The organism is Paenibacillus oryzisoli, assembly GCF_001653565.1.
Classification (GTDB): domain Bacteria; phylum Bacillota; class Bacilli; order Paenibacillales; family NBRC-103111; genus Paenibacillus_E; species Paenibacillus_E oryzisoli.
Genome location: NZ_LYPB01000059.1, coordinates 1 through 57,671 on the forward strand (window position 1 = coordinate 1; position 57,671 = coordinate 57,671).

Genomic DNA, 57,671 nt, shown 5'->3' on the forward strand with positions numbered 1-57,671 from the left:
CCAGAATGGAGGGTGTTCTTATCCAGTGGTGTTATTTATCCTGCCAACATTCCAATATTTGGCTAATCAACAGGCCTGTATGTTTTCCAGTTATTGCTGTGCGGCGCCTCATGCGCAGTTTGTTAATTAGTGGAGTTGGCAGCAACTGCAGCGCATACACGGTTGAGGTACATCAAAACACCACTTACCGGCTAGTTTGATTGAATAATAAGCAAGCTCTTCCATTTCTGATGGTTGAGACTTGCTTTTTCTTGTTCTTCCACATCAGATTACCAAAGGAAGTCATGGAAGCCCCCTAGGAAGATCAGCATATCTATGTTATTTTCTATACCAAACAGGGTAGAAGGGGAGCTTAACCCATGCTTAATCAGGAAATCGGACGATCTGTAGAGCAGGTAGAAAGTCAAATTGCTTCTGCGAAGCGAAGGGTAGAGACGAACTGGGAGCGCTATATGAACGCTCCATTTGACTTGGCTAGATATCATCTGGCGAGAGCGGATCAGCTGCTTGAAGAAGCGCGACAGTTAGTTGCTACTGATAAGGTGAGATGTCTAACTAAGGCAACGCTTGCATCTACGGAGGCATGGGAGGGGTACCTGTATTCTCTGCCCAGTCGAGTTGCGGAAGCGCGCGGAGTCTGGTATCGTCCCATTGAGAAAAGTCGTGATGAAGTGAGCCGTACATTGGATCGGGTACAAGCGGCTGGTTTCAATGAGTTGTATCTGGAGACGTGGCTATGGGGGTATACGATCTTCCCTAGTCATACGGCAATGCTACAAGGGATAGAGGCTCAGCATCCTGCTTTTCGTGGGTATGACCCATTGGAAGCGTTCGTTCAGGAAGGAGAGTCACGAGGAATTGCGGTTCATGCGTGGTTGGACGGATTTATGGTTGGTGTCGACCCGACGGGAGGGCCAGTTCTGCGGGCGTATCCAGAATGGTCTGCGCTGTCGCACAGACAAGCGCATTCGCAGAAGCCGTTACCCCAACAAGGGACAGGTTACTATTGGCTTGATCTGATCAATCCTTCTGTTCGTAAGTATTTTATGGACGTTGTCAAAGAGATTGTTTCTACATACACAGTTGCTGGTATTAATTTGGATTTTATGAGGTTCCCGCAGGCAGATGAGGACTGGCAGAATAATTATTGCTTCAGTTTGTATGCACGTGAGGCCTTTGAACGTGAACATGGATGGGATCCGCTGGAGATTTCTCATGAACAGGAGGATCTTTGGGCGACATGGGTGAGGTGGCTGGAGCGACAGGAGGATGATTTTGTTTCGTTGTTGTACAAGGAATTGAAGCGGATCAACCCGAATCTAGTTGTATCGGCTGCACTTGAACCTGGAGCGGAGTCTAATAAAATTGGTAGTTGGTCGCAGCACGTTGATATTGTAATCCCACAAGCTTATCATTCAACTGCCTTAGAGGTCCGCCCCTCTGTCCAATTGACTAAGGAAGAATTGATGCCTGGTAATCTTATTTACAGTGGCATTTACCCGATGTATGCGCAATTGGGCGCTCAGGAAACGATTGAACAGGTTCTTGCAGCCCAGGATATCGACATGGGTACGGTCCTATTTGCTTTCGGCCAAGCGACGGACGAAACGATTCGCGCGCTGCGACTCGGGCCGTGGCGAAACGCTGCGATTTCCACGGGATTGTTCCCGCTACGTGCGATCCAAGCGTTGTTGGATGCGGTCAAAGTAGATGTGGAACACATTTACCTTCCACGACTTGCAGTTCATAAGCACACTGCGATTGCCATTATGGATAAGGTGGATGCGTTTCTGGTTGTTTTACAAAATGATGGTGGATTTCAGATTTTGCATGAAGCGTTAGCGGAATTAAAGCAGTTGCTAGTCCAGCATCAAATGAATGAACGGATTTATCCTGCTGTCGTGGAACAATTGACGAACACACTACAAGAGGTAAAAGAACTTCTACATTACGCACAGAGGAAGCAAGTGAATTAATTTCCGAGTGGAGGTCTCTGGATGAATTTATTAATCGTCGAAGACGAAATCCGTCTCCGCAATGCGTTAGCGAATAACATTCCATGGGATAAGCATGGGATTGAAGTTGTGGGTCAAGCTGGCAATGGGGCGGAGGCTCTGCGAATGATTGACCGTAAAAAGCCAGACATTATTCTGCTGGATGTACAGATGCCGGAAATGGATGGATTAACGTTATCCAGGCATCTGCGTCAAGCGGATCCTTTGTTGAAAATTATCGTACTGAGCGGTCATGATGACTTTAGTTACGCACAAGAGGCACTGGGGCTTGGTATTATGAAGTATTTATTAAAACCAGCAGGCGATGAGGAAATACTGGGGACCGTGCTCGAAGCCGCAGAGAAACTGAGGAGTGAGCTGGAGCAGCGTCATAACGAAGATGAGTTGAAGATGAAGTGGCAGCTTCATCTTCCGCATTTGGTTAATGAATTTGTCCAAGGTTTGTTGAATGGGAAGTATGAAAACTGGGAGATTAGTCAGAAGTCGAAGGATTTGCACTTGGATCTGCATGAGGATGCTGCTTACGCCGTGACGATCGTGGATATGGACCCCATTTCAGAATCAGACAACCGATTTAGCCGGAAAGACATGTCCTTGCTCCAATTCTCGCTCAGTAGTATTGTGAAGGAAACGCTAGCGTCAATCCGATGTTTGGTTTCTACAACCTATACGGGTTGTACAGTCATCATCTTTCAAGTGAACCGGGAAGAAGAACCTCAATTAGCGCTGCAAAAAATAAATGCTTTGACGGAGAAACTGTTATTTACAGTGAAAAGCTGTCTCAAGCTTAGTGCTAGCGCGGGAATCAGTGGGATGACCGGCAGTTTAGCAGATATGAATAAACTCTATGTTCAAGCAGTACGTGCCCTACAAGATCGTATTGTTCTGGGTCATGATTTGGCGATCCCTTATCGGGCGGAGCAAGGGAGTGATTCGGAACTGACGTTTCAGCCGAACCATGAGAAAACACTTGAAATTGCCCTTGAAACAGGTGATGGGGATACGGCATTAGACATGTTAACTGCACTTTGGAACGGTGGCATGGCGAAAGCGGAAAGCGTAGATGAAATTCGTGAGCATATTCTGTATTTTACTTATTTATTCGTAGGTATGATTCAAAAGCAGGGCTGGCCCGTACGGGAAGTAGCTGGTGAGGATTATGTCTATTTCCATAACCATTCGGAGCTGGCTTCTAAGGAGCAGATCTTCTTCTGGCTGCAGCGGATGATTAAAGCTTATTTGGCCTATGCCGGTCAGAGGCGCAAATCGACCAGCCATGGCATGATCAAAACCATTCTCAGTCTCGTGGAAAACGAGATTGACCAGGAAATGACCCTGCATGCTGTTGCTGACAGAATGTATGTGAATTCCTCCTATTTAAGCCGACTATTTAAACAGGAAACGGGTAAAGCTTTCTCTACCTATGTGATGGAACGCAAAATGGAGCGGGCCAAAGCGATTTTACAAGAGGGCTCACGTGTATACGATGCCGCATCTGCGGTGGGGTACAGAGATGTTAGTTATTTTACAAGAGTATTCCGTAAATACTGGGGTGTCACGCCCGGGGAAATACGTAACTGATAGCCAGTTAAGCCGTTTGGCAGCCTTCTCGGATTTCTCGGGAAGGTTTTTTCTATTTCATTTTCATATTTCTATTCGAGAAGTTATGAAAGTACCAAAACAAGTAATATTCCTCTAATTCGCATTAAAACGGGGGATGATACACTAGGTTTAGAAAGTGACCACGAAGGAGGAGGCACCTTGAGCGATACGAATACGACGGAAGAAACGGCCCTAACTATCAGTAAAAATGTTAAAAAAAGATATATGCGTCAATTGGGGATCGATGTCAGGAAAGATTGGGATTTATATCTCGCGCTTCTGCCTGGCATCGCATTTCTCCTGCTATTCAAGTACACTCCGATGTACGGAATTATCATTGCCTTCAAGGATTTCAATATTTTTGACGGCATGGCAGCAAGTCCATGGGTTGGGATGAAACATTTCGATAAATTGATTTCGTCGGCAAGTTTTTTGCAGGTATTTCAGAACACATTACTTATTTCCCTTTACAAAATAGTGTTCCTCTTCCCCCTTCCGATCGTTATTGCGATTCTACTTAATGAATTGAAAAACATGGCCTTCAAACGAAGTATCCAAACCGTCGTCTACTTACCTCACTTCCTATCTTGGGTTATTGTCAGCGGATTATTCATCGATTTACTTTCCACGAACGGTGGTATCGTGAACAAAATGATCGTCGCCATGGGGGGAGAACCGATTCGATTTTTCTTAGACAGTCAGATTTTTCGTTCTGTGCTCATTGGGACGGCAGGCTGGAAAGAAACAGGTTGGAACACGATCATCTATCTCGCAGCCTTAGCTAGTATTGATCCCGGTTTATATGAAGCGGCTAAGATCGATGGCGCCAATAAATGGAAGCAAATTGTACATATCACATTGCCTGGTCTAATACCGATTATTCTGCTCATGTTCATACTTCGTCTGGGCTATGTGTTGGAGGCCGGAACGGAACAAATCCTCGTCATGTATAATCCGAGTGTTTACAATGTCGCAGATGTTATTGGAACCTACGTGTACCGCATTGGACTCGGCGAACAAGATTATAGCTTTTCAACAGCTGTCGGGGTATTCGAATCTGTTGTTGCGTTTATTTTGATTCTAACCGGTAACGGACTGGCTCGAAAGTTTTTTGGACGAGGTATCTGGTAAATGATGCATCCAGCGTAAGGAGGATCTGAGATGAATATGAAGAGCAGTTTACAACCTAGGCACAGCAGAAAGTCCTCAGCCATCCCGTTATCGCTTGGCGAGAAAGTGTTCACTGTGGCCAATCACGCCATCTTTATTCTATTGGGCTTATCGACCATTTTTCCGTTTGTTAACCTCATTGCCAAATCACTAAGTAGCGAGGCGGCTGTTGTAGCGGGGATGGTGAGTCTATATCCAATTGATTTCCAAATAGGGACCTATACGTATGTGGCAAGCAACGCCATGTTTCTAAGTGCCTTTACGATATCCGTTACCGTAACGATTGTTGGGTCGCTTATTTCGCTTTTCATGACGACACTTGCCGCATATCCACTCTCGAAACCAAGATTAAGGGGACGGAAGCTGTTCATCCTCATGTATTTATTTACGATGCTGTTCAGCGGTGGTCTAATTCCAACGTATCTGCTTATGCACAAGCTCCATCTCATTGATAAGCTGCCGGTTCTCTTCTTACCGTACATGATTAACGTCTACAATATGCTGATTGTCAAAAATTATTTCGAAAGCCTGCCTGACAGCCTGGAGGAATCGGCCAAAATGGACGGGGCTAGCAATATGCGAATATTTGCGCAAATTATTCTACCTCTTTCAATGCCTGTACTTGCGACGATTGCCTTATTTTATGCGGTGACCTTCTGGAACGATTATTTTACATCGCTTATCTATATTAACTCGGCTGATTTGAAGCCGTTGCAGCTGTACTTGAAGGAATTGTTCGTTTCTTCGACAGATACATTTATGCGGACGAATGTCGATGCTTCGTTGAACGTATCACCGCAGTCGATTCAGGCTGCTTCGATCATACTAGCTACGCTTCCAATCGTATGCGTATATCCTTTTCTACAGAAATATTTTGTTAAAGGTGTGTTGGTAGGTTCTGTAAAGGGATGATCTAACTTGTGAAAGGTGGTGGTGGACCAACGCTACAAGGGTTCCAAGATTGTTGGTATATGGCAGTATCCATTCTCAAAGGGAAAAATAGGGAGGTTCTTACATGGTGAAAAAAATGTTAGTTCTCATGTCCATAACAGCGGTGACAGCGGCGATTACAGCCTGTGGTGGAACCGGTTCAACGACAAGTAGTTCCACGACGCCGGCCGCATCAACGGCACCTGTTGTAACCGTCGATGCGAGTAAGCCAAAGCCGGAATTCAAAGCATTGCTGCAATATGCACGCTTTGATCCCAATACCGAAGTTGTCGCCAAGTTCCTGAATGAAAAAACGGGCTACAAGGTGACCTACGACATGCTGCCGGTTGAGAATCCGGATGACAAACTCAATTTGCTAATGGCGAACAAAGAGAAATATGCTTATATGCTGCTTAGTGGACCTCAATATTCGAAGTTAGCAGCTTCAGGTGCACTGGAGCCGATTGATGAGTTGGTCAACAAATATGGTACGAATATGAAAAATGTGATTTCCCAGACTTCTTGGAACGGGGCGAAGCTGAATGGTAAAATTTTCGGCATCCCGCAAACAGGATCAGGGACAATTGTAAATACACAGCTAATCGTTCGTCAGGATTGGATGGATGAGCTTGGCTTGAAAGCACCAACGACACGTGATGAATTGTATACGGTTCTAAAAACATTGAAAGAAAAGAAAAATGTCATCGGGATGTCTGGTGGGAAAAGCCCTCTGTTGCCTGAGGTACTTCCAACTTTCGGCATACCGATGGTTCAGGGAACAGCCACGACCGGGTGGCAGGATGTCAACGGTAAATTGGTGAATTCCGTTGAGAATCCGAATATGAAGAAATATTTGGAATTCATGAAGAAGCTATACACAGAGAAATTGATCGATCAGGAATGGTCGCTGAACCAAGCGAATAAAGTGATTGAGAATTTCACAAGCGGCAAAGCGGCAATCATTTCAAATGCATATTTTAACGCGCCGACGGTACAAAATGCCCTATTGAAAAACTCCCCTAATGCCAAGATCGGCAGTTTCCCTTACCTCAAAGGGGATGATGGCAAAGTCCAAGTCATGGGCAGCGCAGGGATCAGCTTCTATGTCGGTATACCGAAGTGGGCGGATAACAAAGAAGATATTATTAAATACTTGGATCTGAAGCTGGATAAAGATATATTCAAAGAAGCAGCGATTGGCAAAGAAGGCGTTCACTATAAGTTGGAAAACGGTAATTATTTCCCGATACTGCCAAAATTCAATGATGAATACAACAATGCTTCTACGTTCTTAACAGGTGTGGATGAGAAAAATTATCCAATCTATTGGCAAGCGCGCGTTCGTAAAGATCCAATCTTAACGGATTCCTTCAATAAGATTCAGGAAGCGGCCAAAGGCAACATTGTACTGGATCCACTTGCTTTTGCGCCACCGCTAGAAGCGATTGGGAAATACAATTTGAAATTGCAAAAGTTGATGGAAGATACGTATTTGAAATTCATTACGGGTGCAGAACCGCTCGAAAACTATGATAAGTTCTTAGCGCAATGGAAAGCAGATGGCGGGGAAGAAATGACCAAAGCGGCCAATGAATGGTATGCGGCGAACAAGAAATAGGTGAGAAATCCCCTGCGGTGATGCCGTGGGGGTTTTGATTCGAGATAAACACACCTGCCTGTCCAATTTGGACGGTCGAATAGTAGTTCAGAGGGAGTGGAGAATGAGATGAAGAAGATCGGATTTATCGACTATTTTCTAGATGAGTGGCACGCTGAGAAATATCCAGGCTGGATTGATAAGGCATCGAGTGGACGTATGCAAGTTACATATGCTTATGGGAAATCGAACCAGGATGGGAAGCTTAGTAATGCGGAATGGTGCCAGAAGAAAGGAATTCAGTTGCTGGATTCCATTGAGAAAGTTGTGGAGCATAGTGATTATTTGGTCGTTCTTTCACCGGATCACCCAGAGTATCATGAAGAGCTTGCACAGTTGGCGCTGCAGTCGGGCAAGCCAACGTATATTGATAAAACGTTTGCTCCAGATCGCGCATCTGCCTTACGGATGTTTGAACTCGCTGATAAGCACCGAACCCCCATGTTCTCAACCTCTGCTTTGCGGTTTGCAGCGGAGTATTCCGGTATCGAGAAGCAAGGGATCGAGTCTCTCATCAGCTTAGGGCCTGGGATGTTTACGAACTATGCTATTCATCAGGTGGAGCCAATCGTCTCCTTGATGGGGACGGATGTGAGACGTGTGATGTGGGTTGGCACAGACCACACGCCAGCGTTGCTAATTGGATACGGGGATGGCCGGCAAGCAGTGTTTCATCAATACGGCCCGGAGTGTCCATTTAGTATGGCGCTTTATTATGACGGAGGGCAGTCAAGATTTCTAAAGATTGAGTCGGACTTCTTTGGGGCGTTTATTGAAAATTTGGTTGGTTTTTTTGAGTCGGGCCAGCCGCCGGTTGCTCAAGAGGAAACGATGGCAATTGCTACGATTCTTGATTTGGGAGCGAGGGCAGCGAAGACCCCTTATCAGTGGCTGCAACTGAAATAATAAAAGATCCGGCTTCTTCTTTGGGAAGTGGCTGGATCTTTTTTTTGTTCAAACTAAATGCCCATTTTCCCTGCTATTTGGTCGTTTGGGCGATTTAAATGGGTTAACTCGGACTATTGGAAGATTGTTACTGCGGACGGTGAGAATAGTTGGGAATTTTCGGATTAATGGTGGGGGTGGGAGAGTAAGGTATGTGTGGGAGTGGCCATTAGAAAAGGAGATAGTCGGTTAATCCGACTATCTCCTCTGAAGCGACGGCTATGTGTGTGGAGAGAGGCTTAATTACTCAAGGTCTTCATCAAAATCGGTCAAGCTCCCTTCACTTTTGTCCTTATGGCTATTGAATACCTTAATCTTAATATCCGCCTGCTTGCCTCGATACGTGGCTGTGATCGTAGCAGATCCGGGCTTTACAGCTGTGATGATGCCGTCAGCTGTAATGGACGCCACTTTATCGTGGGAGGAGCTGTAAGTAACGCCTTGGTTGATGTAGCCAACGACACCATCGGAGTAAGTTGCTTTAAGCGGTGCTTGGTAGGTGTCACCTTTGACTAGACTGTGTTTGTTTTCGTCGAAGCTCAGACTTGTCACAATCACAACAGTGACTATGGACTTTGCGGTTCTGCCCTCGAACGTAGCCGTAATTTCCGTAGTACCTGCTTTCAAAGCAGTAACGCTACCATCTGCGGCAATCGTTGCTACCGATGGATTGCTGGAGTTGTAAGAAGCTCCAGCGACAACAACGCTCGTCTGATCCGAGTAAACAGCGGTCACAACGGAAGCATGCTTATCGCCTGCAACAAGACGATAAGCAGGAGCATCCAGTTCGATGCCTGTTAACGTTGGGGCTGTACGTGTGATGTTAATCGTTTTTTCATTTGTCTTGCGATCGTCTACATAGACGGAAACTTGCACGCTATTAACGCCAATTGCGAGCGGGACATGTCCAATAAAGTCTCCATTACTAGACACCTCAGCCGGTACACCATTTAGAAGTACACGTGCCGTCCCCGTTCCAATCACTTCCACTTCGCCTTTGATCGTTAGATTAGACAGTGCGGTGCTCGTGTTCGCATAATCCAAATATCCGCGTAACACAGCTGAACGAACGTTATCGCCAACCTTGAAAGTTCTTGCGACTAACTGTCTTCTTGTTCGTACGCCAGAAGCATCCAGTGCAGAGATCACGAAGCCGCCTTGTGGAATCACACTGTTATTTGGCGACATATTGGTCCAGTTCCAAGTAAGTGCCTGGGGTTGGTTAACGACTTTCGTGACTTTACCTGAACTGTCCACGACAGCTTCTACACCGAACGTGCTAGTGGCTGTTGTTAGGCCGAAGTCATCGGAATAGATGTTGAGATTATTCTCGTTCCGGCTCACATTGAAGAGATCCCCTTCGAGGAACGACTCAGGACTACCTGGTATACTGGAGCCGATTTGATAATCCTTGACGTATGCGACATCATGGAGTGATGCCTTTACCACAGACCAGTTGACTTGTGACAGATCGAAGAGCATGAGGCCGTTCGATTGCGACAAGCCTGCTTGGAACACCGAACGCTGTAGTGGAGGGTCTTGGATGTTCGCCAAAGCAATACTTGCGTACATCGGTACTTCGCCGTTAGTGACGATATTGCCCAAGGTAATATGATGTTCAATTTCCTTTTGTGTCGTTTGATACGTGCCAATCATGAGGAAATCGATGTTCCCTGCATAACCGGTCTGTGCATAAGAGTCCGTATAAAGGCTGTCATCCGGTAGTTGTAAACGGCTATCGTACTTGAAATTCGGGCTGCCCCAATGGACGCCGTTCAAGTAATAGGATTCAAACCAAGACCCCACATAAGCAGAGGAATAGACCTTATGACCTTTCAAAGCGGAGTAACGATCGGTTAGTACACGGACATCATCCGTGAACGTTTTGATCGTTTGTGAGCGGAACTCCCACCAATCATTGATGTGGGGACCCGCGATACGAACGTTGTTTACGTAGCTGAACACATCCGCAGGCCAATTCGTTAACTGCTTACCTCTTGTGGAAAGAAACGCTTCAAACTTCGCACGTGTCAGAGGGCTGAAGTCGGCCGTTTCGTTGTCATAGCGGGTACGATCCAGAACAACGCCGTCTACATCGTAGTTCTTGATGACTTCTTCCATATTCCTCAACTCAAAAGCTCTTACGTCATCATTGGCTGGGTTCACAAAAGCAACAAGGGACTTACCCGATGTATAATATTTGCTCTCACGCAGACGTAAAATTTGACCGTTATCCTCGGGACGATATACATGCTCTTCCCAATCTAGATGCTGGTTGAGCAGTCCGTACTCGTTGTGTGCAGGCGAGCCTTCAGCAAATACATTGAAGGCTGCGTGGATTTTAATACCAAGGGGATGCCCGTACTTGATAAACTCTTCCAACATATCCAGATTGGGATTGGCACCTGCACGCGTCGGTGCTGTCATCTGCGAGATATGCGGACGCCCAGTCAAATCATTCTTCTTATAGTTGGCGAAGCCTTCGACACCTTTGACATCAAGCGCAATAGCCGTCACGCCAGCATCTTTCGCTTTCGTCAGCATATCACGGATATTTTCAGGTGTTTGCAGTTTGAAAATATTGGTACCTTGATCGACCCAGAGGACGACCTCTTTGGGGGTGCTCGTTTGCATTTTATAAAACACAACAAGCGTTTTTCGATCATTCTCTACGCCATTCTTAGAAGCGACGACATCTAGGTAATTCACGCCTTCAGCAAGACCAATCTCACTCTGGAAATTGCCATTCGCTTGCAAGGCAACCGAAGTTTGATTAACGCGAATCGCATAGGTGACACCTGACTCCAAGTTTTCCAACTTGCCGGAAACCGTCGTTGTCGGAGTAGTTACCGTAAACCAATCGTCGTTGTCCAGTTGAAGTCGCGCTTGAGGCCCCTGACCCGTCATAAGTGCGGAGACAGGGACTACTTCACCATTTTTACGCAGCTTAATGAGGTCGCCGACCTTGAAATTTTTCGCTAAATACTGTTTAAAAGTTTTGTTCGCCCAGCTGTCATCATTCGCGATAAGAATGAAGCCGCCTTGCGGGATTGCCAAGGTTGTCGGTCCTGTCCAGACAGGCACACCGCCGTTAACGGATGGATTGACGACCCGTGTCACATGATTTGTCGCATCGACGACAACGCCGACGGAGGTGGTGCCAACGGTAACGGATGGTGCGAATTCCGTGGTGTATAGCGCAACATAATCGGTGATGCGACTCATATCCGTATCAAGGGCATTAATTTGCTTGCGCGGACCCTCAATATCGATGGTGATATCGACGGGAGCCGCTTCTACTTCAATGAAATCAGTGGGACTGGTTGCCGCAGATGCGGTGATGGACCAAGAAGAAGCGAGTAGTGTAATCAATAAAGTCATGATTAGCCATTTCGAATTTTTCAATTGGTTTCACATTCCTTCCCTAGAAACGGATTTCTTCACCTTTTTCGCTAGATTCATAGACACCGCAAAGTATTTTCATCATCTCAACCCCATCTTGTACGGGGGAAAGAGTCTCCTTCGTGCCTTGACACACTTCAATGAAGTAGTTGATCTCGTCTTGGAAGCCAGCGACAAAATCGAAGCTCAAATTATTAATTTGTGGCGTGAGGTTCAAGATCGTATCGTACTTCTCCGTAATGATGGAGAGCTCAGGCTCTAATTCTGCTCCGCCTTTTTCCCCGTAGAGCTTCACCGTTAATTCATCTTCCTTGGCATGCAGCGTAAAGCTAACGTCTACGAGAATCGAAGCGCCGTTCTCAAATCGAATCAAGGCATTGGCCAAATCCTCGACGGTATTGTGCGTAGGGTCGTAATCGGCAGCTTTGTAAAAAGCCAAGTTCTTCACATTGGCGCGATTACCTAACTTTTTGTAGGTATTACCAGAAATCGACTTAACTTTAGGTCGTCCCATCAAGTACCAGCAAAGATCAATCACGTGTACGCCTACATCGATTAGAGGGCCGCCCCCTGAACGATCCACATCGGAGAACCAGCCGCCAGGGTTGCCCAAACGACGAATACAAGATGCTTTCGCGTAGTAAATATCGCCGAGCTCATTGTTATCGAGGAATGATTTGATGATGCGGGTATTCGAGGCATAACGGCGAACGAAACCGACTTGCAGCGTTTTGCCAGTACGACGAACGGCATCCTCGACTTCTAACGCCTCTTTCACCGATGTACATAGTGGCTTTTCGGTGAGTACGTTTTTACCAGCCTCCAAGGCAGCGATGGAGATTTGGGCATGACTGTTATTCCATGTACAAATGCTTATCGCATCTACTGCCTCATTCGCTAGCAAATCCTCATAGCTCGTATAGATATGTTGGATGCCGTATTTTTCAGCTTTGGCTTTCGCGCGTTCTTCGTTCAAGTCACAGATGGCATAGAGTTCAGCATCCGGATTCGTATGATACGATTTCAAATGCATTTCGGATATGGAACCTGCGCCTACGACACCAATACGTATTTTACTCATGTACATGCACCTCTTCTTTCACCTATTAAACGGGACGAATTGCAGGCCAAGCCAGCTCGATACCGTAACTCTCAAGCATATTCTGGAAAATGAGCAGTTCAGAAGCCTCATTGCGCACTTCGCGTGGCGGTATGCCACGGTCAATGCAGTGGCTTGCGAGGAACCCAGCTGCTTCGCCAATGTTCCATTCGACGGGATGCAGACGGTAACATCCATTGGTGATGTGGGTGACACCTAGGTTTTTGCAAGCTGGCAGCAAATTGTTCATGCGGATCGGGATTAAGCTGCCTAGTGGAATCTGGAATGGCAGTGAAGAGATATCTATATAATGACGATTGCCTGTACTCGGATGGAGATCTATGCGATAACAGCCAATGCCAACGGAATCATGGAACTGTTCCGCTTTCCCGTCGGGACGACAAGCTGTGCTTACATGTTGTTCCAGGACGGTGAACTCGGCCTTGATCCTTCGTGACTCGCGTATGTAGGGATACATGGCTAGCCCATCGTCTGTACCTACAATGTCTGCGCGCAGGCGAAGACCAGGGTAACCTTGCCCGCCATCTGGCCTAGGCGCTTCCGTCTGCAGCCAATATAGCAGCGATAAGCTGAGCTGTTTCGCATCCCATAAATGTTGCTCTCTTTCCTCGGCGCTGACGTCAATCACGGAGCCTAGCCAATAGTCGTTCTGCGGCCAATTGACCAATGTAATGTCGCTTGGATAAAAGCCTTTCTCGAAGTTACGACTATCGATAATGCGTCGATAGAAGAATAGGGAGTACTTGTCCGTGCCTTCAAATAGTTCATAGGAGACTTGTTCGAGCGTACTCGGACGAACACCGGACCAGCTGAGCAGCTTATCTGGCCAGAACTCCGCTTTGTACGCCTTCCAGAAGTCATAACGTTCGGGGCGCGCAATCGTGTGATCTTCCCCTTCGATGTAGTCCATGGCGAAGCACTGCGTGAATCCCTGCATGTCTTGCGGTAGTGCATCGCCCTCTACGGCATTCGGTTCGCCAGTCTGACTCTTGGACTCCGCTCCTGTCACATATTCCGCACCCGCAAGTGGCAGCACATCGCCACATTCGGTAGCGTCAAGGAAATAAGCGCCATACAGCGTAACGCTTTCGCTGCTCGTCAAGTTGCGAACTGTGACGGAACGAACATCATCGCCGTCCACATCTGTGGATTCTATGCGATGACGAGTTAGAATCTGCAGCCGCCCGCTGTTAACATAAGGAGCCAGCATATCGTGCAGGACAGCTAACGCTGCCCGCGGCTCATGGCATAATCGTGATACGCCGCCATTACCAGGATTAAGCAGCGTTCGAGAACGCGCGTCTGCGGTAAGGGGGAGGAGACGGCGATAATAGTCACGTACGCCATCTCGGAACTGTCGATAACTGCGGGTACACCCAAATTGTTCGATCCAGGGGTGTTCATCCGGGGGGACGGCTTGGCTCGTTAATTGGCCGCCAATCCAGTCGGTTTCCTCGGTCATGATTACTTTTTTGCCGGATTTGGCAGCGGCTAGGGCAGCTGCGTAGCCGCCGGTTCCACCGCCGATCACGACGATATCAGCCTGGTAAGTGTGTGTATGAGGATTGCTTGTCGTGTTCACCAACGATGATTGTCCCTCCTTTAACCAATTCACCTGCACGCATTTACAGGTTATCCCTATTGTATTACAGCAGACCGAGAGCCACAGCGGAGGACCATGACTTCTTTTGGTACTTTAATAACCCATTCACCGAGAAAAAAAAGGGATTATACAAGCGAGGGCGAAGAATGATTACCTAACGGGTTAACAGTGTGTGGATGCGAAATCATAATTAGGGGAGAGATAATCATGAATAATCAACAGCAATCAAGTGACGTTCTAAGATTGGATGAGAATATGAGGATTCCACAACCGGGTGATAGTGGATTGGAATGGTACTCGCCGCTTGCGGAACCTTTCTATATAGCAGGTTTTGGTTGGCTTACGGAGAAACAGCAATATCGTCGCCTGCCAGCAAATCCTGCTTGGGTACTGCCCGAAGCGGTGGATCACTTAGCAAATTGTACAGCTGGTGGACAAATTCGGTTTACGACTAATGCAAGCTCACTTTCTATTAAAGTGAAGCTGTCCGGCGCTGCAAATATGTATCATATGCCAGCAACAGGTCAATGCGGATTCGATTGTTACATCGGAGAGCCAGGTGAACAGTTCTATTGCAGTACAACGCGGTACGATGCGAAACAAACCGAATATGAGAGCGTTATGTTTACTGATTTGGAGCGAGCGTATAGAAGCATCACTCTGAATTTTCCATTGTACCAAGGTGTTCAGGAAGTGTGGATTGGCTTGGATCCATCGGCTCAAATTGCACCGCCCCCAGCTTATGATAACAGCGAAAAGATTATCTTCTACGGGACTTCCATCACGCAGGGAGGTTGCGCTACCCGTCCCGGTATGGCTTATCCCAATATCTTATCCAGACGAGTAAATAGGGAATTTCTGAATCTAGGATTCTCAGGAAATGGCAAAGGAGAGCCCGAGCTTGCGCACATTATAGCAGAAATACCGGATCCAGCTTGTCTCGTCTTAGATTATGAAGCGAACTGTGTATCCACGGAGAGTTTGCAAACCACGTTGCCCGAATTCATTCGTATTTATCGAAATAAGCACCCGTATACGCCGATTCTTGTAATTTCTTGTATTACTTATGCAAAGGAAAGGTATAACGAGGCGTTGAGGTTGGAAAAAGAAGAGCGTAAAGGCGTCCAGCTCCGCACGGTCGAGCTCTTAAGAGAAAATGGGGATGCCAACATTTATTTTTACGATGGTTCAACGTTACTAGGCGAACAAGCGCATGAATCCACTGTCGATGGTGTGCATCCGACTGATCTAGGATTTCTGCTCATGGCCGACGGAATCACGCCTGTTCTCCAAGAAATACTCGAATGATGAGACGAATGAGGGCAGCAATTCTAATCATGCTCACTTGTTGTTCAACTGCTGGCTGCGGTGTTTCGAATTTGACTCTGAAGGAAGAGAATAAGGTAAGTACAGCAAGTGAACCTGTAATTCGAATCGTAGCGAACAGCCTAGGTATGAATTTCCCGGAGGGGATGGATGAGAATCATAATCCATATCTCAGTTATATCGAGAAGAACATTGGTGTTCAGGTTAATGTTACGCTCCCTCCGCTCAATGGGTATGATGAAAAGCTCAATGTCATTATGGCGTCTGGCGAGCCTCCGGATTTGCTGAATACAAGTGATCCATCGTGGTTTATCCATTTCGTAAATCAGAAGGCGCTGACGCCTTTGAATGATTATATGGATAAGTACGGGACAAATCTTAGAGCCAAAATTCCCAAGGAAGCATGGGATAATGTCACCGTGGATGGCAAGATCTATGCGATCCCGAGTCTGAACGAGGTGAAAGGAACCGAAATTATTTATGCCAGGAAGGATTGGCTGGATAAGCTAGGCATGCAGCCGCCTAAGACAATTGAGGAGTATACGGCAGTTATGAAGGCTTTTGCTGAGAGAGATCCAGATGGAAATGGGAAAAGGGATACCTATGGCTTATCGATTTTGGAGCGGCTGCGCAGAACTTCGCCATTTCTAGGCGCATTTGGTGTGCAAATGAAAGCTTGGTATGAACGAGACGGTAAATTGGTCTACTCGGGGATCCTTCCAGAAATGAAAGAGGCGCTTCTGTATTTGCGAGGCTTGTATGACGCTGATATTCTAGACCCCGAATTCCCTTTGAATAAAATTGATGTACTAGGAGAAAAAATTGTAAGCGGACGAGTAGGATTATTCTCAGCAGCTTGGTCGGACACGCGCTCACATATTGCCGCAAATCGCAAAGCTGATCCCAAAGCGGAGTGGATTCCGCTGGATTTCCCAACTGGCCCGAATGGGAAACATGGTGTGTACAGTACCACTAACGTCCGATCCTACAACGTGATTCCGAACAAGAGCGACAAGGCGGCAGCAGTCGTTAAGTTCTTGGATTTCGTTGCAGGTCCAGGACAAACCAGCTTAAAGCTAGGCTTTGAGAACGAAATTTGGACAAGGGTCAATGGGAAATTGTCCATACGATTTGATGAGCATACGAAGCATGGCTATCGTGGGATCTACGGTGCGTTAGCGGATGTAGCGGATCCAATTGTCACACGAGATCGGTTGGAAGCCCTTGGTTCACAATTCCGGCTATATGATAACATCCAACGGATCGAACAGAATTTGATGGTTGACCGATTCAACGGGCCTCCAACGCCAGCAATGGGGAAGCATCAAGTGAAGCTTTCTAAGCTGCAAGAGGATACCTTTACGCGAATTATTGCAGGCTTAAGCCCAATAGAGGAGTTCGACGCTTTTGTGAAAAAGTGGAAGGAAGCCGGCGGTGATGAAATTACTGGGGAAGTGAATGAATGGTGGCGAGAAACCAACCCATGATCAAAGAGTTCTTATCCCGAATTCGTAAATTACTAACCAGTTATATTCAAGTTCGGTTGACCTGGTATTTTCTCCTCATTTTGCTCCCATTAGCGGGATTTAGCCTATTTGCTATAGCCAAATCGCAGGTGATTCTGGAAGTGCAGACGGGGGAAAGGACACAGGGAGCCCTGCATACCATGACGGATTATCTCGATCTCACTTTGCAAAATATTGAGCAGTTATCCTCATTGATTGCTTTCGATACGAATGTGAACACTACGCTGCAGTCTGTTGGTCAAGAGCCGGAAAAGCAGTCGTTCGTTCACTTTGCCCAAGTGATGGATCAGATAACTAGCATGACGACTGTTAATCTCATTGTCGATCAAATCACGATTATTCATATGCCTTCACGCACAGTTATTTCGACCAAATTCGGTGGAGGCAAGCTGCCAGCGGGTGCGGAGAACCAAGAATGGTACCAGCATTTGATGGAAGCGAACGGGGGAACGATTTTTTTTACACCGCAGGTAGGTGAATCCTACTTCGATGCGGACAGTGTGCATCTGATTCGGACGATGGATCCCTATAACCGCACGCTGATGAATCCGAATTTGCTTATTTTATCTGTGAAAAAGAGTGCTCTTATCGAGCTTGCGAAACCTCTGCTGCCTTCCAAGAATGCGAATATTTATCTCTTCGACAATGACGGAAGATCGATCACTGGCACAGGTGGAAGTGTGAATAACCAAGTTTGGGAGAAGGGGGACAAAGTCAGGACGATTCGCAAATCAACTCAAACAGGGACAGAAATGGTTACGATCAGTGTGAAATCGAAGCTATCTGGATGGTCGCTGATGATGGAGCAGCCCCTATGGGAAATTCGGAGTCATACCGACTCGTTGAAGATTTTCTCTTATAGCATCTTAGTTGTCAGTTTAGTCTTGGCGATTTGGACATCTTGGATTATTTATCGTGGTATCTCCGCACCGCTGCGCAAATTAGCTTATGGGATGAAGCAGCTCCGCACAGGGAATTTCACCATCCAACTCGAGGATACTCGTGTAGATGAATTAGGTTATGTGATTGAATCGTTTAACCGGATGGCGGAAAATCAGAAAACACTGATTCGAGATCACTATGAGAAGCAGCTTTTATTGTCCAAAATGGAACTGAAATTTTTGCAATCCCAAATTAATCCGCATTTTCTCTACAATACTTTGGATTCCATATATTGGACGGCCAAAAACTATGAAGCAGATGAAATTAGTGAGATGGTGTTGAATCTATCAAAATTTTTTCGTTTAAGCTTGAATAAAGGGAATGAGACCTTTACTGTTAAAGAAACGATTGAACATTTGAAGTATTATATTAAAGTACAGCAACTGCGATTCCTAGATCATTTCACGGTGCGCTTCGATATTGCGGAGGAAAGTGCGCATTATCATGTGCTGAAGCTCCTCCTTCAACCATTGGTTGAGAATGCTGTGCTACATGGCTTAGAGAAACAGAGCAGCGGCGGGGAACTTGCCATTTCTTCCTATGTCGATGGTGGCTATCTCGTCTTGGAAGTACGCGATAATGGCGTTGGTGTTAGTAATGATCGGCTAGATTATATCTGCGGTAAGTTAGAAGAAGCAGCTAGGCAAGCGGTTGAAGGTATTTCTACCGATATCAAAAAGGAAAAGGACCTGTTCGGGTTGCGAAATGTTGTTGCACGAATGAAGTTATATTATGGAAATGAGTCACAATTTCAATTTGAGAGTGGTCATCACATGGGAACGCGGATTACGCTTCGTCTCCCACTGGACATGTGTGAATCACCCATAGAGGAGCAGGCAGGGTAGCGCTCACTGAGATCATACAGCATGATAAATATACGAAAAAGAAGATGATGTGATGGGAACGGCATGGAGCTTGAGACGGAAAGCTTGGCTGCATAAGCATTTCTCCGGCAAAGTGATGGATTATCAACAGATTATTGGTTTATATATACCGATCCTTATCGATCAGGCATTCCTTGTTGGGCTTAATTTGGTGAATATTGCCATGATTAGTTCATCAGGCGTTGCTGCCGTTAGTGCAGTAAGTATGATTGATTCGCTGCAAATATTTCTGATCAGCGTATTCGTAGCCGTTTCAACAGGTGGAACGGTGGTCGTCGCTCAGTATAAAGGAAGCGGAAACGAAGGCATGGTAGCCAAAGCCGCAGCCAGTTCCATTTCTCTAGTGTCAGCATTCGCGCTCGGCATTAGCTTGTTAATGATTGTTTTTCATACACCCGTGTTAACGCTGCTATTCGGAACTGCATCTCCGGAGGTTTTCGCTTATGCCAAGACCTATCTGATTGGGAGCAGTGCATCTTATGTGGGAATCGCAATTGTGGAGGCTGTTTGCGGTACATTGCGAGGGATCGGGAAGTCCAAGACATCCTTGAAACTCTCGTTAATTATGAATCTATCGTATGTCTTATTGAACGTAATATGTATCCATTTCTTACAGATGGGTGTAGATGGATTGATTATCGCCGTGAATGTGTCCAGATTTCTAGCGGCATTCGTAGCTGTGCTGTATGTGGTGAAATTAGATACGAATTTTCAAATGCGATTATACGACTTACTTCATGCTAATATCGCAATGATGAAGAAAATTTTGTTTATCGGGCTTCCATTTGCAGCGGAGCAAATGTTCTTTAATGGGGGTAAAATCGTAACGCAAGTATTTATCGTTAGTCTAGGGACGCATGCTATGGCGACGAATGCAATCGGCGGTACGATTGCAGGGGTGTTACAGATTCCGGCTGCCGCGCTGTCTCTAACTACGGTAACTGTGATTGGACAATGTATGGGTGCGCAAAATGTGAAAGACGCACGCAAGTTTGCCAAATCGTTCCTTTGGCTTGCGTCGTTTACGCTACTCTTGACGGCACTGATTCTCCTTCCGTTGTTTAAACCGTTGATTAGTTTATTTCACCCGCCAGATGATATCATTCGGGAACTTTTTATCATCGTGTTGATTAATGCAATTGCACAGGTTCCACTCTGGCCAATCAGCTTTCTCTTGCCAGCCGCGCTTCGCGCTGCGGGAGATTCCAAATTCACATCGGTTACCTCCATGTTGTCTATGTGGTTATTCCGGGTCGTTCTAGGCTATGTGCTTGGCATCCTGTTTCACATGGGCATTATCGGTGTATGGTTAGCGATGAATATTGAATGGGGAGTTCGTGGCCTAATATTCCTTTGGCGTTTCAAGGGGGATCGATGGTATCGCCATCGATTGATTGAGCCGGCGACGGAGTTAAAGTAATGAAAACAAGAAGACATGCAGACAAGAAGACACCTTCCTTGCGATGGTGTTTTTTCTTGTATTCGCAGCCATACTTTCAAATAAATGTAAAATATACAGTTAATATTGCTGAATTTACTACATTTTAGTGAATAGATGGAAAAAGTACAGGTAAATTAAGCTTAATTAATAGTTTGGACGATTTTAGCAGAAATTAACTGTAGGAAATCCATCTACTGCTCTCAAAACGTGAGAATCGACAACAATAACAACATAAAATCCAGTTATTTGGTTTGTGGAGTTGGAGAAAGGTATGTTAGTAGCAGAAGGGGTAGGGTAGGGGAGGAGAAGAGAAGAGAAGAGTAGAAGTAGGAGTAGGAGTAGGAGCTGTCTGTAAGACGATAATTTTAACTTATAGTCAGTCCGCAAGCAGTTTTGCAATTAAAACTGAAGCTAGTGAAGTATAAATTAGAGTATGCCATTTGTGAAATTGGTGTAAATCTCACATGAAAACAACTAAAAACAGGGTGTCCTGATGTAGATTTCTCTACTCCAGGACACCCTATCCCTTTAAGGCACTAAAGTTCCCATGTCATGTTCAATTGTCGAAAAAGCACTAATTTTGCATGTTAGTTCTCTTGACAATGGCGTCTAAACGACACCTTGTGCGATCATCGCGTCGGCAACTTTGGTAAATCCTGCAATATTTGCACCGACAACGAGGTTGCCAGGGTGTCCATATTCCTCAGCTGCTTGTACGGCGCTTCTGTAAATGTTTTTCATAATCGCGTGCAGCTTATCATCTACCTCGTGGAACGACCAAGAGTATCTCATGCTGTTTTGAGACATTTCAAGCGCCGATACAGCAACGCCGCCTGCATTCGCTGCTTTGGCTGGCCCAAACAAAACGCCCGCCTGTAGGAAGACATCAATCGCATCCAAGGTGGATGGCATGTTCGCGCCTTCGCCTATGGCTTTCACCCCATTGCTGACAAGCAGTCTTGCTGATTCTTCGTCGATTTCGTTCTGTGTCGCACTCGGAAGCGCGATATCACATGGAATGGACCAGATACCATTACAGCCTGCATGGTAAGTTGCATGTGGGTGTTCCTTCACATACTCACTGATTCTCGTACGCTCAACCTCTTTCAAGCGACGAACGGTTTCGAGACAGATGCCATTGGGATCATGGATATAACCATTGGAGTCGCTGCAAGCAACAACTTTAGCTCCCAATTGAACGGCTTTTTCGATGGAATAGATAGCCACGTTACCAGATCCAGAAACAACGACTGTGCTTCCATCGAAGCTAAGACCTTTGGAGTTCAGCATTTCATTTACAAAGTAAACACAGCCGTATCCAGTAGCCTCTGTGCGACCTAAGCTGCCGCCGTAGATAATACCTTTACCCGTGAGCACACCAGACTCGTAAGCGCCGCTTATGCGCTTGTATTGACCGAACATATAACCAATCTCGCGTGCACCTACACCAATGTCCCCAGCTGGCACGTCTGTATCGGGTCCAATATATTTATAAAGCTCAGTCATGAAGCTTTGTGTGAAACGCATAATTTCATTGTCGGATTTGCCTTTAGGGTCGAAATCGGATCCACCTTTACCGCCGCCGATCGACTGACCGGTAAGGGAGTTCTTAAGTGTTTGTTCGAAACCTAGAAATTTGATAATACTAGCATTAACAGAAGGGTGAAAACGCAAACCGCCCTTGTAAGGACCGATTGCGCCGTTAAATTGTACGCGGAAACCACGGTTCACTTGCGTAACCCCTTGGTCATTAACCCATGGTACGCGGAAAGTAATTAAACGCTCTGGCTCTACAAGGCGCTCTAGAATGCCGTGTTTCATGTACTTCGGCTGTTTAGCCAGGACTGGAATTAAGGATTCGATAATTTCTTTAACAGCTTGATGGAACTCGGTCTCATTCGGATTACGTTTGACTACAGTTTCGTATACGCCATGGGCATATTCTCTTGCAACTACATCATTTTCCACTTGAACTAACACGCTGTCATCCACCTTCACAATTCAAATATGATAAAAAGTTTAATAGTATAGTTTTACCTTATTCGAGCCAATTGGGCAATCAAAATTTACATGTCATGTAAGCTTACGAATTGGTGTTACGAAAGTGATCATTAGACTAAATTTACAAGTTGTAGTATACTTTGCAAATTGTGAATTAGAATTTTCGCACAATGTATCAGGATACGTTTTATTATGGAAAAGAAAAGGAATTGCCTATATGGATAATCGAACACCGCGCATTGATCCTCGAATTCTTCGAACACGTCAATTGCTGAAAGACGCTTTTATCGAATTGCTTCAGGAAATGGATATCGAGAAAATATCAGTCAATCGCATAGCAGAGCGCGCGACCATTAACCGAGTTACATTCTATCTCCATTATCGCGATATTCCCGATATGCTCGAGAAGATGGCAGATGAAATGATTGAAGACATCAATCGCATTTTGACTCATGCGCAGGACGTTCAGATTTCCAAGGAAGAAGATTGGCCGATGTTAGTGAATTTACTGGAACACTTTGCCGAACATGCGAAGTTTTATAAAGTCGTACTTGCCTCAAGACGGACTCCGATTTTTACAGAGCGCATGTTAAGGCTCCTGACGGAATTGGTTACCTCACGAATCGAGAAGATGGGGGATGAGTCTGTATTAGCTACAGCAGGTATTCAAAAAGATATTGCCATATGGTACGGTTCTTCCGCATTAATCGGCACCATTGTTGCTTGGCTTCGTCAAGATATGCCCTATACGCCGGTCTATCTAGCTAAGCAGTTTATTATGATGCGTACACTTACATAGAAGAGATAGAAATTGAAAAGAGTTTAGGTGAGAGGGAGCTTGGCCATTCCAGGGCAAGCAAAGGGTAATCCTCAGGCCATCGCAGGGCAACCCCAGGCCCCATTCCAATACCTCATTCCTATGCCCAATACCTCCAGTGCATCCATTGCACGCTACCCAGACACGAGATACCCATTTAACTGGAAAATATGATGTTATTATCTCAGTTTAGGGACATTATTTCAGATTAACTGGAAAATATGATGTTAATTTGATGTGTTTTTCCTGAATTAGCGAATTGCGATGAAATTTAGATGGACATTGTACAGCTATTGTTGGAAATCGTAAGAAATTCCTGATTTTAACTGTATATTATCCAGTTATTTGAAATTTCAACGCCTCAAAACAGACGGCACAACAGAGCTGTCGTTGAAACGAAGCGCCACACAAGGTTAGTTCCCCTTGCGCGGCGCTTTTTCGCGTCCACACACCTCGCCTGTTAACCCAACGAAAACATGTATATTGAGCAAGCGGCCTCTGATCGATATGCTTGGGACATTCAACGAAGAGGGAGTGTAGAGATAATGATACTAGAACAATGGATAGGAGAGGCCTGGGAACATGGTGTCCGCAAAGTAAAGAACACAAGCCTGCGAGTAGGTGCAGCATTTCCTCACGGATCGAACGAAGGACAATTTCAATTAACCTCGCCGCATTACTGGACAGCAGGTTTCTGGCCTGGGATCTTATGGCTCATATATCAAGATCGCCAAGATGAACAATTACGCCAATTAGCAGAGAACTGCGAAGTGCAAATGGATGCTGTCATCGAGGCTTACGAGCCTCTTGATCATGATATGGGCTTCATGTGGACGCTAACCTCGATCGCGAATTGGCATCTCACCGGCAATGAGCAGTCCAAACGCCGCGCTTTGAAGATTGCCAGCCATTTGGCGGGGCGATTCAATATGAAGGGAAACTTCATCCGCGCATGGAACAGCCCGGAGCGCGTAGGATGGGCAATCATCGATTGCATGATGAATTTGCCGCTGCTCTACTGGGCGTCGCAACAAACGAACGACCCGCGCTTTAAGCATGTTGCAGAGGCGCATGCGGGAATGGCTGCGAAACAATTCATTCGTGCGGATGGCTCCGCCTATCATATTGTCTGCTTCGACCCTGAGACAGGCGAACGCACCGGCGCTCTTGGCGGTCAAGGCTATGCGGAAGAGTCCGCATGGGCACGGGGCTCGGCTTGGTCGATCTACGGCTCGGTGCTTAGCTACCAACATACCGGCCGTGCCGACCTGCTGGCAGCAGCGGAGCATGCAGCCGCATTCTTCCTCTCACACTTACCGGAGGATAAGGTGCCGTACTGGGACTTCCGCCTGCCTACCTTCGAGGGGGCATCGCGGGATACGAGCGCCGCAGCGATAGCGGCAAGCGGACTACTCGACTTAGCCAAGGTATGCGAAGGCGATCGGGCACTCTTTTATAAGGAAGGGGCGTGTGCGATCTTGCAATCTCTATCACTTCATTATGTTGCGGACCATGCCGAAGAAGCGATTCTACGCTCAGGTACGGGGAACGTGCCGATGAATCAGAATATCAATAAGCCGCTCATTTACGGCGATTACTACTACATGGAAGCATTGGCGAAGCTGCAGGATTATCCATCTTTCTGGGAAATAGGCGCTGCTAAAGCGCATGTATATCGCTAAAAAAAGTGTATATCGGATAGCGAATCCCTATGACATCTCCCTGTTAACTAATCAAAATCATGTATATTGTATGGATCACGGATTAGCGGGTACGATGAATTCAAATTACAGAGCAAGGAAGTGACACCGATGAGTCAGACACTCCCTCCTTCAACACCAGCGATGGTTAATCAGAAGGCGAGTACAGCCAGAACCAAAAGCAATTGGTTAGTAAGGAAGTATGGCAAACGCGTATTAAAACAGAACATACCGTTGTACATCATGTTTGTGCCTATCATCCTTTTCTTCTTCATATTTAAATATTACCCGATGACGGGGCTCGTCATTGCTTTTAAGAAGTATAGCTTCATTAAGGGGATTTGGGGCAGCCCTTGGGCAGGCATGGACAACTTTAAAATGATCTTTCAGACGAAACAAATCTTCAGTATCGTGTGGAACACATTAAAACTGAGTGGGTTAAGCATCATTATAGGATTCCCGGTTCCGATCATATTAGCTTTGTTGCTAAATGAGGTAAGGAAGATGCAATTCAAACGTTTGGTTCAAACGTTAGTTTATCTGCCGCATTTTCTCAACTGGGTCATTGTGGGGGGCATTGTCGTTACGGTCTTTTCACAAAGTACAGGTACGCTTAATCATGTGATCGAAAAGCTTTTTGGAGAATCGTATCCCTTCTTATATAAAGAGTTTTCTTGGATAGCCATTTATCTGGGCTCAGGCGTTTGGAAGGAAGCGGGTTGGAACGCGATTATCTATCTCGCAGCACTAACGGCCATTGACCAAAGCTTATATGAAGCATCAAGTATAGATGGTGCTAATAAATGGCAGCAAACGATACGTATTACCTTGCCGGCGATTCTGCCAACCATCATTATTATGCTCATCTTGAAGATCGGACATTTGATGGAATTAGGCTTCGATCAAGTATTCGTACTACAGAATAATGCCACATTGGAAATTTCAGAGGTCATCAGTACATTCATGTACAAAATCGGAATTCAACAAGCGAATTTCAGCCTGGCGACAGCAATGGGATTGTTTGAATCCTTGGTTGGTTTAATCTTGGTGCTTGCAGCTAATCGCATTGCGCGCAGCTTCGGCCAAGGCTTATGGTAGGCAATCAGATAACGATGTGACAAACGATTAGAAGGAGAAGCTTATGAAGCATACAAGAGGAGAGAAGATATTTTACGCCCTCAACTATACATTTTTACTACTTATTGGTCTCAGTTGTTTGTTGCCAATTGTTCATATTCTAGCGTTGTCATTGAGTGATAAGCATGCATTGATGTCGGGGACGGTAAGCTTCTGGCCCGTTAACTTAAGCTTAGACGGCTATAGTGCACTATTCAAGGAAAGTCCAATTCTCAAGGATTTTAAGAATAGTGTGGTTATCACTGTGATTGGGACATTCCTGAATATTGTGTTCACTATCCTAGCTGCTTACCCCTTGTCTAAGCGTTATTTTATCGGACGCAAATTTTATTCATTCGCTATTATTTTCACGATGATCTTCTCGGCTGGTCTTATTCCCACGTATTTATTAGTGCAGAAATTAGGGCTCATCAATAGTTATGGAGCGCTATGGCTGCCTGGTCTGATTACGGTGTGGAACCTCTTAGTATTGAGGAGTTTTTTCGAAGGATTACCAGAAGAGTTGGAGGAAGCTTCGCGTATTGATGGTTGCTCCGAATGGCGATTGATCTTTCAGATCGTGTTGCCATTGTCATTGCCAGTCTTAGCTGCGTTAACGTTATTCTATGGAGTAGGTCACTGGAATGCTTTCATGAATGTTCTCATTTATATCAATGACTCCAACAAGCTGAATTTAGCGGTACTCGTGCAACAAATGATTCAGAATCAAAGTTTGATGCAGGAGCTGACGAATACACAGCCCGAACTAGCAGCAGCGATTACACCGGAAGGCGTTAAATCGGCAGGGGTTATTGTTATGACATTACCGATGTTGATCGTTTATCCATTCTTACAACGGTTTTTCGTCAAGGGTGTCATGGTCGGTGCAGTGAAAGGGTAATGGCTGGGAATTCCTTGAAAGGGGTGATGTGCAGCACTAAACATGGTAGTCTTAGTTTTACAAGTAGATGAGATTATTGGGGTTATCTTAACAATGAACGTACATTACATGAGGGGTGACTTATTCATATGAAGAAAATCAGCAAATTAAAAGCAACATCTATTTCCTTAGCCTTAGTACTCTCAAGCACGACGCTACTTGCAGCTTGTGCATCGGACAAAAAGTCAGATACGGCAACGACGACACCAAGCGCGGCAAGCACAACAGAGGCAAGTGCGAAACCAGCGGGTCCTAAGCCGAAAATTACAGTTTCCATTTATGATCGTAATAATGTGCCTGAGGGTGAAGGTACCATTACGAATAACCGTTGGACGAAGTGGATTAACGAGAACGCACCTGTGCAAGTTGAGTTTATCCCTGTTCCACGTACGAACTCTTCAGAGAAGTGGAACGTTCTGTTCGCTTCGGGGCAAGCCCCTGACTTAGTTATGGAATTTTCGAATCCTTATATGAAGGATTTGGCGGCCAAAGGGCAAGTTATCCCGCTCGATGACGCTATTGCGAAATATTCCACGAACTACAAGAAGATGATTGCTGGCAATGAGTCCTTACAGAAATTAACGAGATTTAATGGAAAAACGTACTTTATGGGTCGTACTTTGCCATTTACAGCTAACCATTATGTGATGATTCGCCAGGATTGGCTGGATAAATTGAAGCTTCCAATGCCGAAAACAACCGAGGAATATCTCCAAGTTGCCAAAGCATTCACTGAGCAAGATCCTGATGGTAATGGCAAAAAAGATACACTAGGTTCAACTTTCTATGATGTGGATGCTTTCTTCCAATTATATCAAGCAAGTGACGAGACATTGCCGATGATCACATCCTATCATCTGATCAATGATCAATATGTCCGGACATGGGATCGTCCAAAAGCAGATTTAGCATTTAGAAAGAGTATGTATGATGCTGGGGTTGTAGATAAAGATACGTTTACAGATAAAAATGGTGCGAAAGCGCAACAGGATTGGGTAAACGGTAAACTTGGTATTTATGGTTCTGATGTGTTAGAAGGAAGTAAAGGATTCGATGTCTACACGGCGCTGATCAAAAATAATCCAGATGCCAAAGTGTCGATTATTCCGCTTCCGAAGTCTGAATTCGGGCAATTCTCGCCTGCCGGTGCTGTGCCTATGCAATTTACGTCTGCCATTAATGCTACAGCCAAGAACGTAGAAGCTGTTGTGAAATACGTCGATTGGCTGATGCAGCCTGAAGTTCAGCAGACGTTGATGTACGGTATGGAAGGCGTTCACTATAAGATGGTAGATGGTTGTCCGAAACCGATCGATTCTGAGAAAAACAAGAAAGAATTAAATTGGAATGGCGATTTCCAAATGATGTCTCAAACGGGCACAATGGGCAAATGTGTAGAGTATACGAATACATTGGATCCTTCCAAGCCGGTGGATAAAGCGTATATTGATTTAGTGAAGCAAGGTAGAGCGGCTTACATTACAGCGGATCGTCCTACAACTTCCGAAGTCGTGCTTCCAGTAACATTGACGGAAGATCTGACAGTCATCAAGAACACGTTGAAGAATACGTTAACAAATATTTATACCAAAGCTGTTGTTGGTGGAACAGGTTATACGGTTGATCAAGCGATGAAAGATGCGCAAGATGCTTGGGATAAAGGCGGCGGTAAGAAAGTCGATGACTTCTTAACTAAAGCTTATGCGGATAACAAAAAAGACGTTATTTACACAAAAGATTACTATAAATTGTTGACGAAATAATGACCTCACTTCGCTAGTCCATCATGTGCTTCCTTCCTGCTGCAAGTTAGTTCGGAAAGGAAGCACATTTTGTTTATCATATGACTAGGTACTTGCAAGAAAAGGCTGAAGTAAAGCCGCCAAATCATTCGACTCAGAGGGGGTTAATTATGTTAATGGGGAAATTCCGTTTTATGAAAGCGCTTATATTAGTGGTGGCTATGCTTGTCAATGTATGGGCACTGCCCATTCAACCTGCTTATGCGGCAGATGAGTATGACACGTTACGGGCGAAAGTGTATGATCTTACAACTGGAGGATCTACTTACGATCCAGCAGACCCCGACATTAGCGGTAAGATTACTAACATTACTACGCTTGCGCAGACAAATTGGGATACGATGAATAAGACTGCAGGGAGAACCTATCTATGGAGTGATATGGCAACAACAACGGAATCGGAGCATGTTTCCGGGAGCTACCAACGTCTGGAAGCCATGACGCTAGCTTATGTGACAAGAGGTTCAACGCTTCAAAATAATGCAGCATTATTGGCGGATATTATTAGTGCCATGGATTGGATGTATACGAACAGGTATAACACAAGCGTCGTGTATAGAGGTTATGACAATTGGTTTGACTGGCAAATTTCTTCACCACTCAGCATTAATAACATAACAACTTGGATTTATTCCAGTTTAACCGCAACGCAGATTGCGAATTGGCACGCTGTCATCGACTATCAAGCGCTTACATGGGGAGTTGGTCTGACTGGAGCTAACCGCGTATGGGCTTGCAACATTAAGATTACGAGCGGGATTATTGTCAAGAACAGTGCCAAAATCATCTTAGGCAGGGACCAGCTAAGTTCGGTATTTGATTATGTGACTTCCGGCGAGGGCATGTATAGCGATGGTTCGTTTCTGCAACATACCGCACTCATCCCGTATAACGGGGGTTATGGCATAAGCTTAATGGATAACTTGACCAAGGTCATGTATGTCGTAGCTGGTTCTACCTGGGATATCACAGATCCAGATGTAGATAACATCTATCAGTGGGTTTACAATGCCTTTGAACCCCTATTTTATAATACGTCGATGCTTGATATGGTCAGAGGAAGAAACATTGCACGATTAGCCAGTGATGATAATGGATTAACCTCAATGGGTGCGCTTGGAGCTTCTGTAGTAAGGATGGCATTGTCAGCACCATCTTCTGATGATCGGGCAGCCTATAAATCGATGATTAAGAAATGGATGACAGACGCTACGTCTCCTACCAAGTACGCTGATTTGGTCATGATCAGCTCAATTGTGCAAACGAAACAAATTATGAGTGATCCGTCTGTTTCCACAAGAGATGCGCTAATCATGAACAAACAATACCCCAACATGGCTAGAGCTGTTCACCATAGACCGGGATTTGCTTTTGGCATCTCTATGTCTTCCAATAAAATCGGAAATTTTGAAATTGTTAATAATGAGAATTTAAAAGGCTGGCATACCGGAGATGGAATGACCTATCTCTATAACTCCGATTTGACGCAATACAAGGATTCTTATTGGCCAACTGTAAACAGCTATCGCTTGCCTGGCACGACAGTCAATCAGAACACAACAGCAACAGCGAATGCCAAGAATCCGAATAGTTGGGTCGGAGGCACAGAAATATCGGGACAATATGGGATTACAGGTATGCAGTACACAGCGAATAGTGCAACGCTGACAGCAAAGAAATCATGGTTCATGTTTGATGATGAGATTGTGAGTCTAGGAGCTGGCATCACCTCCACAGACAATAAGGTAGCTGAAACGATTGTTGAAAACCGGAAGCTGAACAGCTCCGCTACCAATGCGCTAACTGTAAATGGCGCCGCAAAGTCAACTGCGTTAGGTTGGAGTGAGACGATGACCGGAGTCACAAAGGTTCACTTGGCTGGAAATGTGGCTGGTTCCGATATCGGTTACTACTTCCCTACAGCAACGACATTAAAGGGATTACGCGAGGCGAGAACAGCCCAATGGTCGAGCATTAACCAATACTCAACAGGTCCAGAATACTTTACGAACTATACACGCAATTACATGAATATGTGGTTCGATCACGGGACGAATCCGACAAATGCCGGGTACGCATATGTGCTATTGCCAGGAATGTCTAGTAGCCAGTTGGATGCGTATGCAGCTAACCCGGACATTACCGTAGTTGAGAATTCAACCGCTGCACAGGCCGTGCAAGAAAATGCGCTTGGCATACTGGGGATTAACTTCTGGAATGATGCTGCCAAAACGGTGAGTGGTGTCACCAGCAACAAAAAGGCGTCCGTCATGGTCCGCACAACCGAGAACGGAACGGAAGTTTCCGTATCTGACCCTACTTTGGCCAACACCGGGACGATCCAACTTACGCTGACACAACCACTGGGGCCAGTGGCTTATAAGGATTCTCGGATCACAACCAGTACAAGTGGCGGTACGACTACCCTCACTGTCAATGTGAGCGGTGCTGGCGGCAAGAGTATTAAGGCGTTTTTTGCAACACCTTCCGCAGGGCTGGTTACTGGCTACACGGTAAATGAAGATTTTAACAGTATGACGGTTGGTATGCTGACTGGTCAAAATGGCTGGATCTTCAATAATGCAGGGGCTGTGGAGAATACCGTTGTTGTACAGAAAGAGAATAGCGTGAGCGGGGACAAATCGCTGAAAGTAAAGACTGCCTCAACAAGCGGAAGTGCCGAGGCGTATCGTTTGTTTAACGCACCTCAAAGCGGCTATATCACAGCGGAAGCTACCGTGACAGCCGATGATAGCAACTGGAAAAACGCTCTAATCATTTCGGACAGTAGCTTGACTGCTAGTAACGTAGCTGCTCAACTGGTGATGCAAAGCGGAAAAATCTGGGGCTATAACGGCAGTACCAAAACGGATGTATTAACAGGAATCACGAGCGGTCAGCCGTATCGCCTGAAGGTTGTAATCAATGCTTCGACGAAAAAATACGACGTCTACGTCAACGATGCGCTGCTTGCTTCGGGTTGGAATTATCGCTTCTCAGGCGTAACCACGCTCGATAAGTTCTCTACCTCCATTGCTGGCAATGCCAGCTCCATGAAAGTGGATGATGTGAAAGTTGCGTATAAGCCGCTAACGTTAACTAGCTTGATCAATGAGAACTTTAACGGCCTGGCGCTTGGCAATCTGAATGGTCAAGGAAGCTGGGTGTTTGATAACGGCGGCATTACAGGAAACACGGGAGTTGTGCAGACGGTAAGCGGATCTAACAAAGCCGTCAAACTGACCACAACATCCACCAGCGGTAAAGCTGAGGCCTATCAGGCGTTCACAGTGCCAGCCAATAGCACGGTTATCGCAGAAGCGACTGTCACTGCCGATGACAACAACTGGAAAAATGCCTTAGTCATTGCGGACAGCAGTCTCACTTCGAATAACAGCGCTGTTCATCTCATCATGCAGAACGGCAGAATCTGGGGCTACAATGGAGGCACACAAACGAACGTACTGACTTCGATCGAGAACGGCGTGCCGTACCGTTTGAAAGTAATTATTAACACATCAACGAAAAAGTTCGATGTCTACGTAAATGGCGAACTGCAAGGCTCGCAGTGGAACTATCGTTACAGCGGATTGACCAAGATTGATAGACTGGGCACAGCGATCGGCGGAAATGCTAGTTCGATGAGCGTAGATGATGTCTTCGTAAGCTATAACCCTTAAGATTTTCGAGTAGATTAACTTAACTTCCAGTCCAGTCATATGCTCCGTTTCATTCGTTTGGTTGTGTGTCTAATCCATTCATTGAAGAGGAGCTCTCTTTTGCCTGAAACCATTTGCAATATGGAAGGGGTTATTTATATTTATGCGTAAAAGTCTACTATTCACAACACTTATCCTTGTGTTATCACTGCTAATCAATGTACTGGCACTACCAATTCAACCTGCCTATGCGGCAGATGAGTATGACACGTTGCGTGCGAAAATGTACGATTTTACAACGGGAGGATCGACTTACAATACAAGTGACTCGGACATTAGCGTCAAGATCACTAATATTACGTCACTAGCTCAGTCAAACTGGGATTCGATGAATACGAGTGCAGGAAGAACCTACCTGTGGAGTGATTTGGCAACGACAACGGAATCAGAGCACGTTTCCCAAAGCTATCAACGGTTAGAAGCGATGACACTGGCTTATGTAACGAGAGGATCATCGCTGAAAGATAACGCTACGTTGCGTGCGGATATTATCAGCGCCATGGATTGGATGTATACCAACAGATATAATACCAGCATTCCTAAAAGAGGGTACGACAATTGGTTTGACTGGCAGGTTACTTCACCGCTAGTTATCAATAATATCACGACTTGGTTATATGATAGTTTAACTCCTACGCAAATTAGTAATTGGCATGCCGTCATCGACTATCAAGCGCTTGTTTGGGGGGCCGGCTTAACTGGAGCTAATCGCGTGTGGGCTTGCTACATTAAAATTCAAAGCGGGATTATCGTCAAGAACAGCGCTAAGATTATGGAAGGCAGAGACCAGCTTAGCTCGGTATTTGATTATGTGACTTCCGGAGAAGGCGTGTATAGCGAGGGCTCTTTCATTCAGCATACCGCACTCATTCCCTACAATGGGGGATATGGCACAGCTTTGCTCGATAATTTGACGAAATTGATGTATGTCGTAGCAGGGTCCACTTGGGATATCGTAGATCCGGATGTGAATAACATTTATCAGTGGATTTATACGGCTTTTGAACCGCTCTATTACAATAACTCCATGTTTGATAGTGTCAGAGGAAGAGGTATTGCTGGGTTTAGAGACGATGATAAGGGGTTAACTTCTATAAAAGCGATTGGGCCAGCCGTGGTTCGGATGGCACTGTCCGCGCCAAATGTCAGTGATCGGGCAGCTTATAAATCGATGATCAAAAAATGGCTGCTGGAAGCCACTTCGCCTACGAAGTATGCGGATTTGGTTATGATGAGCGATATCGTGCAAGCGAAACTCATTGAGGGTGATTCATCCATTACCCCAAGAGCACCGCTGATTATGAACAAACAATACCCGAATATGGCTAGAGCTGTGCATCATAGACCTGGATTTGCCTTTGGTATCAGCATGTCATCCAATCGCATTGGGAATTATGAACAGATCAACAATGTCAATTTGAGGGGTTGGCATACGGGAGACGGGATGACCTATCTCTATAATTCGGACTTGAAACAATATAAAGATTCCTTCTGGCCTACCGTCAATAGTTATCGCATGCCAGGCACGACCGTTAATCAGAATACGACGGCTGCTGCCAATGTCAAAAATCCCAATAGTTGGGTTGGAGGCACAGAGGTCGCAGGTTTGTACGGAGCTACGGGCATGCAGTACACGGCCAATGGCTACAATCTCACAGCTAAGAAATCCTGGTTTATGTTTGATGATGAGATCGTAAATTTAGGTTCCGGCATTACATCAACGGACAACAAAGTTGTCGAAACCATTGTCGATAACCGCAAGCTGAACAGCAGCGGCAACAATGCGCTTACGGTCAACGGGTCTGCTAAATCGACAGCACTCGGATGGAGCGAGACGATGACAGGCGTAAATCGCATTCATTTGACTGGGAATGTGTCCGATTCGGATGTTGGTTACTACTTCCCTACGCCAACAACACTTAAGGGTTTGCGTGAAGCGCGTACGGACCAATGGTCAAGTATTAATCAATACAATCTTGGTACTGATTACACAACGAATTTGACACGCAACTATATGAATCTATGGTTCGATCATGGTACGAATCCGAGCAATGGCGGGTATGCTTATGTGCTGCTGCCGAACAAATCCAGTGGAGAAGTGGATACGTATGCCTCTAATCCGGATATCACGATCGTTGAGAATTCAGGGGATGCACAGGCTGTAAAGGAAAATGCACTGGGCATACTTGGGATTAACTTCTGGAATGATGCGTCCAAAACGGTGAGCGGTGTCACCAGTAACAAAAAGGCGTCCGTCATGGTCCGCACAACCGAGAATGGCACAGAAGTTTCGGTATCCGACCCAACGCTGTCCAATACAGGTACGATCCAACTTACGCTGACACAACCACTGGGGCCAGTGGCTTATAAGGATTCTCGGATCACGACCAGCACGAGCGGCAGTACGACCACCCTCACCGTTAATGTAAACGGTGCCGGGGGCAAAAGCATCAAGGCGTATTTCGCAACGCCTACTGGCGTCCCGATTACCGGCTATACGGTAAACGAAGATTTTAACGACATGCTGGCAGGTACGTTGACCGGGCAAAACGGTTGGATTTTTAATAACGCAGGCGTTGCTGCTAATACCGTTGTTGTACAGCCAACCAACGCGAGTAACACGGAGAAATCACTGAAAGTAACGACAGGCTCAACAAGCGGAAGTGCTGAGGCGTATCGCTTGTTCAATGCCCCTCAAGGAGGCTACATCACAGCGGAAGCGACCGTAACGGCGGATGATGCGAATTGGAAAAATGCGCTCATCATCGCGGATAACAACTTAGCGACCAATAACAATGCAGCTCAGCTCGTTATGCAAGCCGGGAAGATCTGGGGTTATAACGGCGGGGTCAAAACCGATGTGTTAACGGGGATCGTGTATGGCCAGCCGTACCGCTTGAAGGTCGTAATCAATGCGTCAACGAGAAAGTACGACGTTTACGTCAACGATGCGCTCCTCGCCTCGGGCTGGGATTATCGATTCTCGGGCGTGACCGTGCTCAATAAGTTCTCTACTTCCATTGCTGGCAATGCCAGCTCGATGAGTGTGGACGATGTGAAAGTTGGGTATAAACCACTTGCTTTAACTAGTGTACTTGAAGAGAATTTTAACGGCATGACGCTCGGCAATCTGAATGGGCAAGGCGGTTGGGGGTTCGACAATGGGGGCGTTTCGGGAAATACGGGAGTGGTGCAAGCGGTAAGCGGATTGAACAAAGCAGTTAAACTGACAACAACATCTTCTTCAGGCAAAGCAGAGGCCTATCAGGGGTTTAGCGCACCAGCTAACAGCACGGTCATCGCTGAAGCGACTGTAACTGCCGATGACGACAATTGGAAGAATGCCTTAATTGTCGCGGACAGCAGTCTTACTTCGAACAGCTCTGCTGCACATCTCATCATGCAATCTGGAAGAATATGGGGATACAACGGAGGTACGCAAACGAATGTGCTGACTTCAATCGAGAACGGTGAACCTTACCAACTCAAAGTGATCATCAACACTGCGACTAAAAAGTTCGATGTCTATGTGAACGGCGTACTGCGAGGGTCACAGTGGGACTATCGGTACTCCGGGTTGACCAAGGTCGACAAATTAAGCTCATCGATTGGGGGCAACGCCAGCTCCATGAGTATCGATGATGTCAAGGTCAGTTATAATCCATAGTCAATACCAAAGAAACCTGAGATTCATCATCTCAGGTTTCTTTGTGTATATGCTCCTAAGGTGCTGGAGTTCCGGTGTACAAGGGAGGATTATTTAAAAGGGCTTCTTTCAGGCGGCATGTTAATCCTGCAAAGAAATGTAGATTGATCGGTCCTTGCAAAATCGGTATGTTAAACCTGTTAGCTATGAAGTATAGGAGGATTAGTATGCCTGCAACAATCGAGACCTACACGGTACCGTCCATTTACTCAGAATCAACGTATTACGCGGTAAAGGCTGATCAGAAGGATATACCGGTGATCGCCTTTCTGACGGATCGTGATTATGATTATGCTCATTTCTCTTTTACTGGTTCAACGAGCATAACGATCACGGCAAGAGAGCCGATTGATACCTATGCAATAAGTCCGTTAGCATTTGAGATTCCAGCGCAAATAGAGGGGAATAAGCTTACCTTTAACTTGAATGAGTCCCGTTATCTCATTATTAAAATCAACAAGTTGAAGGAACTTGTCCTCATCGCAGATCCACTTGAAGTGAGCGCTCCTTCTGCATCTGGCCACGGTATTTATCATGTTGTTAATACGTATAGGGCTGATCCTACGGGCATAACAATGGCAACTTCAGGGATTCAAGAGGCAATTAATGACGCGAACGCAGCTGGCGGTGGGGTTGTTTATGTTCCCGAAGGTGTCTACCTGATCGGCAATCTAATACTGAAAAGTAACGTTACGCTATATCTGCAAGGTGGAGCCGTACTTCGGGCCACTAATCATAAAGAGGATTACACGGTCGATTTTCATAAAGATAGTTTAGATCTGGACGGAACTTGGCTCATCCAAACAGCACCAAAATCAACCAACATTACTATCACAGGACGTGGGACGATTGATGGCAATGGCTCCTGGTTGAGAGCCAATCAAAGCTTTGTTAGCAATTTAATTGTACCTATACTAACTTCCAACTTCACGATTGATGGCATTATTGGTCGAGATGCGGGATTATGGGCGCTCATACCCACACGTGCTAATCACGTGAGGATTACGAACTACAAGGGATTCCAATCATTGGTTGATTATGAGGATGACGCGATAGATATCGTTGAGTCACAGAATGTGCTAGTTTCACATACAATTGCCATTTCGGAAGATGACCCGTTCTCCACCAAGACTTGGAATGAAGCAACTGATATCGCACGAAATTGGCCGGGCTCGCCGCAACTGCTTGCAGATGTGACTTTCGATGATGTGATTGCATGGACCTGCTGTGCGGCTTTTAAGGTAGGTATGGGGGTAGAGCAAACGCAGCGGAATGTTAGTTTTAAGAATAGTTACGTCTATCAAGCCAGCCGAGCTATCGCAATTCACCATCGTTTTGGGAAAGCCCCAGCGGAGGCAATTATCTTTGAGAACATTGATATTGAGCAAGTTATCCATGATAGAAATGGACCCTTTTGGCTGCATCTAGAAATCGAAGAGAGTGGAAGAGGGATTGGTCCTGTAAACGAAGTGCTCTTGAAAAATATTAACGTGCGTGATCAAGGCCGACTCCCCTCGATGCTGCGTGGAACTCATCCTTTCCTGATTGAAGGGGTTACCTTTGAACAGATTTATATGATGGGCAATACGAAGCCGGCAGCAACTTTGGAAGAGATGAATATAAGGAATACTGAACTATATGTGTTGAATGAAATCAAGTAAGGAAATCGAGAGGTGATCTAATTGCGTGTACTGTTAATTGACTTGCCCTATAACGGACAAATAGAGAGAAATCAATTGCAAAAACCTTGGGAACAGACAACGGGGTGGCCGTGCAGTTGGGTGACCTTCAGTGAGGCTTTAAAACCACCCTTTGTTATCGTGTATCGATGCAAATTCACACTAAATGAAGCACTTCGCCTCAAGGTGCACGTTTCTGGAGACGAAAGGTACGAGCTCTATCTAGACCATAGAAGGATTGGCCGAGGCAGCGAACGTGGAGATCGCAACAATTGGTTTTATGAGACGTACGAACTCGAGCTAGCTGCAGGAGAGCATCAATGGATTGCACGCTGTTGGGCGATCGGCGACCATAAGCCGTGGGCACAGATTAGCGTACAGCCAGGCTTTTTGCTAAGCCCGGATGACGAATCACTTGCACCGCTGATGGGAACGGGCGTTGCTCAGTGGGAAGCGAAACCGATGCTGGGTTATCGTTTTCTTCCACTGCCCCCTACCATCGGGACTGGTGCCAAGCTGGACATCGATGGCGCTTCCTTCGATTGGGATGCTTTGCTTGGGGGAGGTGACGGTTGGCTTGCGGTACAACCTCTGGCAAATGTTTACCATACCAGGGATAATTATCATTTCTCGTCCGTACAGCGACTTATGCGTCCGGCCACATTGCCAGCGATGCAAGAGGCTAGCATAACGACGATGGGGGTGCGTTTTGTTGAGCAAGCTGGCATCCAGGAATCAAACGGATATCCGATCGTCGCGAGTTTTGATTTAATAGAGGAGCACGAGCGTTGGAGTGCTTTGCTTACGGGGCAACCATGTCACATTCCAGCGAATACCAGAAGACGAGTCATTATCGATCTAGGGGATTACTATTGTTTCTATCCGGAGCTCATCGTTTCGGGAGGAAAAGGTTCTATCATTCGGCTCCATTGGGAGGAGTCTTTCTATGATGAAGCGGATGGCGGACGTAAGACGAACCGTAACGAGATTGCAGGGAAATGGTTTAGGGGGTATGGCGATACATTTCGTCCGGATGGCGGGCAGGAGCGAAGTTTCGATACGTTGTGGTGGCATGCGGGAAGATACGGAGAGTTAATTGTGGAAACAGGGAGTGAGGCGTTAGATTTATTGGCGCTTAAGCTGTTTGAGACGAGATATCCCTTGGAAATGGAAGGTTCTATTCAGTGTAATGATGAACGTGTAAATCAAGTCGTTCAGGCATCATTCCGAACTTTACAAATGTGTGCACACGAGACCTACATGGATTGCCCTTACTGGGAGCAGCTCATGTATGTGGGGGACACGCGCATTCAGTCTCTTGTTACATATGTGAGCACACTCGATGCTCGTTTACCACGAAAAGCGCTGGACATGTTCCGGGTTTCCCGCAACAACCATTTGGGACTTGTAAACTGCGCTTACCCGGACCAAAGCGGTAAACATATTGCTTCTTTCTCCTTGTGGTGGGTAGCGATGGTCTATGATTATGCCTTGTGGAGAGGGGACCGGGAATGGATTCGTTTCATGATGAGCGGCGTGCGGGATGAGTTGGATCGGCTATTGTACAATCGTTCACCGCAGGAGGCAGTTAAGCTGCCTGTATCTTGGAACTTCATGGATTGGCAGACTGCACCTTCGGATGCGTGGAGCTCAGGTACTCCGCCGCATGGAGCAGATCGGTTGAATGCAGCCTACAACATACTGATCATTCATACATTAGAGATTGTCGCCAAGCTGGAAGCTTATTTAGGTGAGACAGAATTGGAATCACGCGCAAGACGGTTGGCCAGCGAACTGAGCCAAGTAACCCAGAAGCTGTTCTGGAATGAGGAGAGAGGGCTGTTTGCAGATGATACAGACCATCGGTATTATTCAGAGCATGCACAGGTGCTTTCCTTATTATGCGAGTCGATTTCACCGGAACGAAACCGTCGCCTCCTATCAGAAATACGGAAGACGGCAACGGACTTGATGCGAACGAGCGTGTATTTCGATCATTACACGTTCGATGTTTTTGCATCTGGCGGTCGGATTGAAGAGATAGTAGACAGACTCCAACCTTGGTTTGGCATGGAAGAGACGGGTCTAAAGACAACGCCAGAAATTTTCTTGGATTCGACGCGTTCGGACTGCCATGCATGGGGGGCCCATCCAGTCTACCATCTCTATACCAGCTTGCTTGGCATTCGACCGGCATCGATGGGATTTACTTCGGTCACGATTCGTCCGCAGCTTGGACCTCTAACGAGTCTGCATGGAAAGCTTCCGCATCCCAATGGCTTCATTGAAGTGAACGTCGAGTCTCGGGGGAGCCAGTGGCATGTCGAAGTTGCATTACCGGTTGGTTTGCCAGGTACTTTGGTTTGGGGGAATATAAGCTACCCTTTAAATGAGGGGCATAATGAATATAAACTCCCTATGCTTACGCGGGAGCTCCCTAAGTCGCAATAATCCCCTTAAAAGGATGCTTATCAGCCTAATGTTAACTCCACGAAAGGTTGTATATTGCTCCTTCTTCGCATCGCGGATAGAATGGTAACATAGATACCCTTTATGTTGAAGGAGAGAGCCCACCTTGAGAAGAAATTGGTTCCGTCGCTTGCTACTTTCCTATGTACCCGTACTAATTCTTATTGTTTGTTTATTCGTATTTATCGGGGTCGTTCAGCTCAATGATTTGTCCCGCAAGGAAGCATTGAAATCGAGCGGCGTATACGTGCAAAATATACAGAATAGTATCGACATGTCATTAAACTCCATTGAATTGATGATGTTGGAAACGATAACGCGCAACACGAACATGACGACTTTCGCTGGAATGCAAAGCGATACGAACTTTTTCATCGAGCTATCCCGTTTGCTCCAGAGCCTAACATCGACCAATCCATGGATTGATTCTGTCTATTTGTACAGGGCAGGGGATGCAACGGTTATTAGTGATAAAACAAAGCTGAATGCCGACCAATTTGGAGATAAGCCGTTCATTGAAAGTCATATAAATAATCCAGAACTGGATAACTGGAGTCTGCCTCGTCCCTATCGAATGCTTAAGGATGGGAATGTAGAAGGAACGGTCATTTCCCTGTCCAGAAGTATTCCCCTGCAAAGTAAAGGGATCGCTATCATGGTTGTTAATGTGAAAATTAATTCGATCCAAGAGTTTCTAAGTAAGTATGGTATATCGGAAGTGAATCAAATTGCGCTTAGAGATAGTCAGGGGCAATTGATTTTTGAGCAAAAAGGCAAGAATCCAAAGGTTGATGATATTACGATCATATCCAACTATACAGGCTGGACGTATTCGAGTTCGCTTAAGAAGGAAGAGCTAGGTAATATTTTTAACTATATGAAGAGTGGTTGGTTTATTGTTGGATTCTTAGGACTGTTGCTAGCGATAGGCTGGATTGTCTATATTACCCGTAAGAACTACAAACCTATCGAAACGATTATGTCACGCATTGAGAAATATAATCAGGTTCACAGAGAGCATCCGATTCAAGGCCCGACCGTCGATGAGCTTAGTTATATTGACTACACATTAAGCAGTATTATTGAGGTCAGTCAGGAGTATCAGAATCAGAGTCTCGTTAATCAGAAGTATCGACGAATCCAGTTATTCCAAGAAATTATTGACGGGAGCCGCCAGTTAGTTCAGGAGGATTGGCATAACGAGATGTTGGATCTTGGCATGAAGCAATTAGGAAGTGCTGCCGTCAGCATTGTCGAGATTGACAAATATACCGAGTTCATTAGTGGGCATTCCCGTGAGGATCAGGGACTTTTTAAATATATTTTGAAAAAAGTAGTGGAAGAATCGGCAGAAGCCAGCGGTCTGCGCATTTGGCAGGAATGGGTCACGAATCATCGCTTGTGCATTATTTTCCTTGAGGAGCAGCAAGAGATGCCACTGGAGAAGATGATGTTGACGCTGACAGAGCAAGTCCGTCAATGGATGCAGAACAATTTGAAACTGACCGTGACATTCGGTCTGGGCTGTACGGTACACGAAGTTCAAGCGATACACCGCTCCTATGAGTCTGCGGCAAGAGCACTGGACTATAAGTCAGCGCTTGGCAGCAATCGGGTGATTGGTCATTGGGAAATCGAACTATTGTCTCACGATGATCTATACGTTTACCTGCAGTATGTAAGGACGATTGCTCAAGCATTCCGTGTTGGTAATGATGGATGGCAGGAGCAGTTGAAGCTGTTATTCGAGGGTTTACGCCGTCTATTGCTGCCGAAAGAGGAGATTAGCGGCATTCTCAGCTATATGAATTATTATTTCTATCGGGAAATGATGGAGCTGCCTCCCGAATATCAAGAACTGTGGAATCGGGAATTTCGTACACCATGGGATGAGAATATGGAGACCCTTGAGACGCTGGATGAGCTTGAAACCTTTTATTTGAAAACCATTTCGTCGTGTGCACAGCAAATGGAAGAAATACGTGTCAGTAAGGGCAATCACGGTGTGGTACAAAAGGTAAAAGAGTATATAGAAGCCAATTTCAGTGATCCGGATTTATCTCTATCGAGCCTGAGCGAACAATTCAATATGAATTCGTCCAGTTTAAGTACGATTTTTAAAGAGGATTTTGGAGAGAAGTTCGTCGTCTATCTGTGCCAAATTCGGATGGAGCATGCCAAGGAATTACTGAGAACCACGCCGCTGCCGATACAAGAAATTTCGGAACGAGTAGGGTATTTGCATCAGATGTCTTTCATCCGTGCTTTCAAGAAAATGATTGGCACAACGCCAGGGGATTATCGGAAGGTTCACCAATAGAACCGGCTTGCATGTTAATTGGGCAAAGAATTGTAGATTGCTGAGAACCTCCAAAGTAGGTAAAGTGAGTGCAAATTCACCTACAACTACTTTCGGAGGTTTTTATGTCAAATATATGGCAACAATTACTTCATCCGCCAAATGAGTACCGGACGATTCCCTTTTGGTCATGGAACGATACATTAGAGATTGCTGAGTTAGAACGGCAAATTGAAGAGATGCATAGAGCGGGAATTGGCGGTTTTTTCATGCACGCAAGAGGTGGGCTTCAAACCCCTTACATGGGTGAAGAGTGGATGGATGCAATTCGTGCCTGTCTTGTAAAAGGCAAAGAATTAGGCATGTCGCCATGGCTTTACGATGAAAATGGATGGCCGAGCGGCTTCGCAGATGGCCAAGTGCCTGCCAAAGGTGTGGCATTTCAGCAAAAGAAGCTGGTGTATGAGCAGGCACCTTTTCAGAGTCCAGCCGAGCATACCATTGCGTACTACGAGCAGACGGAGAATGGGTATAAGCTGCTAGGACAGGCTGATCAAGCTCAAGCCCAGCTCCGAATCTACTATGAGGTCAATCCCTTCTATATAGATGCGCTAAGCATGAAGGCGGTTCAGGCGTTTATTGAGTCTACCTATGAAGTCTATTGGGAACATTTTGGAGAAGAGTTCGGTGATGTAATCAAGGGATTTTTTACCGATGAGCCACAATTTGCTCGTGGTCAATTACCGTGGTCCTTTGATTTAGAAGCAGCCTTTCAATCTGCGAACGGGTATGAGCTGAAGGAAGTATTACCTGCCTTATTCCTGCAAGTAGATGGCTCTGCGAAAGCTAGATACGATTACTGGGCATGTGTAACGTCAATGTTCACGAAGGCGTATGCGAAGCAAATCGGAGACTGGTGCCATAATAAAGGATGGTCCTTTACGGGACATGTGGTTGATGAACAAGCGCTGATGATTCAGGTAACCTCCACGGGGGATCCCATGGCGTTCTATGAACATTTGCATATGCCAGGGTGTGACTGGCTCGGTCGTTTCATTGGAGATGAGCCGATTGTCCCGAAGCAGGTCGGATCTGTTGCACATCAACTTGGGAAAAAGCAAACGATTACCGAAAGCTTTGGCTGTTCCGGTTGGGATATTAGTTTCGCGGATCTAAAGCGAATCGGTGAATGGCAGTTCGTCCATGGCATCACGATGATAAGCCAGCATTTGCAAAGCTATAGTCTGAAGGGGCTGCGTAAGCGGGATTATCCGCCATCCCTGTTCGTGCAACAGCCATGGTGGGAGCACTATAAGGACTTCAATGATTATTTCGCCAGATTGTCGATGCTGCTGTCAGAGGGGACAAGACAAGTTCAAGTGCTGCTCCTTCATCCGATTCGCAGTGCGTGGACCTTGCAGCGTGGGGAGGACCGCTCTGACATTCAGCAGTTTCACGCGGCGTTCGCTCAACTGTCCAGATGGATGTGCCAAGCCTTTATTGAGCATGATTATGGCAGTGAAAGCATCATGGCGGGGCATGGCGATGTGAAAGATGGCCAGTTCATCATCGGAGAGGCAGCCTATCGCGTGGTGGTTCTGCCACCAAGTGTGGCGATTAGTCGGACAACCCTCGCGTTGTTGAAACAATTCGTTGAGCAAGGTGGCGAGTTAATTGCCTGCGCACCTTACCCACAGTTAGTTGATGGCGTGCCTGACAGTGAACTTGGGGAGTTGCTCCTGCAAGCCAACAAACCGGAGTGGTCATCCGCTGCCATTGTGCAGGCTATTTCGAAGATCAGTGCACCTTCAATTCGGATGACCGACGAGCGCGGAGCCAGCATAGCTGCTGACACCGTCAATGTGCAAACCTTGGAGCTTGAAGGAGCTAGGTTGTATTATATCGTCAATTCTGGCGAGGAACACTATGCTCAGGTAGAGATCGAGTTGCTTCATAAAGGAAATGTGTGCGTAATTGATCTTACAAGCAGTGAAGCGTGTGCAGTATTGGAGCAAAAGGAAACAGTTCAGGGCGTTCGCGCGCAGCTGCCGCTGCATCCTGGTCAATCCTATATGCTGCGGCTGGCACCGCACATCGGACAGCAGGGAAGCGAAATTAGGCAGGTACTACATAAGAGTGAGCATCCATCCACAGAAACAATCATATTGAGTTCCCAATGGGATGTCGTCTCCCTCGCGCCGAACAGCCTCACCTTGGATACGTGTCGATTACGTGTGGAGGAAGGGGTGTGGTCTGAACTACAGCCTGTGATTCTTATCCAAGAACAATTACTGGCACTGGGTCGATCTGTTGAAATTGAGTTGGACTTTCCTTTCTATATTGGATGGGAAACAGGTTATAACAGAGATCTGTTTGTTGTTATGGAAAGTCCTGAGCTATTTGCCATAGAAGTCAATGGGAGAAAGGTCGCTTCCGAGAGCTGCGGAACTTGGCGAGATGGTTCGTTCCACAAAGTCGATATCAGCGTCAACGTGCATCGCGGCGAAAATCATATTCGGTTGAAAAGGCATTTCTATAATTCGCCTGACACCTATCAAGCGATTGAGAATGCGAAGAAATTCGAATCAGAGGGTAATAAGTTAACCTTTGATACCGAAATTGAAAGCATCTATCTGTTGGGTGAATTTGGTGTTAGTTCCAAGTCGGGGTATGAATATGGTGAACGAAATGCTGTTCATACAGAAGGACCTCTTGTTCTTACTGAGATGCCTCAAGTTGTGCAAGCGAGTGAACTCGTTCAGCAAGGACTACCTTTCTTTGCGGGTACGATTCGATTACGGCAGCACATTGTTGTCAATGGAAACGTTGGCACGGGTGCGAAGTGGTACTTTCCAGCACCCCCTCAAGCAACTATATGCAAACTGTGGGTGAATGGACAGGGTATTCGTACATTTGTATGGGAACCGTATGAGGCTGATATTAGTAGAGAACTAATAGCTGGAGAAAATGTCATCGAGTTGGAGCTAACGAACAGTTGCCGGAACTTACTTGGTCCTCATCATCATATTCATGGTGAAATTTATAAAGTTGGCCCGTCTAGTTTCACGAATACGCCAGGTTGGACGGATAAAGGTATACCTCAAGGGGTATCGATGTATGTAGACCGATATACGTTTGTCAGGTTCGGCATTCCAGTGCCGCCGCGTATTGAAGTCTCTATGATATAAAGTCTGTCAGAAGCGCTGCTTCCTTAATTCGATTCTCTAAATCGCTCTGGCGTAAGGCCAATTTGTTTGCGAAAGCTCGCGATAAAATGGCTCGGATCCCGAAAACCCACATGTAAAGCAATCTCTTTAATGGCGAGATGCCTGTCGGTGAGGAGCAATTCTTTGGATTTGCGAAGTCTCATCATAATGAGATAGGCATACGGAGAAAGGCCGAAAGCGTGCTGAAACAACGTATTCAAATGTCGGGGGGTAATCGCAAGCACCGCAGCCATCTGTACAATCCCCGTATCGGGATTCGGATAGTGATCTTCTAACCAATCCGTTAGTGGCTGCAAGTGAAGCATTTGATTCGTAAGCGAAGTACGATTGTTGATTTGGGCATGCTTTTTAATCTCAATCAAGAAATGGTACAAATCCGCAGATGCGTCATAACCCGAATAATCTGCTTGTGTCTCAAGCTTGTTCAAAATCGTTGAAAGTGCTAGGTGTAGAGGGCCATTCTCATCCCAGCGGAAGACGGCAGATTCCAGCATATCCAGCGTGCTTAGGATGGCATGGACACTGTTGCCTCCGAACGTGACATATTGCGTGCACCATGTATCTGTAACGGCATAATAAGCGTGTGGTTCACCGGGCAGCATGAGGACACCAGAGCCTTTGGATAAAAGGACTTTCTTATTGCCCATGATGTATTCGCCTTCACCAGAAAAGGTTTGCAGCCATTGATAGTGAGGGAGGCCGTCTTTGCGGTTGAGCATTTCCTGATCTTCATGATGACCAATGCTATCAATATAGATAGGGTAGGGCTGGGCTGTACTAGGCGTAAGTAGAAATCGGGTATGCATCTTCCATCATCCTGTTCCATTTTCTTATATGTGAACTGCATTTATCTTATATTTTAACATGATTATGAATTTAATATAATGTACTTATTCTTATATGAATCTACAAGAAGAGGTGCGAATCGTGATACATGCTAAGCTGCCCAAAATTTGGTACGGTGGAGATTACAATCCAGAACAATGGGATAAAGAGGTTATGGATGAGGATTTGCGCATGTTTAACCTTGCGGGAATCGATGTCGCGACAATTAATGTATTCTCGTGGGCGTTGTCACAACCGAATGAGGATACGTACGATTTTACTTGGCTAGATGACATTATTAATCGTCTACATGCGAATGGAACTTATGTGTGTTTAGCTACGAGTACAGGGGCACATCCTGCTTGGATGGCGAAGAAATATCCGGACGTTTGTCGTGTGGATTTTGAAGGGCGGAAACATAAATTCGGGAAGAGGCACAATTCTTGTCCGAATAGTCCAACTTATCGTACGTATTCGGAGCGGATCGCGGAGAAATTAGCTGAGCGGTATAAGGATCATGAAGCTGTATTAATTTGGCACGTATCGAATGAATATGGCGGGTATTGCTATTGTGATCATTGCGCGGACGCATTTCGCACATGGTTGCAAACGCGATATACGACGCTAGATCAGTTAAACAAAGCATGGTATACAGGTTTCTGGGGTCACACATTCTACGATTGGGAAGAAATCGTGCCGCCTAATGTGCTTTCCGATGAAGAGCCTGGGGAACGTTCTTTCTTTCAATCTATTTCCTTGGATTATCGCCGGTTTATGTCGGATAGCTTACTTGATTGCTACAAATTAGAGTACAACGCGATCCGACGTCATTGCCCTGAGCTGCCAATCACGACGAATTTAATGGGGCTTTACAAAGAGTTAGACTATTTCAAATGGGCGCCTTATTTGGATGTCATCTCATGGGACAACTATCCATCGCTAGACACGCCGGTCAGTCTCACTTCCATGACGCATGATCTTATGCGTGGATTAAAGGACGGTCAGCCGTTCATGTTGATGGAACAAACACCAAGCCAACAGAACTGGCAGAAGTATAACTCCTTGAAACGTCCTGGCGTTATGAAACTATGGAGCTATCAAGCGGTTGCCCATGGTGCGGATACGATATTATTTTTCCAGTTGCGTCGTTCCGCAGGCGCTTGTGAGAAATTCCATGGCGCTGTCATTGAGCATGTTGGACATGAACATACACGTGTATTCCGTGAATGCGCGGAGCTAGGGCATGAACTGGTGCGCTTATCAGATAAAGTATTGGACGCAAGAGTGAAAGCACGAGTGGGTATCGTTTTCGATTGGGAAAACCGCTGGGCAATTGGCCTGTCTAGCGGCCCGACAATCGCATTAAATTATGTCGATGAAGTTCATAAATATTATGACGCTTTGTTCCAACAAAATATTCAAGCGGACCTCATCGGCACGAATACGGATCTCACGGGCTACGATATTGTCATTGCACCTGTACTTTATATGGTGAAAGACGGATATGCGAAGCGCGTGGAACAATTCGTTCATGCCGGAGGAACTTTCCTAACTACTTTCTTCAGCGGTATCGTCAACGAGCATGATCGCGTAACCCTTGGTGGATATCCGGGTGAGCTGCGCAATGTACTTGGTATTTGGGCAGAAGAAATCGATGCGTTATTCCCGGATCAGAGCAACCAAATTCAGCTGAACGAGCAATGGGGCGGCTTAGATGGGAGCTACAAATGTGGTATCCTGTGTGATTTAATCCATGCTGAGGGAGCCGAAGTAAAAGCTGTGTATGGTACGGATTTCTATCAAGGCATGCCTGTATTGACTGTAAATAAATATGGAGCGGGTCAAGCATGGTACGTCGCTTCCAGTCCTGAGCCAGCATTTCTACAAGGTTTGCTAGGTAATTTGTGCCAAGATAAAGGAATTACCGCACCAATTCCACCTGTGCCTGGTGTTGAGGTTTCTACGAGAACCAATGAACAGAATGAGTCATTCGTTTTTATTTTGAACCATAATGATCAAGCTACTACGATTGTGCTGGGGGAACTGAAAGGAACGGATTTGATCTCCGGGGATTTCATTGAAAATGCAGCAACTCTGTCAGCCAAGCAAGTCCTCATTATTGAGGTATAAGTGAAAGTATTTAGGGTCAACAACGAAAAGAGGCGTTTCCATAAGTCTACATAGACTTTTGAAACAGCCTCTTTGCCGTTATGATTCAAACATTACCAACATGGCTATGCTTCTTTGATAATTGTATAGTTGGGCTTCACTTTCGTGAAGTTAGGATTCTCACCGCTGACCATTAACCCCATCCCCCAGTCGTAATGCTCTTGCGTGGTCGGGAAATCACTTGCTTCTCTGTATTGAAACAACACATTTCTCCGAGTTCTTGTGCTCTTGTTGGAAGATGATCCATGGATCGTTAAGTAATTGAAGAACAAGACATCCCCAGCTTCAGCTTCACACGGAGTCCCCAGATGGATTGGGTACTCTTTGTGATTGAGATAATGCGAGCCGATATGCGGCAAGCTTCCTGCGAGATGGGAGCCGGGGATGACGCGCAGACAACCATTCTCCTCATCCGCCCGATCCAAGTGAATACTTGCTGCTAACATCGTATGGTTTTCATGCGGGAAATACGGATAGTCTTGATGCATTGGGAAAGCAGCACCGTTCTCAGGCGGTTTAACCAGCATTTTGGAATGGTGGAGCTGAACGTTGGGTCCGATGATTTGTTTCAGAACCGCTACCATATTCGGATGAATGACGGCTCGCATGAAAGAGGCATCATGATAATGCACATCATGAAAACCTTTGAGTACGAGCTTCTTCAGCTCTTCAGCCGGTAGGTAATCCCCTTGCCAAGCATCATTTCTATCCGCTTTTGCTTGTGCGGCACGTCCAATAATTTTCTCAACTGCTTCTCTCATTTCCACCACTTCGGTTTCATTGAAGACACCTTTGACAAGCAAGTAACCATTTTCTTTGTAAAAATCAACATCTCTGGATTGTATCATTGTCTATTCCTCCATTATAAGATTGCTCAAATACCCGCTTTCTATCTATAATTATAGGGGATAGCAGTGACATAATCTTTTTCAACAGAGGACATACTTTTGCACAATAAGGCCATTTTCTTCTTAAAAAGGTGAGGTTCATGTATCAGTATAAAGAAACCTATGCGATGTTGAACGAAGCTTTAACGGTCGTTCATGGTGCGGATGGCATGTTTAAAGTACATTATTGGGGAGTTGAACCTTGTCTGTATGATAATCAACCCCATAAGCATTCCTTTTTCGAGATATGCTACATATTGGACGGGGAGGGAGAATACGCTGAAGAGGGCATCGTCTATCCGCTCCGAAGAGGTACGCTTTTTTGCTCAAGGCCTGGTATTGTGCATCAAATTCGGACGGAAAAAGGACTAAACATTGTATTTATCGCATTTGAAATCGATGAGAGTGTAAGCGAGGACGCGATTCGCAGGGCTTACCACGATCTTGCTGCGCAAGATGATTTCCTCCTCTATGAGGCTAATGATCAGCCAACGGTGCAATTGTGGTTATCGCTTCTCATTCGCGATGGTCACGGAAGCCTGCCATATGCTGCCATTCATTCTGTCGCGTATGCTTTGCTGGTGTCCTTCCCATCTGTATTCGGAACAGTAACGAAGTCTCCCGTTGTTCGTCACAAGAGCACGAATGTATTGATGCGCCGAGCCAAACTCTTCATCCGCGATAATCTCTCCCAATCGCTGCAATTGAAAGACGTTGCCCATTATCTGAGTGTGTCGGAGCGTCATCTTTCACGGCTATTCTCAGAAGGGATTCATGAGAGTTTCACTAATTTCATTAGAAGCGAGCGTATTCGTCAAGCGTCCTATCTCTTACTGAACAGCGACTTACCTATCAAAGAAATTGCAGAAAGAACGGGATTTTCATCGGTTCATTATTTCTCACGCACATTTCAAATGGAGAAGAAACAGCCGCCAGGGCAGTTTCGCCTAAGAGAGAAGCGCTATGATGGCGAATAATCTCCTACTTATGTAATTTCTACCAATAACGTATAATAGGGGTTAATCCACAAAATGAAAGGATGATTTCCGTGTTCAAGAAGTTTGCAGCAGATGCATTAGGTTTAAGCGATATTGGTAAAGTAATTAGTCCCGCAGATTTTGATAAAGTCGATTCTGATGATTATGTGATGCATGAGGATGGCGAGAAGATTTACTTCATTATTAAATCCAAGAAAGATGAATATTGCTTTACGAATCTTGCCCTTATCCATTTAGATGGCGATAGTGCGATTAGCTCTAAGCGAATGCTGAAACGTTTCAGCTATCATACACATAATATTTCCCAAGTATATTTGGAAACGGCAGGAACGATCGATCTTGACGTTGAGATCAAATTTATTATCGGTAGCACGAACTTCTCCATTGATGTGGATAAAAAGCAAATTGAACAGATCAAAGATTTGTACAAAGCTTTGATTAAAATTTCCGAGACAGTTGCCCATAATGAGGAAATGTTCGAATACGCTAAGCAAAGCGTAGCTGTTGCGAAGGAAGCCACTGGTCGCATTTCAACACAAACGACGTCCCCAGTTACCCAGTTCGATGCCATTACCGAATCCACGTACAACTGGTTGAAAGGTAAGCATACGGAGTTGAAGGTGAAGGATTTCGGAGCTGTTTTTGAACGTTATATTAATAATTAATTGTAAGGAAATTCAGTTAGATTAATTGAGTAGTTGAAACTGCCTGAGACGATGTTCCATTCGAATTTTGAATGGAAGGTCGTCTTTTTGGTTTATGCGTAATCGTATAATTGGATTTTTTGTGAGAAATTTGTGAGAAGCCCATAGTACTATGGTTTATGGGTGATTTTGGCTAATGTAGTCGAAATTTGATGAAAGATAATTTGCAGACAAAATGAAAACTTTGAAAAAACCAGGAGGTAACAGATGAAACACAAAATTAAAAAAACTTCGTTGGCGATGGCTCTGCTGGTATCGTTGGCACCTGCAACTCAAATCGCATCGGCGGCTGCGCCAACTTTTAAGGATGCAGATACGGCGCCATGGGCACAAAAATATATGACCAAACTTGCGCTGCTTGACATTATTGCTGGCGATAACGCAGGGATGTTTAATCCGCAAAGTAATGTCACGCACCAGGAAGCTGTTCTTATGGCGATCCGACTAATGGGTTTAGAGGAGGAAGTCAAGAAAGAGGGCGCAGTCAATCCTGTACTTTCTGTTGACGACTTCGCTAAACCTTACATTTCGGTAGCGTTGAAAAAAGGTCTTCTCGTGGCACAAGAGGAAACGAACAATGCAGGATGGGGGCAGCAGTCATCAAGCCGTGAATGGACGATCAAGCTGATCATTCGGGCAATTAACCGAGAGTCTGATGCAGCTCGATTGACTGAAAGCACAACTTTGTTTAGCGATGTGGAAGATTTTACACCATCTTACAAGGGGTACATCAACGCGGGAGTCAGTCTGAACATCGTAGAAGGCTTTGCCGATAATAAGTTTAAACCGTTGGATCTCGTAACGCGAGCGCAGATGGCGGCAATGCTAAGCAATGCGTTACCCTATTTAACGAATGGAATGGAAAGCTCTTTGGAAGGCGTGTCCAACAGTGTAACTAACGGCATAATTTCGGATATTACGAACGATTCGGTATCGGTAACACTCGGTTCAGCGACAAAAAAGCTGAGTCTTACTTCGGAAACACAATATTTCGACAAAAATTCTTCGGAACAACTGAGCTTTGATGCTTTGAAAGTAGGACTGCTTGTATCCATCGTGAATAAAGAGGATAAAGCATATTTGATTGAGGTTTCTTCTGGAGTAAAAGAGCAGCCGAAAGAACCGTCTGCAGTACGGGGTGAAATTGGACCAGCTGGACCTGTAGGCCCTGCTGGAGCTGTAGGCCCAGTTGGCCCTGCGGGTGTAAAAGGCGAAAAAGGCGAACAAGGTGAATCGGGATCAACAGGATCGCGTGGGGCGACCGGTGATACGGGAGCAACTGGAGCCCAAGGCGTAACGGGAGCAACCGGAGCCCAAGGCGTAACAGGAGCAACCGGAGCTCAAGGCGTAACGGGAGCAACCGGAGCCCAAGGCGTAACGGGAGCAACTGGAGCTCAAGGCGTAACGGGAGCAACTGGAGCTCAAGGCGTAACGGGAGCAACCGGAGCCCAAGGCGTAACGGGAGCAACCGGAGCTCAAGGCGTAACGGGAGCAACCGGAGCCCAAGGCGTAACGGGAGCAACTGGAGCTCAAGGCGTAACGGGAGCAACTGGAGCTCAAGGCGTAACGGGAGCAACGGGAGCTCAAGGCGTAACGGGAGCAACCGGAGCCGACGGCATAACAGGAGCAACCGGAGCTCAAGGTATAACAGGAGCAACAGGAGCCCAAGGTATAACAGGAGCAACAGGAGCTCAAGGCGTAACCGGAGCAACAGGAGCTCAAGGGGTAACAGGTGCAACAGGTGCATTTGGAGAGCAGGGTATAACAGGAGCTACCGGAGCCACTGGAGCCACCGGAGCCACCGGAGCGGCTGGTGCAGGCGGCTTGTCCACTTTTGGCTATTTGTATAGTTTGTTGCCATGGGGTGGGCCGTATCAAGCTAATGAGATTTTACCTTTGACAAATAGTGGTTATGTAACCCCTGGCATCGATGATAATTCTTTAGCGTCTTTAGTAGGGAGAATTGACATATCAGAATCCGGAATTTATGAGATCAGTTATCAAGTATCGGCTACTTCTGGAGTTGGAGCTCAGATAGCGCTTAAGATAAATGGTGTAATAAATGCTGGTACGCGCATCCCAATTTTATCTAATAATATCCAAGTATCGAATAAAGTCATTTTACAATTGAGCGCAGGCAGCTTTATAAACATAGTGAATGATTCAAACACTGCACTAACATTAGCGCAATCGCCTGCAGTAGGGATCTCTATCGTAATTGAAAAGATCGCTTCTACTTTACCTAATTAAAGAAAAACTAGTACAAGGTTCTGAACGGCAAGAAGCTCAGGACAGATGGGGGGAAGATGCAATGCACAAAAAGCGAACCAAGATATGGATCCGCACCACGATAGCTACTTGTTTACTCATGACCTCGGCCAATACGTATGGGAATGCAATTCAGGCAATTGACGTTACCGAACAATTGGCATCCGAAGCACCAACGCGTATCCTGATTGATTCAAAAGGTGAATATGTGAATGATGTTCAATCCGCGGTATATGGCACATTGCCGACAACTATTTCTAGTGTAACGGCAGTAACCTATTCGGTTTATGGAACGGAAGAGCCCCGTATTCGCATGGGCTTTGGACAGAGCATAGCAATTGACGATCGTGGAGCGCTTTGGGCCTGGGGTTCTGTCCAGCTTCAAGCTAAAAACTCGTATCACACGCCGAAGCTGCTTGCTGGTATGGATCATGATGTTGTCGATGCTTTTGCAGGTACTAGCAATGTGGTTTTGAAAAAAGATGGTACGGTTTGGACATGGGGCGACAATCGTTTCGGGCAGTTGGGCGACGGTACAACGGTATCCCGTCAGACGGCGGAACAAGTGTCTACACTTAACGATATTACAGCAATTTCTTCTGGAGAGTCGTACACTTTAGCGTTGAAAAAGGATGGCACAGTATGGGCTTGGGGGTCTAATGTATATGGCGAGCTAGGGGATGGCACGACTACTCGGCAACCCGTTCCCATTCAGGTTCAAGGTCTGAACGATGTGATGTCCATATCAGCTGCGGGATGGCATAATCTTGCGGTAACAAAAGACGGCACGGTGTGGGCCTGGGGCGCTAACGCCCAAGGACAACTGGGCGATGGTACGACAAGCTCCCGCAACCGCCCCTTCGAGATTGGCGGTATTCATGGGGTGAAAGCGGTCAGTGCCGGGTATGATCATTCGCTCGCTTTGTTGAACGATGGCACGGTGTGGGCTTGGGGGCATAACGAATATGGCGAGCTTGGCGATAAGACGAATAAAGGACAAGCTACTCCCGTTCAGGTTGCTGGACTCGCTCAAGTGGCCTCGATTTCTGCTGGAGAATGGTATAGCATGGCGCTGAAGGAAGACGGTACGGTGTGGGCGTGGGGCTCGAACAGCTATGGGCAGCTTGGCAATGGAACGCCTAGCCATCAAAATAGTCCTGTACAGGTTCCTGGTATTGCCGCAAGTCAAATCTCCGCAGGCTTCTATGCTAGCGGAGCACTCGGAATCAACGGCATGTATTACACATGGGGCTCCAACATATTCGGTCAATTAGGAAATCAGGAGAAGAAACTGCAGCTTTATCCGCAAGGAATGGATGGATTGAATTTAAAAGCGTCCAGGGAGAATTAATCAGAAAAGAAGCTGCGGTTTGCACTTGCTGCGACTGCAGCTTTTCTTACATGTAGGAACAAGACTATGTCGAATAACAACTCGGAGCGTGATTTGGTATGATAACGGACATCGTTCTGCTGGCTCAGCATTTTGAAGCTATGCAAGAATGCATCCTCAACCTTCGTCTCTCTACTACAGAGCACCCTTACCATTTAATCGTTGTGGTGGAGGAAGACTCTCTGCGAATGTCTCAATGGCTAGCGCAGAATAGAAATGTTACTGTCGTGTTCTGCAAGCCTGGAATCAGCGTTGCGGCAGCTTATAATATAGGCGTTGCTGCTGCTTCATCACCTCATCTTGTATGCATGCGCGATTATATGTACGTTACGGATGGATGGCTTGGTCGGCTGAACGACTGCATGGCGTGGCATAAGCTTGCGGCTATGGTCGGCCCTGTTAGCAGCGGTATTAGCGGCGTGCAAAACACGCCAATTATCAGCGAAAACCCGCGAGTGTTGCAGTCCTACTCCGAGAGTATTGGCATTATGCGCGAAAACCGGAGCAAACGTGTAACTCGCGTGCTAAGCCATCTTGTGATGCTCCGTAAAAGCGCCTTCGACCAGTTGGGCGGGTTTGACGAAAGATTCGAAGAAGAAACTTACGAGGATGACGATTACTGCTACCGTGCTTTGCAAGAAGGGTACGAGCTTTTTATTGCCGAGGACTGCTTTGTGCGCTACGAGCGGAAATACGGGAAATATGCTGACGATCCTTCATTGTATTATGAACGAATTAGCATAAATAGCCGAAAATCGTTTGAAAAATGGGGATTGGATATTACATTGGCTTTGCACAGTTGGAAGTGGGCTGTTACGGTCAGCTTGTGCATGATTGTCAAAAATGAGGAAGAGACGTTAGAACGCTGTCTATCCAGTGTACAGGGATGCGTTGATGAGATCATTATTATCGATACGGGTTCCAAGGATCGAACCAAAGAGATCGCTCGTCAATTTACGGATCGCATTTATGATTTTGAATGGATTGATGATTTTTCCGCAGCGCGAAATTTTGCCTTCCAGAAGGCTAAGAAGGAGTATATTTTATGGCTTGACGCCGATGATATCTTATTGCCTGGGGATGCTGACAAATTCCTTGCCCTGAAGCAATCATTGCCATGGCAAACAGATGCTGTTTCGATGGTATACAACCTCGCCTTCGACGAATTCGGCCATGTCACGGTCAGTTTGCGCAGAAACAGGCTGGTTAAGCGAGAAAGAGGTTTTCGCTGGATTGGTGTCGTACACGAGTATCTTGAAGTGTTTGGAGCGATCGAATACGCCGATGTATGCGTAACGCATGATCGCAAGCATACTCAAACTTCCCGTAATCTGCATCTCTATGAAAAAAAGGAAAAAGAAGGGAAGAAGTTCTCTTCCCGCGATTTGTATTATTATGCTAATGAACTATTCGACCATCAGCAATGGGCGCGCTCCTTACGTAAGTACGAACAGTTCCTGGAACTGAAGGACGGCTGGATCGAAGACATTATCAATGCCTGCGGTCGCGCTGCCGACTGCTTGCATAAGCTGGGTAACCTGACGGAAGCGAAGGCGAAGGCGCTGTTAGCATTCGCTTACCAGTTGCCAAGAGCGGAGAACTGCTGCAGGCTGGGTTATTATCATATGGAAGAAAGCGATTATGTCAGTGCTGCGTATTGGTACCAAATGGCCGCTTCGCTGGAGAAACCACTGCATCCGCAAGCCTTGTTGCAGCATGCCTGCTGGACCTGGCTGCCGCATATTCAGCTTAGCGTCTGTTATAATAAGCTGGGACAAAATGAACGAGCTAACCACCACAACGAGATTGCTGCCACCTTTATTCCTCAAGACAGTAGAATCCTAAGCAATCGAGCCTTTTTTCAAGGCTTGGGCATTGTGTCTTCCGCGAGCACGACATGACACGTCTGGCAGCACGAATGACACGCGCGGTCTGGGGCAGAAATTTGAATGTAAAAGGGCTACCTTGCATGCGTTCGAGGAATCGATTGCGAGGTAGTCTTTTTTTTGCATAGCGCACCTAGCCAAGCTAGCCTCTTTATGGAAATTCCTCTCATATAAGCCACATTTCTTGAATACATATATGGAAAGTAACCTGCATGTCCAACCAAGAAATTGATTGAGCCAAGGGGATGAGCATAGACCATGAAAGAAAATCACGTTATTGCTATTTTGGGAATAGGCACCGCTGTGCCTGAATTTCGTCTAGATCAAGCGGATACTTCACATCGCTTAACAGAAGCTTTGCGCGACAACCCCAACTCTGCCCGTTGGGCTAAGAAAATTTTCAAGCAGTGCGGCGTCGAAACGAGATATACCTGCGAACCGAACTTGTTGGAAACAGCGGAGCATTGTCGGTACTTTTCACAATCCAATCATCAAGCACCCACGAC

Annotated in this window: 33 protein-coding genes and 3 pseudogenes (1 of these 36 running past the window's edge); 30 read left to right on the forward strand and 6 right to left on the reverse strand. The window is 46.0% G+C overall.

The genetic code is table 11. The annotated features are described in order from the left end of the window. Positions 1-359 precede the first annotated feature (359 nt). The 6 genes from A8708_RS12160 to A8708_RS12185 all read left to right on the forward strand — a co-directional run bounded on the left by A8708_RS12160 (position 360) and on the right by A8708_RS12185 (position 8,280). Positions 360-1,976 carry a glycoside hydrolase family 10 protein gene (locus A8708_RS12160; RefSeq protein ID WP_068663742.1) on the forward strand — a complete coding sequence of 539 codons (1,617 nt, stop codon included), beginning with the start codon at positions 360-362 and terminating at the stop codon, positions 1,974-1,976. 21 nt (positions 1,977-1,997) lie between these two features. After that, positions 1,998-3,596 (forward strand): response regulator, encoded by a 1,599-nt coding sequence (locus A8708_RS12165; RefSeq protein ID WP_068663743.1) that lies wholly within the window; start codon positions 1,998-2,000, stop codon positions 3,594-3,596. A gap of 246 nt (positions 3,597-3,842) precedes the next feature. Continuing rightward, complete coding sequence (locus A8708_RS12170) at positions 3,843-4,748, forward strand: ABC transporter permease (protein ID WP_068663776.1); 906 nt, start codon at positions 3,843-3,845, stop codon at positions 4,746-4,748. A gap of 30 nt (positions 4,749-4,778) precedes the next feature. After that, positions 4,779-5,699 (forward strand): carbohydrate ABC transporter permease, encoded by a 921-nt coding sequence (locus tag A8708_RS12175; RefSeq protein WP_068663744.1) that lies wholly within the window; start codon positions 4,779-4,781, stop codon positions 5,697-5,699. Positions 5,700-5,802: 103 nt separating this feature from the next. Beyond that, entirely contained in the window at positions 5,803-7,335 is a 1,533-nt protein-coding gene (locus A8708_RS12180) for a type 2 periplasmic-binding domain-containing protein (RefSeq protein ID WP_068663745.1), read from the forward strand. A 108-nt stretch (positions 7,336-7,443) separates the two neighbouring features. Beyond that, positions 7,444-8,280 carry a Gfo/Idh/MocA family protein gene (locus tag A8708_RS12185; protein ID WP_068663746.1) on the forward strand — a complete coding sequence of 279 codons (837 nt, stop codon included), beginning with the start codon at positions 7,444-7,446 and terminating at the stop codon, positions 8,278-8,280. Positions 8,281-8,562: 282 nt separating this feature from the next. Here the strand turns inward: A8708_RS12185 and A8708_RS12190 are convergent, their stop codons facing one another. The 3 genes from A8708_RS12190 to A8708_RS12200 are packed head-to-tail and all read right to left on the reverse strand — an operon-like array spanning position 8,563 to position 14,423. Continuing rightward, the gene (locus A8708_RS12190) at positions 8,563-11,724 is read right to left on the reverse strand and encodes an Ig-like domain-containing protein (RefSeq protein ID WP_068663747.1); all 3,162 of its coding nucleotides are present in this window, start codon (positions 11,722-11,724) and stop codon (positions 8,563-8,565) included. Between the two features lie 19 nt (positions 11,725-11,743). Then, positions 11,744-12,802: a Gfo/Idh/MocA family protein gene (locus tag A8708_RS12195; protein WP_068663748.1), complete on the reverse strand. Its 1,059-nt coding sequence runs from the start codon at positions 12,800-12,802 to the stop codon at positions 11,744-11,746. A 25-nt stretch (positions 12,803-12,827) separates the two neighbouring features. After that, positions 12,828-14,423: an FAD-dependent oxidoreductase gene (locus tag A8708_RS12200; RefSeq protein ID WP_068663777.1), complete on the reverse strand. Its 1,596-nt coding sequence runs from the start codon at positions 14,421-14,423 to the stop codon at positions 12,828-12,830. Positions 14,424-14,651: 228 nt separating this feature from the next. On the opposite strand from A8708_RS12200, the gene A8708_RS12205 reads away from it, so the two are divergent. The 4 genes from A8708_RS12205 to A8708_RS12220 are packed head-to-tail and all read left to right on the forward strand — an operon-like array spanning position 14,652 to position 20,542. After that, positions 14,652-15,752, forward strand: a complete 1,101-nt coding sequence (locus A8708_RS12205; RefSeq protein ID WP_068663749.1) for an SGNH/GDSL hydrolase family protein — start codon at positions 14,652-14,654, stop codon at positions 15,750-15,752. Between the two features lie 8 nt (positions 15,753-15,760). Beyond that, positions 15,761-17,257, forward strand: a complete 1,497-nt coding sequence (locus tag A8708_RS12210) for an extracellular solute-binding protein (RefSeq protein WP_239696648.1) — start codon at positions 15,761-15,763, stop codon at positions 17,255-17,257. Next, entirely contained in the window at positions 17,254-19,083 is a 1,830-nt protein-coding gene (locus tag A8708_RS12215; protein ID WP_068663751.1) for a cache domain-containing sensor histidine kinase, read from the forward strand. Before A8708_RS12210 ends, A8708_RS12215 begins: the two co-directional genes overlap by 4 nt. Before the next feature lie 52 nt (positions 19,084-19,135). Continuing rightward, the gene (locus A8708_RS12220) at positions 19,136-20,542 is read left to right on the forward strand and encodes an MATE family efflux transporter (RefSeq protein ID WP_068663752.1); all 1,407 of its coding nucleotides are present in this window, start codon (positions 19,136-19,138) and stop codon (positions 20,540-20,542) included. Between the two features lie 630 nt (positions 20,543-21,172). Here A8708_RS12220 and gdhA read toward each other — a convergent pair. Further along, complete coding sequence (gdhA, locus tag A8708_RS12225; protein ID WP_239696649.1) at positions 21,173-22,543, reverse strand: NADP-specific glutamate dehydrogenase; 1,371 nt, start codon at positions 22,541-22,543, stop codon at positions 21,173-21,175. 238 nt (positions 22,544-22,781) lie between these two features. On the opposite strand from gdhA, the gene A8708_RS12230 reads away from it, so the two are divergent. The 11 genes from A8708_RS12230 to A8708_RS12280 all read left to right on the forward strand — a co-directional run bounded on the left by A8708_RS12230 (position 22,782) and on the right by A8708_RS12280 (position 45,999). Next, positions 22,782-23,363, forward strand: a complete 582-nt coding sequence (locus A8708_RS12230; RefSeq protein WP_068663754.1) for a TetR/AcrR family transcriptional regulator — start codon at positions 22,782-22,784, stop codon at positions 23,361-23,363. A gap of 563 nt (positions 23,364-23,926) precedes the next feature. Beyond that, positions 23,927-25,063 carry a glycoside hydrolase family 88 protein gene (locus A8708_RS12235; protein ID WP_068663755.1) on the forward strand — a complete coding sequence of 379 codons (1,137 nt, stop codon included), beginning with the start codon at positions 23,927-23,929 and terminating at the stop codon, positions 25,061-25,063. Positions 25,064-25,192: 129 nt separating this feature from the next. Then, on the forward strand, positions 25,193-26,179 hold the full coding sequence (locus A8708_RS12240; RefSeq protein ID WP_338044192.1) for an ABC transporter permease: 987 nt from the start codon (positions 25,193-25,195) through the stop codon (positions 26,177-26,179). Positions 26,180-26,222: 43 nt separating this feature from the next. Further along, entirely contained in the window at positions 26,223-27,098 is an 876-nt protein-coding gene (locus A8708_RS12245) for a carbohydrate ABC transporter permease (RefSeq protein ID WP_068663756.1), read from the forward strand. 128 nt (positions 27,099-27,226) lie between these two features. Beyond that, a complete protein-coding gene (locus A8708_RS12250; protein ID WP_068663757.1) occupies positions 27,227-28,900 on the forward strand; it encodes an extracellular solute-binding protein in 1,674 nt (557 codons plus the stop codon). A gap of 149 nt (positions 28,901-29,049) precedes the next feature. After that, positions 29,050-32,619 carry a polysaccharide lyase 8 family protein gene (locus tag A8708_RS12255; protein ID WP_068663758.1) on the forward strand — a complete coding sequence of 1,190 codons (3,570 nt, stop codon included), beginning with the start codon at positions 29,050-29,052 and terminating at the stop codon, positions 32,617-32,619. A gap of 142 nt (positions 32,620-32,761) precedes the next feature. Then, positions 32,762-36,325: a polysaccharide lyase 8 family protein gene (locus tag A8708_RS12260; protein WP_068663759.1), complete on the forward strand. Its 3,564-nt coding sequence runs from the start codon at positions 32,762-32,764 to the stop codon at positions 36,323-36,325. 206 nt (positions 36,326-36,531) lie between these two features. Next, a complete protein-coding gene (locus A8708_RS12265) occupies positions 36,532-38,025 on the forward strand; it encodes a glycosyl hydrolase family 28-related protein (protein WP_068663760.1) in 1,494 nt (497 codons plus the stop codon). A 21-nt stretch (positions 38,026-38,046) separates the two neighbouring features. After that, complete coding sequence (locus A8708_RS12270; RefSeq protein ID WP_068663761.1) at positions 38,047-40,494, forward strand: alpha-L-rhamnosidase-related protein; 2,448 nt, start codon at positions 38,047-38,049, stop codon at positions 40,492-40,494. A 124-nt stretch (positions 40,495-40,618) separates the two neighbouring features. Next, positions 40,619-42,832, forward strand: coding sequence for a helix-turn-helix domain-containing protein (locus A8708_RS12275; RefSeq protein ID WP_068663762.1), 2,214 nt, complete (start codon positions 40,619-40,621; stop codon positions 42,830-42,832). Positions 42,833-42,936: 104 nt separating this feature from the next. Further along, a complete protein-coding gene (locus tag A8708_RS12280) occupies positions 42,937-45,999 on the forward strand; it encodes a glycosyl hydrolase (protein ID WP_068663763.1) in 3,063 nt (1,020 codons plus the stop codon). A gap of 23 nt (positions 46,000-46,022) precedes the next feature. Here the strand turns inward: A8708_RS12280 and A8708_RS12285 are convergent, their stop codons facing one another. Further along, on the reverse strand, positions 46,023-46,844 hold the full coding sequence (locus tag A8708_RS12285) for a helix-turn-helix domain-containing protein (RefSeq protein ID WP_068663764.1): 822 nt from the start codon (positions 46,842-46,844) through the stop codon (positions 46,023-46,025). Positions 46,845-46,965: 121 nt separating this feature from the next. Between A8708_RS12285 and A8708_RS12290 the strand changes: the two genes are divergently transcribed. Continuing rightward, positions 46,966-48,993 (forward strand): beta-galactosidase, encoded by a 2,028-nt coding sequence (locus A8708_RS12290; protein WP_068663765.1) that lies wholly within the window; start codon positions 46,966-46,968, stop codon positions 48,991-48,993. Between the two features lie 104 nt (positions 48,994-49,097). Here A8708_RS12290 and A8708_RS12295 read toward each other — a convergent pair whose 3' ends face one another. After that, on the reverse strand, positions 49,098-49,880 hold the full coding sequence (locus A8708_RS12295) for a phytanoyl-CoA dioxygenase family protein (protein ID WP_068663766.1): 783 nt from the start codon (positions 49,878-49,880) through the stop codon (positions 49,098-49,100). 140 nt (positions 49,881-50,020) lie between these two features. Here A8708_RS12295 and A8708_RS12300 point away from each other — a divergent pair, with 140 nt between their 5' ends. The 8 genes and pseudogenes from A8708_RS12300 to A8708_RS12325 form a co-directional block, all read left to right on the forward strand. After that, positions 50,021-50,896 carry an AraC family transcriptional regulator gene (locus A8708_RS12300; RefSeq protein WP_068663767.1) on the forward strand — a complete coding sequence of 292 codons (876 nt, stop codon included), beginning with the start codon at positions 50,021-50,023 and terminating at the stop codon, positions 50,894-50,896. A gap of 71 nt (positions 50,897-50,967) precedes the next feature. Continuing rightward, positions 50,968-51,582 (forward strand): PH domain-containing protein, encoded by a 615-nt coding sequence (locus A8708_RS12305; protein ID WP_068663768.1) that lies wholly within the window; start codon positions 50,968-50,970, stop codon positions 51,580-51,582. A 279-nt stretch (positions 51,583-51,861) separates the two neighbouring features. Continuing rightward, a pseudogene (locus tag A8708_RS37175) lies at positions 51,862-52,428 on the forward strand (S-layer homology domain-containing protein); the annotation flags it as partial. 336 nt (positions 52,429-52,764) lie between these two features. Then, a pseudogene (locus A8708_RS37180) lies at positions 52,765-53,439 on the forward strand (collagen-like domain-containing protein); the annotation flags it as partial. A 156-nt stretch (positions 53,440-53,595) separates the two neighbouring features. Further along, a pseudogene (locus A8708_RS37185) lies at positions 53,596-53,871 on the forward strand (BclA C-terminal domain-containing protein); the annotation flags it as partial. Between the two features lie 61 nt (positions 53,872-53,932). Further along, positions 53,933-55,240, forward strand: coding sequence for an RCC1 domain-containing protein (locus A8708_RS12315; RefSeq protein ID WP_068663769.1), 1,308 nt, complete (start codon positions 53,933-53,935; stop codon positions 55,238-55,240). A gap of 98 nt (positions 55,241-55,338) precedes the next feature. Next, complete coding sequence (locus A8708_RS36440) at positions 55,339-57,180, forward strand: glycosyltransferase (protein ID WP_157264732.1); 1,842 nt, start codon at positions 55,339-55,341, stop codon at positions 57,178-57,180. Between the two features lie 243 nt (positions 57,181-57,423). Beyond that, positions 57,424-57,671 carry the start of a type III polyketide synthase gene (locus A8708_RS12325; protein WP_068663770.1) on the forward strand. The gene runs 898 nt beyond the window's last position, so only the first 248 of its 1,146 coding nucleotides appear in the window; it begins with the start codon at positions 57,424-57,426; its stop codon lies off the right edge, out of view.

Bases quoted from the DNA above. Each gene is read 5' to 3' on its own strand.
- A8708_RS12160 (WP_068663742.1), top strand. From the start codon at position 360: ATGCTTAATCAGGAAATCGGACGATCTGTAGAGCAGGTAGAAAGTCAA.
- A8708_RS12165 (WP_068663743.1), top strand. From the start codon at position 1,998: ATGAATTTATTAATCGTCGAAGACGAAATCCGTCTCCGCAATGCGTTA.
- A8708_RS12170 (WP_068663776.1), top strand. From the start codon at position 3,843: ATGCGTCAATTGGGGATCGATGTCAGGAAAGATTGGGATTTATATCTC.
- A8708_RS12175 (WP_068663744.1), top strand. From the start codon at position 4,779: ATGAATATGAAGAGCAGTTTACAACCTAGGCACAGCAGAAAGTCCTCA.
- A8708_RS12180 (WP_068663745.1), top strand. From the start codon at position 5,803: ATGGTGAAAAAAATGTTAGTTCTCATGTCCATAACAGCGGTGACAGCG.
- A8708_RS12185 (WP_068663746.1), top strand. From the start codon at position 7,444: ATGAAGAAGATCGGATTTATCGACTATTTTCTAGATGAGTGGCACGCT.
- A8708_RS12195 (WP_068663748.1), bottom strand. From the start codon at position 12,802: ATGAGTAAAATACGTATTGGTGTCGTAGGCGCAGGTTCCATATCCGAA.
- A8708_RS12205 (WP_068663749.1), top strand. From the start codon at position 14,652: ATGAATAATCAACAGCAATCAAGTGACGTTCTAAGATTGGATGAGAAT.
- A8708_RS12210 (WP_239696648.1), top strand. From the start codon at position 15,761: ATGAGGGCAGCAATTCTAATCATGCTCACTTGTTGTTCAACTGCTGGC.
- A8708_RS12215 (WP_068663751.1), top strand. From the start codon at position 17,254: ATGATCAAAGAGTTCTTATCCCGAATTCGTAAATTACTAACCAGTTAT.
- A8708_RS12220 (WP_068663752.1), top strand. From the start codon at position 19,136: ATGGGAACGGCATGGAGCTTGAGACGGAAAGCTTGGCTGCATAAGCAT.
- A8708_RS12230 (WP_068663754.1), top strand. From the start codon at position 22,782: ATGGATAATCGAACACCGCGCATTGATCCTCGAATTCTTCGAACACGT.
- A8708_RS12235 (WP_068663755.1), top strand. From the start codon at position 23,927: ATGATACTAGAACAATGGATAGGAGAGGCCTGGGAACATGGTGTCCGC.
- A8708_RS12240 (WP_338044192.1), top strand. From the start codon at position 25,193: ATGAGTCAGACACTCCCTCCTTCAACACCAGCGATGGTTAATCAGAAG.
- A8708_RS12245 (WP_068663756.1), top strand. From the start codon at position 26,223: ATGAAGCATACAAGAGGAGAGAAGATATTTTACGCCCTCAACTATACA.
- A8708_RS12250 (WP_068663757.1), top strand. From the start codon at position 27,227: ATGAAGAAAATCAGCAAATTAAAAGCAACATCTATTTCCTTAGCCTTA.
- A8708_RS12255 (WP_068663758.1), top strand. From the start codon at position 29,050: ATGTTAATGGGGAAATTCCGTTTTATGAAAGCGCTTATATTAGTGGTG.
- A8708_RS12260 (WP_068663759.1), top strand. From the start codon at position 32,762: ATGCGTAAAAGTCTACTATTCACAACACTTATCCTTGTGTTATCACTG.
- A8708_RS12265 (WP_068663760.1), top strand. From the start codon at position 36,532: ATGCCTGCAACAATCGAGACCTACACGGTACCGTCCATTTACTCAGAA.
- A8708_RS12280 (WP_068663763.1), top strand. From the start codon at position 42,937: ATGTCAAATATATGGCAACAATTACTTCATCCGCCAAATGAGTACCGG.
- A8708_RS12285 (WP_068663764.1), bottom strand. From the start codon at position 46,844: ATGCATACCCGATTTCTACTTACGCCTAGTACAGCCCAGCCCTACCCT.
- A8708_RS12295 (WP_068663766.1), bottom strand. From the start codon at position 49,880: ATGATACAATCCAGAGATGTTGATTTTTACAAAGAAAATGGTTACTTG.
- A8708_RS12300 (WP_068663767.1), top strand. From the start codon at position 50,021: ATGTATCAGTATAAAGAAACCTATGCGATGTTGAACGAAGCTTTAACG.
- A8708_RS12315 (WP_068663769.1), top strand. From the start codon at position 53,933: ATGCACAAAAAGCGAACCAAGATATGGATCCGCACCACGATAGCTACT.
- A8708_RS36440 (WP_157264732.1), top strand. From the start codon at position 55,339: ATGATAACGGACATCGTTCTGCTGGCTCAGCATTTTGAAGCTATGCAA.